Genomic DNA, 56,525 nt, shown 5'->3' with positions numbered 1-56,525 from the left:
GTGGGGACGGGAGTGGAGTGAAAGGTTTGGGCTGGAGAAGCGCAGCGTTCGTCTTTGTTGTCTGATCGTAAGCCCAAATCTTTCACGGAACGCCCGCCCCGCCCAAAGCCTCATACTACCATCAGCCGACGCGAAGCCACAACATCCTCGCCCTCACAAAAACCAGCAAATAAAAAAAGGTGGCCTCGAGGGTCCACCCTTTCTCATGTTACGCGCGGTCTACCAGTTCCAAATATACCATTGGCGCAGCGTCGCCACGGCGAGGTCCTAGTTTCAAAATCCGCGTGTATCCGCCCGGACGCTCCGAGTAACGGGGGCCCAGCTCCGAGAACAATTTTTGGATTGCATCTTGCTCTCCATCGATTGTTTCACGACGCACGTAAGCTGCTACTTGACGACGAGCGTGCAAGTCGCCTTGCTTCGCTTTCGTGATCAGCTTTTCAGCGATCGAACGAACCTCTTTCGCTTTTGCTTCCGTTGTTTGAATACGCTCATAAAGGAAAAGGTCAGTAACGAGGTCACGGAACAATGCTTTCCGCGCGCTAGCGTTACGGCCTAGTTTTTGATATGCCATCTTGATTTTCCCTCCCTTGCCTGTAGTCTAGACTAATTGATGCTACTCTTCCATGCGCAGGCCAAGACCCAGCTCTTCCAGCTTCTCTTGAACTTCCTCAAGCGACTTGCGGCCCAAGTTGCGAACCTTCATCATGTCCTCTTCGGATTTCGTAATCAGCTCTTGAACGGTGTTGATTCCTGCACGCTTCAAGCAGTTGTATGAACGTACGGAAAGATCGAGTTCTTCGATAGTCATCTCCAGAACTTTCTCTTTTTTGTCTTCTTCCTTCTCCACCATAATCTCGGCATCTTTAGCTTCGTCAGTCAAGCCAACGAACAGATCCAAATGCTCAGTCAAGATTTTAGCGCCGAGGCTTACAGCCTCTTCCGGACGAATACTGCCGTCAGTCCAAACTTCCAGCGTAAGCTTATCATAGTTAGTCACTTGACCAACACGAGTATTCTCCACACTGTAATTTACACGTGTAATTGGCGTGTAAATCGAATCAACCGGGATAACTCCAATCGGTTGATCTTCCCTTTTGTTACGGTCCGCTTGCACATATCCGCGTCCCCGATTAGCAAAAACACGCATATGGAGCCGCGCGCCGGAGGCCAAGGTGGCGATGTGAAGATCAGGGTTCAAAATCTCGACATCGCTGTCAGCACGAATATCGCCCGCCGTAACGATTCCTTCGCCTTCAGCGTCGATTTCCAAAACCTTCTCTTCATCGGAGTGGATTTTCAACGAGAGGCCCTTCAGGTTCAGAATGATTTCAGTTACGTCTTCCATCACTCCTGGAACTGTAGAGAACTCGTGAAGCACTCCGTCGATCTGAACGGAAGTAACAGCTGCACCTGGCAAAGACGACAACAAAATTCGGCGAAGCGAATTTCCAAGCGTCGTGCCGTAGCCACGCTCGAGCGGCTCAACAATGAACCGTCCGTAAGTCCCATCCTCGTTCAAATCCACGGTCTCGATTTTCGGCTTTTCGATCTCAATCACTAATAGTACCCTCCTTCAAACGTCGCTCCGTTACCATACCGTATCTTAAGTCAAATCTCGTAGTATGCCAAACCTTCACAACCATTATTCACAAGTTGCTGTCATTTGATACCACAGTGGATCCAACTATACGCGACGACGTTTTGGTGGACGGCATCCGTTATGAGGCACTGGAGTAACGTCTTTAATCAGGTTAACTTCAAGACCTGCTGCTTGAAGCGAACGAATAGCTGCTTCACGACCAGCGCCTGGACCTTTAACCATAACCTCAACGGTTTTCATGCCATGTTCCATTGCTGCTTTAGCTGCAGTTTCAGCTGCCATTTGAGCTGCGAAAGGCGTGCTTTTACGCGAACCTCTGAAACCCATGTTACCGGAGCTTGCCCAAGAGATTGCATTGCCGTGAGGGTCCGTAATTGTAACAATCGTGTTATTGAATGTCGAGCGAATGTGAGCGACGCCTGACTCAATATTTTTCCGATCACGACGTTTTGTACGAACGACTTTTTTCGGTTTTGCCATTATCCTATTTCACCTCTTCTTATTTCTTTTTGTTAGCTACAGTCCGACGAGGACCTTTACGCGTACGCGCATTTGTTTTCGTGCGTTGACCGCGAACAGGCAAACCACGACGGTGACGAACACCACGGTAACATCCGATTTCAATCAGACGTTTGATGTTAAGCGAAATTTCACGACGCAGGTCGCCTTCCACTTTAACTGTTTTGTCAATTGCTTCACGAATTTTCGCAAGCTCATCTTCTGTCAAATCACGAACACGAGTGTCCGCGTTAACGCCAGTTGTGCTCAAGATTTTTTGTGAAGTCACTTTGCCAATACCGAAAATGTATGTCAGAGCGATTTCGACGCGCTTATCACGCGGCAAGTCTACACCAGCTATACGTGCCATAGGCCGTTATCCCTCCTTCTATCCTTGTTTTTGTTTGTGTTTCGGATTTTCACAAATCACCATAACGTTGCCTTTGCGACGAATGACTTTGCATTTTTCGCAAATCGGCTTAACCGAAGGTCTAACCTTCATTGTGATTACCTCCCGAATCTTTCGCTCGCAAACCGCAATGCGGCCTACTTACGATAGGTGATGCGCCCTTTTGTTAAATCATAAGGCGATAACTGTATAACCACCTTGTCTCCTGTCAGAATACGAATAAAGTGCATTCTGAGCTTACCGGAAACATGTGCGAGAATTTGATGACCGTTCTCCAGCTCCACCTTGAATGTGGCATTCGGCAACGGTTCAATCACCGTACCTTCGACCTCAATGATGTCTTCCTTAGCCAACCGTCATTCTCCTTTCGCATGTGCAAACTTCTGTATAACATAACGTAACTTGGTATTGGTCACCCTGCCTGATTCAAGCAAGCTGTTTACAACTTCGCTGCTTATCACAGGCTGTAACTCGAGATGCAGAACGTTCTTCTTCTTCGGCGAGTCGAAGCGCCGCTTATCGCCATCTACAATCATAACGAAACGCTCGTCAATGATGGATATGACGACCGCGTAGCTGTCTTCATCCTTGCCCCGAAGCACTTTGACAATTTGGCCTACCTGCGGGAACTTATCCATCTCTGGCTCATTCCGCCTGTGGCTTCGAAAGCGTCAAAATTTCAAAACCATTCTCCGTTACGGCAACCGTATGCTCAAAATGAGCACACATCGAGCCGTCTTCCGTTACGACCGTCCAATTGTCTTCAAGCGTGCGGACATATCGTTCACCGATGTTCACCATAGGTTCGATGCAAAGCACCATTCCCGGCTCAAGCTTCGGTCCGCGACCTGGCATACCATAGTTCGGAATTTGCGGCTCCTCATGAAGCTTCGCTCCAATTCCATGACCAACAAATTCGCGTACAACCGAGAAGCCAGCCGCTTCGACAACTTGTTGAACAGCATGGGATATCGTAAATAGCTTCTCATTCGGACGGATGAGATTCACGGCCGCATAAAGCGACTGTTCCGCTACATCCAGCAGCCTTTGTACTTCAGGCGTTACTGCGCCAACCGCGTAGGTCCATGCAGAATCGCCATGATAGCCATTGTACTGCGCTCCGATATCGATACTAATAATATCGCCTTCGTTCAACTTCCGAGGTCCTGGAAAACCATGTACCAGCTCGTCATTTACAGAAGCGCAAATGCTGGCGGGAAAACCATTGTAACCTTTAAAAGAAGGCACGGCTCCTTGACTGCGAATGTAGTCTTCAGCTAGTTGATCAAGCTCAAGGGTAGTAATACCCGGCTTCACCGACCTCGCCATCAACCGATGTGCATCCGCAACAATTCTGCCTGCTTCTCTCATATAGCGCAGCTCCGATTCGGATTTGCGTATAATCATTACAACGAACCTCGCAAGATGGAAGTAATGTCGGCCGTTACCGCATTAATTTCCTTCTCGCCATCGACTTCGCGAAGAAGACCTTTATCACTGTAATAGTCAAGAAGTGGAGCAGTTTTGGAAATGTACTCATCAAGACGCGTTCCAACCTTCTCCTCCGTATCATCCGAACGCTGATACAACTCGCCACCGTCTTTATCACAGACGCCTTCTTGCTTCGGCGGATTGAACAGAATGTGATACGTCGTTCCGCATGTTTTGCAAATGCGTCTTCCAGTTAGGCGTGCCATGAGAAAACCACGATCAACCTTTAAATTAACGACATGGTTAATGCCTCGGTCAAGTTCCTTGAGCATGCCATCAAGCGCTTCGGCTTGTTGCAATGTCCGAGGAAAACCGTCCAGCAAAAACCCTTTATTGCAATCGTCTAATGCAAGACGTTCTTTTACGATACCGTTCGTAATCTCATCGGGTACAAGCAGTCCTTTATCGACATACTCTTTCGCTTTGAGACCGAGCGCAGTGCCTTCTTTCATAGCAAGGCGGAATGCATCGCCTGTCGAGATGTGTGGTATACCAAACTCGGAAACGATTCGTTCAGCTTGCGTTCCTTTACCGGCTCCCGGAGGGCCCATGAATAAAATGTTCATTCGTGTTCCTCGCTTTAAACACAATAGGCTCATGCGGGTCCGTACCATCGCAAGCGACGTCACGGAAGCCCGAACAGAACCTATTGTTATTTATTGATAAACCCTTTGTAATGGCGTTTGATCAACTGGGTTTCGATTTGCTTCATCGTATCAAGCGCAACGCCGATAACGATCAGAAGCGAAGTTCCGCCAAGTTGCACCGTACGCGGCAATCCTGCAAGCGTTCCGAAGAGCACTGGCAAAATCGAGATAACCGCTAGGAAAAGCGCGCCCGTCAATGTAATACGCGACATAACGCGAGTCAGATAAGAAGAAGTTGGTTTACCCGGGCGAATACCTGGGATATAACCACCGTTCTTTTTCATTTGATCCGCCATTTGTACCGGATTAATTTGAACGAAGGTATAGAAGAAAGTGAAACCGATAATCAACAGTACATACAAGACCATACCAAGCGGTTTGTCATAATACATATTATTGATAATCCAGTTTGCCCATGCCGATCCATTCCAGAACTGAGCAATCGTAACCGGGAACATCAGAAGCGATACCGCGAAAATAACCGGAATAACACCTGCTCCGTTTACTTTCATAGGGATATGAGTCGATTGTCCGCCGTACATTTTTCTGCCCACTACACGTTTAGCGTATTGAACCGGAATTTTACGAATCCCTTGCTGAACAAAGATAACACCGACGATAATGGCAACGATCGCAATAAGGATCAGAACCATTTTACCAATATTCCAGAACAAAGCAGCTTCTTGACCAATAAATTGATCTTGCCAAATTGTACGGATGTGGCCTGGGATACCAGCAGCGATACCTGCAAAAATCAGGATCGAAATACCGTTACCAATACCACGCTCAGTAATTTGCTCGCCTAGCCACATCAAGAAAGCAGTACCTGCAGTCAAGATGATAGCAACAACCAAATAATCAACGAAGGTCGCTCCAGGAATCATCTCATTGCCATATTGGCGGTTGAAGCCGATTGCTGTTGCAAAACCTTGAACCAAACCAAGAATAACCGTGCCGTAACGAGTAATTTGCGCGAGCTTACGTTTGCCGTTCTCGCCTTCCTTCGCCCACTCTGCGAATTTAGGAATAACATCCATCGATAACAGCTGCACGATAATCGAGGCTGTAATATATGGCATAATCCCGATTGCAAAGATGGAGAATTTGAAAAGCGCTCCACCAGAAAACGTGTTAAGCAAGCCGAACAAATCTGCACCTGCGCGATCAACTTGTTTGAACACTTCTTTATTGATGCCCGGCACCGGAATGAAAGAACCAATCCGGTAGATGAGCAGGATGAAAAGCGTAAATAGAATGCGCGAGCGCAAATCCGCAACTTTCCAAATGTTGGACACGGTTTTGAACAATTAGATCACCTCGGTTTTACCGCCGGCAGCCTGGATTTTCTCTACCGCAGATTGAGAGAACTTGCTTGCTTTTACAGTCAGTTGGACGTTGATTTCACCGTTACCCAAAATCTTAATGCCCGCTAGTGGATTTTTTACAATCCCTTGCTCAAGAAGAACTTCTGGAGTGACTTCGGTGCCTGCTGCAAAGCTGTTGAGCTCTTCAATGTTGATTATGGCATACTCTTTACGGAAACGGTTGTTAAATCCGCGTTTCGGTACACGACGGTACAATGGGTTTTGACCACCCTCGAAACCAGGACGAACACCACCGCCGGAGCGAGCATTTTGACCTTTGTGACCACGTCCAGCTGTTTTACCGTTACCGGTACCAATACCGCGACCTTTACGTTTTGGTGTTTGCTTGGAACCTGGTGCTGGTGCGAGTTCATGCAATTTCATCGTTCTTGCACCTCCTTGTTTATATCTTGGTATGAACTTCTATCTTATACTTCTTCGACTTTAACCAAGTGGCTAACATGTTTAACCATGCCGCGAATAGCTACAGTATCGTTCAATTCAACGGTTTGACGGATTTTACGAAGTCCCAGCGATGCTACAGTAGCACGCTGTTTCTCGTTACGGCCGATCAAACTGCGAACGAGGGTGATTTGCAATTTTGCCATCGTATACCCCTCCTTAACCTAACAGCTCTTCGACAGTTTTACCACGAAGCTTCGCAACATCTTCAGCACGTTTCAAACGTGAAAGACCTTCGAGCGTTGCGTTAACCATGTTCATGGAGTTCGAAGAACCGAGGGATTTCGTCAAAATATCGCCAACGCCAGCAAGTTCAAGAACTGCACGAACTGGGCCACCAGCGATAACACCTGTACCTTCGGATGCCGGCTTCAGGAGAACTTCTCCAGCGCCGAAATGTCCTAGCACAAGGTGAGGAATTGTTGTACCAACGATTGGAACATGAATCAGGTTTTTCTTAGCATCTTCGATACCTTTGCGGATTGCATCAGGTACTTCGCCTGCTTTACCGATTCCTGCGCCAACATAGCCGTTGCCGTCGCCAACTACTACCAATGCACTAAAGCTGAAGCGGCGTCCGCCTTTAACAACTTTGGCAACACGGTTGATGTTGACAACTTTTTCAGTAAGTTCTAACGTATTCGGATCTATACGCAAGTCGTTTAACCTCCTTATAAGTAAAGTCGATTAGAATTCCAGACCAGCTTCGCGAGCTGCATCAGCAAGCGCCTGAATTCTTCCATGATACAAGTAACCACCACGATCAAATACTACTTGGTTTACACCTTTCGCTTGAGCGCGTTTTGCAAGCAATTCGCCGACTTTACGAGCAGCTTCAACGCTGCCGCCGTTGCCGATAGCTTCAGTCAGCTCTTTGTCTTGTGTAGAAGCAGCAGCCAATGTTACTCCTTGTACATCGTCGATCAATTGAGCATACATATGCTTAGCGGAACGAAACACAGACAGACGTGGGCGTGCAACCGTTCCATTGATTTTTTTACGAACACGCAAGTGTCTTTTCAGACGTGCCTTGTTTTTATCGCCTTTCGTAATCATTCAAGGTTCACTCCTTTCCAATTCCTCATACCGCTATATTAAGCAGCCATGTCAGACTGCTTATTTCTTCTTACCAGCTTTACCTTCTTTGCGGATGATGCGCTCGCCTTCGTACTTGATACCTTTACCTTTATACGGCTCAGGCTCACGTACGGAACGGATTTTGGCAGCAAATGCGCCAACGAGTTCTTTATCGATTCCGCGAACAGTAATTTTCGTGTTCGCTGGAACGTCAAATTCGATTCCGCCTTCAGGAGCGATTTCCACTGGGTGAGAGTAACCAACGTTAAGAACGATTTTCTCACCATTTTTGCTTGCACGATAACCTACGCCAACGAGTTCAAGATTTTTCGAGAATCCGTCAGTAACTCCGCTCACCATGTTAGCGATGATGCTGCGAGTAGTACCGTGTAAAGAGCGATGCAATTTATTGTCAGAAGGACGTTCAATGACGATTTCAGTTTCACTCACATTGACTTTCATATCTTTGTGAAATTCACGGGAAAGCGTTCCTTTAGGTCCTTTAACAGTAATAACTGTGTTTTCCAAGTTGATTGTTACGCCGTTAGGCACTTGGATTGGTTTGCGACCAATACGGGACATCGTTACACCTCCAATCTTTGTGACTTGTTAATTACCAAACGTAGCAGACGACTTCGCCGCCAGCTTTGCCTTGACGTGCTTCTTTATCAGTCATAATCCCTTTGGACGTGGAAATAATAGCAATTCCCAGACCGCCCAGTACACGAGGGATCTCATTAGATTTTGTATAAACGCGAAGACCTGGTTTAGAAATACGTTTCAGACCAGTGATTACGCGCTCTTGGCTCGGGCCGTATTTCAAGAAAATACGGATAATCCCTTGCTTGTTATCCTCGATATATTCAGCATCGCGGATGAAACCCTCACGCTTCAGAATTTCAGCGATTTCCTTCTTCACTTTCGAAGCGGGCATTTCAACGGTTTCATGACGAACAACGTTCGCGTTGCGAATGCGTGTCAGCATATCTGCAATCGGATCAGACATAACCATTTGTGTTAACCTCCTTCCCGAACTAGGCTTATTACCAGCTTGCTTTCTTAACGCCAGGGATCTGGCCTTTGTATGCTAACTCACGGAAACAAATCCGGCAAATTTTAAACTTTTGCAAAACAGAGTGCGGACGGCCACAACGTTCACAGCGCGTGTACGCACGCACTTTAAATTTCGGTGTACGTTGTTGCTTCACTTTCATCGAAGTTTTTGCCACTGGGTATTACACCTCCTAAAAGTGGATTACTTCGCAAACGGCATACCCAATTGGGTGAGCAATTCGCGAGATTCTTCGTCCGTTTTTGCCGTCGTCACGATGACGATATCCATACCACGAACTTTATCAACTTTATCGTATTCAATCTCCGGGAAGATCAATTGCTCTTTCAAACCCAGTGTGTAGTTACCGCGACCATCGAATGCTTTCGATGATACGCCACGGAAGTCACGCACACGTGGGAGGGAGATGTTGAACAGCTTATCCAGGAAGTAATACATACGCTCGCCGCGCAGTGTTACTTTAACCCCGATTGGCATGTTCTCACGAAGTTTGAAGCCGGCAATGGACTTCTTCGCGCGTGTTACAACCGGTTTTTGACCGGCGATTTGACGAAGCTCATCAACAGCAACATCAAGTACTTTCGAGTTAGCAACCGCTTCGCCGACACCCATATTGATGACGACTTTCTCGATTTTAGGCACTTGCATAACTGTTGTATAGTTAAACTTCTGCATCAGAGCAGGAGTGATTTCGTTAAGAAAACGATCCTTCATTCTTGCAGCCATGATTCATGGTCCTCCTTCCTACAGTAACGTTAGTCGATTACTTCGCCGGAACGTTTTGCGATCCGAACTTTTTTGCCGTTATCAAGCACTTTGTATCCAATGCGAGTTACTTTACCGCTCTTCGGATCAATGTGCATCACGTTCGATACGTGAATCGGCGCTTCTTGCTCGATGATACCGCCCTGCGGGTTAGCCTGCGATGGACGAGTATGCTTTTTAACCATATTGACGCCTTCTACAAGTACGCGGTTTTCACGCGGATATGCAGCGATTACACGGCCTTTTTTGCCTTTATCCTTACCGGAAATGACGATGACCGTATCATCTTTTTTAACGTGCAATTTATTGTTATGCGATTCAAGAATTTTTTTCAATCTTGGCATGAGTTACACCTCCTGCATGCTTGATGATCAAGCTATTGCAATCCCTTGGGGACTTTTATTAGATAACTTCTGGTGCAAGCGATACGATTTTCATGAAATCTTTATCGCGAAGCTCACGGGCAACTGGTCCAAAAATACGAGTACCACGTGGGCTCTTGTCTTCCTTAACGATTACAGCTGCATTTTCGTCAAACGCGATGTAGGAACCGTCTTTACGACGAACCGTACGCTTTGTACGAACGATAACTGCTTTAACAACATCACCTTTTTTGACAACGCCGCCTGGTGTTGCTTGTTTAACGGAACAAACGATCAAATCGCCGATAGCCGCTACGCGACGACCAGTTCCACCAAGTACACGGATACACATCAGTTCTTTAGCTCCTGAGTTATCAGCGACACGCAAACGGGAAAATGGTTGAATCATGTCAACGTCCTCCTTTCGGACAAAACTAGATTACATTTTCAAACTTAAAGGACAATCGCTACTTCAACAATCTCCACGAGTCTGAAGCGTTTGTCTTTCGAAAGCGGACGAGTTTCCATAATTTTTACAACATCGCCGATTTTAGCTTCGTTGTTCTCATCATGGGCTTTGAACTTTTTCGTGGATTTAATGCGTTTATGGTACAGGCTGTGTTTTTTATATGTTTCAATAGCAACAACAACTGTTTTATCCATTTTGTCACTCACCACTTTACCGACTAACACTTTGCGGGCATTACGTTCGCTCATGTTCTTCCTCCTTCCTTAAACCTTGGCACTTTTTCCTTAGTTAAGGACAACTATTTAGCTGCTGATTCCGAGTTCTCTTTCACGCAAGATGGTTTTAGCACGAGCAATTTCTCTCCGTACGTCACGAATCCGTGTCGGATTGTCCAGTTGGCCAGTAGCCAATTGGAAACGAAGGTTGAATAGCTCCTCTTTAAAACCATTTACCTTTTGTTCGATCTCAGCAGAGGTTAGGTTACGAAATTCACTAGCCTTCATTTGCTTCACCACCTACTTCTTCGCGTTTCACGAACTTCGTTTTAACAGGCAGTTTGTGTGACGCAAGACGCATTGCTTCGCGAGCAACCTCTTCAGGTACTCCAGCAAGCTCAAACATAATTTTGCCTGGCTTAACTACAGCAACCCATTTCTCAACGTTACCTTTACCGCTACCCATACGAACCTCGAGAGGCTTTTGAGTGATTGGCTTAGCAGGGAAAATCTTGATCCATACTTTACCACCACGTTTGATGTAACGAGTCATAGCAATACGAGCCGATTCGATTTGACGGTTCGTAATCCATGACGGCTCAAGTGCTTGAAGACCGTATTCTCCGAAAGAAACTTCAGTACCGCCTTTAGCGCGACCTTTCATATGTCCGCGTTGTTGCTTGCGGTGTTTGACACGTTTAGGTACCAACATGATTAGTTGCCTCCTTCCTGGGGAGCTTTCTTCTTAACCGGAAGGACTTCGCCACGGTAGATCCAAACTTTTACACCGATACGACCATAAGTCGTATGCGCTTCAGCTGTACCATAATCGATATCAGCACGAAGGGTATGAAGTGGAACTGTACCTTCGCTATAGCCTTCTGAACGAGCAATTTCAGCACCGCCGAGACGTCCGCTAACAGCGGTTTTGATCCCTTTAGCGCCAGCACGCATCGAACGTTGGATCGCTTGTTTCAAAGCACGACGGAAAGAAACACGACGCTCCAGCTGTTGTGCGATACTTTCTGCTACAAGAATAGCATCCATATCTGCTTGTTTAATTTCAGAAATATTGATGTGAACTTTTTTGCCTTTAGTGATTTTACCAAGCTCCGTGCGCAGGTTCTCCACTTCAGAACCGCCTTTACCGATAACCATACCCGGCTTCGCAGTTTGAATCGTCACGTTAACACGGTTAGCCGCGCGCTCGATTTCGATGTGGGATACTGCCGCATCCTTAAGTTTGTTCTTCAGGTATTCACGAATTTTCACGTCTTCAATCAGAAGATCGCCGAAGTCTTTGCCTGCGTACCATTTGGATTCCCAATCACGGATAATCCCAACACGAAGACCGACCGGATTTACCTTTTGACCCACACGTTATCCCTCCTTATTTCTCAGATACCACCAAAGTGATGTGGCTGGTTCTTTTGTTGATTTTGCTTGCACGTCCCATTGCACGTGGGCGGAAACGTTTCATAGTTGGACCTTGGTTAACGAAAGCCTGGGAAATAACCAGCTTGTTAACGTCCAATTGATAGTTATGCTCAGCGTTAGCAATTGCAGAGTTCAGCAGCTTCTCCAAAATCGGGGAAGCAGATTTAGGCGTGTGACGCAGAATCGCGATTGCTTCGCCAACTTTCTTGCCGCGAATCAAATCCGCAACGAGTTGAGCTTTACGAGGAGCAATACGTACGAATCTCAAATGCGCTTTAGCTTCAGACATGTGTGAACCTCCTTTCAATCGATAAAGATCTTATAGGCAAAATTATCTTCTGCCCGTTTTCTTATCGTCATCATGACCTTTGTACGTACGAGTTGGTGCAAACTCACCAAGCTTGTGTCCAACCATATCTTCCGTTACGTATACTGGCACGTGCTTGCGACCGTCATAAACGCCGAAAGTGTGACCAATGAATTGTGGGAAAATTGTCGAGCGACGGGACCAAGTTTTGACCACGACTTTTTTGTTTGCTTCATTCAAATCCTCGACTTTTTTGAGCAGGTAACCGTCAATAAACGGCCCTTTTTTCAAACTGCGACCCATTTGGAGTCCTCCCTTCGCGGAAACATAGCGTGACTCAAGGTCACGCAGCTTCTATTAAGCAGTTATTACTTCGTACGACGACGAATAATATATTGGCTCGAAGCTTTTTTCTTCTTGCGGGTTTTGTAACCAAGTGTTGGTTTGCCCCAAGGAGACATTGGCGATTTACGACCGATTGGAGCGCGACCTTCACCACCACCGTGTGGGTGATCGTTAGGGTTCATTACTACCCCGCGCACTTCTGGACGTCTGTTCAACCAACGGGAACGGCCGGCTTTACCGATTTTCACGAGTTCGTGATCTTCGTTACCAACAGAACCGATTGTTGCACGGCAAGTTTTCAGAATGCGACGAACTTCACCGGAAGAAAGACGGATCGAAACGTAAACTTCTTCTTTACCAAGAAGCTGAGCTTCAGTACCAGCAGCACGAACCAATTGTCCGCCTTTGCCTGGTTGCAATTCAATGTTGTGGATAACCGAACCAACAGGAATGTTACCAAGTGGAAGAGTGTTACCTACTTTAATGTCAGCAGTAGGACCGGACATTACTTGATCTCCAACTTTAAGACCTTTTGGAGCAATAATGTAGGCTTTCTCACCATCAGCGTAGTGGATTAGGGCGATGTTGGAAGTACGGTTCGGATCGTATTCGATCGTTGCCACTTTACCAGCAATTCCATCCTTAAGACGCTTGAAGTCGATAATCCGATATTTACGTTTGTGTCCGCCGCCTTGATGACGAACCGTAATTTTACCTTGGTTGTTACGACCAGCTTTTTTGAAAAGTGGTGCTAGCAACGATTTCTCCGGTGTGTCTGTTGTGATCTCTTCGAAAGTCGAGACCGACATACCACGACGTGCAGGAGAGGTCGGTTTATACTTTTTAATTGGCACTTGAATTTCCTCCTTTTCTAAACAGACGTTTCAAAGAACTCAAGTTCTTTGCTATCATCGCTCAGTTGAACGATTGCTTTTTTCCATTCGGATCTATAACCGCTATATTTACCATAGCGTTTAGGTTTACCAGCAACACGCATTGTGTTAACGCTAGTAACCTTAACTTTGAAAATTTGCTCAATAGCGTTTTTGATTTCCGTTTTGTTAGAGCGAAGATCTACTTCGAACACGTAACGTTTGGAAACCATGTATTCGCTAGTACGTTCTGTAATAACAGGACGTTTAATAATATCGCGAGGGTTTTTCATTACGCAAACACCTCCTGTACTTTCTCTACAGCATCTTTAGTGATGATGAGCTTGTCATATACAAGTACATCCAGAACATTAATGCCGTCAGCTGCGACGAATTTCACACCTGGGATGTTACGAGCAGACAATGCTACATTGTCATCATAGCTAGGCAAAACAACAAGCGCTTTACGAGCCACTTTCAGGTTGTTCAGAATCGCTACGAATTCTTTTGTCTTAGGAGCCGAGAACGACAATTGATCAAGAACGATAATGTCATTTCCGATTACTTTCGAAGAGAGAGCCGATTTGATTGCCAAACGGCGAACTTTCTTAGGAAGCTTGAATCCGTAAGAGCGTGGAGTCGGTCCAAATACTGTACCGCCGCCAACCCATTGCGGGGAGCGAATGCTACCTTGACGAGCACGGCCAGTTCCTTTTTGTTTCCAAGGCTTACGACCGCCACCACGTACTTCAGAGCGTCCTTTAGTTTTGTGAGTACCTGCACGCTCAGCAGCTTGCTGAAGCGTAACAGCGCTGTGCAGAACGTGTTTGTTAGGCTCGATACCGAATACGCTATCTGCCAATTCAACTTCGCCTACTTGCGAACCGCTCACATTGTATAATGTTACTTTAGGCATTTATTGTTCCTCCTTTCTTCTAAGAATTTATTTCTTAACGGTAAGTTTAACTTTCACAAAACCGTTTTTAGGACCTGGTACAGAACCTTTAACTAGCAACACGTTACGCTCAGCGTCTACGCGAATAACTTCAAGCTTTTGAATCGTGATAGCGTCAGTACCCATGTGACCTGGAAGGCGTTTGCCTTTCGGTACGCGGTTCGCTTGAATCGAACCCATGGAACCTGGACCGCGGTGGTAACGGGAACCGTGAGACATAGGACCCGTGCTTTGTCCCCAACGTTTAATAACGCCGGCAAAGCCTTTACCTTTAGAAATACCTGTTACGTCAACGAATTCGCCTTCTGCGAAAAGGTCAGCTTTAACCACTTGACCAACTTCGTAGTCACCCAATTGGATGCCGCGAATTTCACGAACGTAGCGCTTAGGAGTAGCTCCCGCTTTTTTAGCGTGGCCAATTTCCGGCTTAATAGTTCTGCTTTCTTTCTTGTCGGCATAACCGAGTTGAACAGCTTCGTAACCATCAGTTTCCTGGTCTTTCTTCTGCAAAACGACACACGGTCCAGCTTCGATAACCGTAACCGGAATTACGTTACCTTCAGCAGTAAACACTTGAGTCATTCCAAGTTTTTTACCTAAGATACCTTTCATGTTGACACCTCATTTCCCTTCTATATCACATATACTGGTGTTGCTTTTACAGTTTGATTTCGATATCTACACCGGATGGTAAATCCAGGCGCATCAACGCATCAACCGTTTGCGGCGTTGGGTTAACAATGTCGATCAAGCGTTTATGTGTACGCATTTCGAATTGCTCCCTGGAATCCTTGTACTTGTGCACCGCACGGAGAATGGTGATGATTTGCTTTTCCGTTGGAAGCGGAATCGGCCCGGAAACACTTGCTCCGGAACGTTTTGCAGTTTCCACAATTTTCTCTGCGGATTGATCAAGAATTCTGTGATCGTACGCTTTCAAGCGAATACGAATCTTTTGCTTTGCCATATAAGTCCCTCCTTCTATCGCCCAATTTATTATCGGACATACTCCATGAGAAAACCCGGCACATGCCCCATGGCAAAGGGGCCGGGTGTGTCGGCAACCTCTCACATCATCGCAACGTCACAGACCAACAGACATTATTATAACGAAATGAATAGGCAAATGCAAGCAGAACTTTGCTTTCATGCTATTTTCAATAAAACTAGCGCTCATCTATCTTTTTGAACAGTAATATATGTCCTTTTATGTTCTTAGCTTCGGCATATAGACCGCTCCATAAACAAAACGAATGCTGTGCCTTATATATATATATAGAAGAAACTCAGCTAAACACCTTCATCTAACGGCTGCATACCGCTAAAACAACAGAAGATCGCACTTCTGTCAGTACATTGGCAAGCTTTCACCCATGACCCGGCAGAAAAGCGATCTTCCATGCTTTATTGCTAACGTGTTACTCCGCTCCACTCTCTATACCTATTAACCTAGCACAATCCGATCGTCGGCCAGCTTCTTGCCGCTAATTTGCTCAAATTCGTTAAGCAGCTGTGCTACCGTTAGCTCCTTCTTGCGCTGCTCATTTACATCGAGAATGATACGGCCCTTGTCCATCATAATAAGACGGTTGCCTAGGCGGATCGCCTGCTCCATATTATGCGTCACCATCAGCGTCGTCAGCTTCATCTCGTGGACGAGCGAATCCGTGAGCGCTGTAATCAGCTCTGCACGTGCAGGATCAAGTGCAGCCGTGTGCTCATCAAGCAGCAATATCTGCGGCTTCGTATAGGTCGCCATCAACAGGCTAAGCGCCTGCCGCTCTCCACCGGATAGAAGACCCACCTTTGCGCCCAAGCGGTTCTCAAGCCCAATACCGAGACGTGACAGCTGCTCCTTGAAAAAAGCGCGCTTGGCCGGCGTCACACCCAGCAGCAACGTACGTGGCTTGCCTCTTTTATAAGCCATGGCCAGATTTTCCTCAATCGTCATGCGCGGCGCTGTACCCGCCATCGGATCTTGAAATACTCTACCAATCCATTTACTGCGTTTATACTCGGGAAGCAGCGTTATTTTATCCCCAGCAATTTCAACATTGCCGGCATCCGGACGCATGACGCCCGATATAATGTTCATTAAAGTAGACTTTCCTGCTCCATTGCTTCCAATGACCGTAACAAAATCGCCTGGCTTCAGATGAAGATTAATGCCAATTAAAGCTGTCTTTTCATCGACAGTCCCTGGATTAAACAGCTTGGACACCTTCGAAATGTTCAGCATTACTGCCCACCTCCACGTTGTACAGGATCAGTTAGCAGCTCTGCTGAGCGTTTACGGGCCAATTTTTTCTGTTTAAGTGATTTCTGAATGGTTGGAACGACAAGGGCAACAATAACGATTACCGCTGTAATCAGCTTTAAGTCAGAAGCTTTGAGCCACTCGACCCGATAGGCAATCGTAATGATGATCCGATACACAATGGAACCAAGAACAACCGCTAGCGTCGCCCAAAAGACTTTCCGTGCTCCAAAAATAGCCTCGCCAATAATAACGGAAGCCAAACCGACGACGATAACGCCGATCCCCATAGAAATATCAGCAGCAGTTGACTGCTGTGCAAATAACCCGCCAGACAAAGCAACAAGCGCATTGGAAAGGGATATACCGATGATTTTAGTTGTCTCCGTGTTGGAGCCAAAGCTCCGAATCATCCGCTCATTATCTCCCGTCGCACGCAGGCTTAGCCCTAAATCGGTATGCAGAAACAAATCGAGCAACAGTTTGGTTACAATAACAACGATAACCACAACAACGAGTACGTTGCTGGTAGTAAAAATCGTATCGATACCATATACCGAAACATTCGGCTTGCCCATTATCCGCAGATTAATGGAATAAAGGGCAATCATCATAATTATGCCGGAGAGCAGCCCATTTATTTTACCTTTTGTATGCAAAAGCCCCGTAACGGCTCCCGCCACCGCACCACCACCAAAAGCAGCAATAGTAGCTACCCAGGGAGACGCACCATTCGTGATCAAAATCATCGCAATGCCGCCGCCCGTAGTGAAACTGCCTTCCACGGTCAAATCGGGAAAATCTAAAATACGATACGTAATATAGACGCCAAGCGCCATCAACGCATAAATTAAGCCGAGCTCAATTGCGCCAGGCATCGATTTCAACAAACTAAGCAATAGGGAACCTCCTCATGGCAAACGGGGGAATTGTAAACGGCTACTGCCGTCTAATGGCGACAATAGCCGTTACATTGTGAAAAATTGCCCGTTAAGTTACAAACTATTCAATAATGTTGGAAGCCGCATCCTTGACTTGATTTTTCATCTCATCAGTTACTGTAATGCCTTGCTCCTTAGCTGCCTTCATGTTCAAAATAAGATCCAGCTTGTCCGGCACAGTTACTTTCATTTCGCCCGGCTTCTTGCCATTTTTCAAAATATCCACAGCCATTTGGCCTACTTGGTAACCATGGTCATAATATTTGAAGCCAATTGTCGCAAAGGCGCCGCGCTCAACCGTATCGCGATCACTCGCAAAAAACGGAAGATCATTATCATTAGCTACTTTAATCAGTGTATCCAAACTGCTCACTACTGAATTATCCAACGTAATATACAATGCGTCTACCTTACCCACAAGGGAAGCTGCAGCCTGCTGTACTTCTGATGTGTTGCTCACAGCTGCACGAACGAGCTTAATATCATGCTTAGCAAGCGCTTCTTCTGCAATTTTAGCCATTACAACTGCATTAGGCTCACCTTCATTAATGACAAGGCCAACATTTTTCACTTTCGGGAAATTAGCAGCTGCAAAGTCCATTAGCTCTGTAATCGCCGCAGGATTTGTATCGGACGCTCCAGACACAAGACCGCCTGGCGCATCAAGGTTTGTAACGAGCTTCGCATCAATCGGATCGGTAACCGCTGCGAAAAGCACAGGACGATCAGTCACTTCTTTCACTAGCGCTTGTGCTGACGGTGTAGCAATACCTAACGCCAAATCACTTTTATCCGCCGCAATCTTTTGTGCCAACGTTTGATTGTTCGCTTGATCTGCTTGCGCCGTATTGAAATCAATGGTCAGATTTTGTCCTTCAACCAAGCCTGCATCCTTCAAGGCAGCAATAAATCCTTCTCTTGTCGCATCAAGCGACGGATGCTCTACATACTGTGAAATCGAAATTTTATAATTTTCTTTCGCCCCACTGTCCGTTGCTTCAGCAGAGCTGCTTGGTGCAGTTGAAGCCTGTTCTCCTGTATTGCCGTTTCCTTTGCTGCCCCCACATGCCGAAATGACCAAAACGAGTACCAGCATTAATCCTACCCACATATTTTTCTTCATCTTCTCTAAAACCTCCCCTACATAATAAGCTGCTTCTGTCTTACGTTCCCGTAAGGTTTCCTTCTATCGCAGCTCTATACTCTTATCTCATATTAAAGGCGATACAGCAGCGCCGTCAATGACTTGTCCATGGAAATTAAAAAACCTCTCACCGAAGTGAGAGGTTTGATTCGTGCGCGGCTTAAAGCCGCACGCGATTATTTTTGGATAGTTGCTACAGCGCCAGCGCCTACAGTACGGCCGCCTTCACGGATGGAGAAACGAGTTCCCTCTTCAACCGCGATAGGAGCGATAAGCTCAACAGTAACTGTGATGTTGTCGCCAGGCATAACCATTTCAGTACCTTCTGGCAGGTTGATGATACCAGTAACGTCAGTTGTACGGAAGTAGAACTGTGGACGGTATCCAGTGAAGAAAGGCTTGTGACGGCCACCCTCTTCTTTAGTCAGAACGTAGATTTGTGCAGTGAAGTTAGTGTGTGGTTTAACCGAACCCGGTTTAGCCAATACTTGTCCACGCTCAATATCTTTACGGTCTACACCACGAAGCAATGCGCCAACGTTGTCGCCTGCTTGAGCGGAGTCAAGCAATTTACGGAACATTTCAACGCCTGTTACTACGGATTTGCGGGACTCTTCAGCAAGACCGATAATTTCGATCTCGTCGCCTACTTTGATAACGCCACGCTCAACACGGCCAGTTGCTACTGTACCACGGCCAGTGATTGTGAAAACGTCCTCGACAGGCATAAGGAAAGGTTTCGCAACATCGCGCTCAGGAGTTGGGATGTAAGTATCAACTTGCTCGAAGAGCTCGATGATTTTGTCAGCCCAAGGACCTTCTGGGTTTTGCAGAGCTTCACGAGCAGCACCGCGGATGATTGGAGTGTCGTCGCCTGGGAACTCATACTCGGAAAGAAGGTCGCGAACTTCCATCTCAACCAGTTCAAGAAGCTCTTCGTCTTCAACCATGTCGCATTTGTTCAGGAATACAACGATGTAAGGAACGCCAACTTGCTTGGACAGCAAGATGTGCTCACGAGTTTGTGGCATAGGACCATCAGCTGCGGAAACTACCAGGATTGCTCCGTCCATTTGTGCAGCACCAGTGATCATGTTTTTTACATAGTCGGCGTGACCTGGGCAGTCAACGTGAGCGTAGTGACGAGCTGGCGTCTCATACTCAACGTGAGCTGTCGAGATCGTGATACCACGCTCGCGCTCTTCTGGAGCTTTGTCGATTTGGTCAAAAGCGATAGCAGCACCGCCGTATTTTTTGGAAAGTACAGTAGTGATTGCTGCAGTCAGAGTCGTTTTACCGTGATCGACGTGACCAATAGTACCGATATTAACGTGCGGTTTGTTACGTTCAAATTTAGCTTTTCCCATTGAACTTAATCCTCCTCAATATTTAAAAGGTTTTATATAGTGGCTGAGCACTTGCTTGCTTAGCAAGCTGTAATGCCAACCGGAGTAAAAAAGACCAACCTAGACAAAGGCAAAAATTATTCGCCTTTGTTTTTAGCGATAATCTCTTCAGCAATCGATTTAGGAACTTCTTCATAATGAGAAAGCTCCATCGAGAATACGCCGCGTCCTTGTGTACCGGAACGAAGTGTTGTGGAATAGCCAAACATCTCGGAGAGAGGCACCTTAGCACGGATAATTTGCGCACCTGCGCGAGTATCCATACCTTCAATGCGACCACGACGGGAGTTCAACATACCCATTACATCGCCCATGTACTCTTCAGGAACAGTAACTTCAACTTTCATGATTGGCTCAAGCAGAACTGGCTTACATTTTTCTTTGGCAGCTTTAAGCGCCATCGAACCTGCAATTTTAAACGCCATCTCCGAGGAGTCAACATCATGATAAGATCCGTCGAAAACAATCGCTTTAACATCAACGAGCGGGAAGCCAGCGATAACGCCGTTTTTCATCGACTCTTCGATACCAGCTTGGATTGGAGCGATAAATTCACGAGGAATCGATCCACCCACAACTTTGTTCTCGAACACGAAACCGTCACCCGGCTCTTGTGGAACGAATTCAACCCAGCAATGGCCATATTGACCTTTACCACCGGATTGACGTACGAATTTACCTTCGACTTTTGCAGCTTGACGGAACGTCTCACGATAAGCAACTTGAGGCTTACCAACGTTTGTCTCAACCTTAAATTCACGAAGCATACGGTCAACTAGAATCTCAAGGTGAAGCTCACCCATACCAGAGATAATCGTTTGGTTTGTTTCTTCATCCGTATGCGCACGGAATGTAGGATCTTCTTCCGCAAGCTTGGAAATCGCGATACCGAGTTTGTCTTGGTCAGCTTTCGTTTTTGGTTCGATAGCAACCGAGATAACTGGCTCAGGGAAATTCATAGATTCAAGAATAATCGGATGTTTCTCATCGCAAAGTGTATCGCCTGTAATGGTATCTTTCAAACCAACTGCAGCTGCGATATCTCCGGAGTAAACTTCGGAAATTTCTTGACGGCTGTTCGCATGCATTTGCAGAATCCGACCAATCCGCTCACGTTTGTTCTTTGTACCATTCAGAACATATGAACCGGATTTCAGGACGCCAGAATACACACGGAAGAACGTCAATCTACCTACATAAGGGTCCGTCATAATTTTGAATGCCAGAGCCGAGAACGGTTCTGAATCTGAAGATTGACGAATTTCCTCGCTACCGTCATCAAGCATACCTTTAATAGCTGGTACATCAAGTGGCGATGGAAGGTAGTCAACAACAGCATCCAACATCATTTGAACGCCTTTATTGCGGTACGAGGAGCCAACGATAACTGGGAAGATTTTAACTTCACAAACGCCTTTACGAAGCGCTGCTTTAATTTCTGGAATCGTAATTTCTTCGCCTTCCAGATATTTCATCGTTAATTCTTCGTCCAGCTCGGCAACTTTCTCGATCAATTCCGTACGGAGTTCTTCGACTTGGTCGGCGTACTCAGAAGGAATTTCGATTTTCTCAGGGTCTTTTCCGAGATCATCTTTGTATTTGTATGCTACGCGTTCAACGATATCGATAACGCCTACGAAATCACTTTCAGCGCCAATCGGAATTTGAATCGCAACAGCATTTGCTTGTAGACGCTCGCGCATATCCTTGATAACGTTCAAGAAGTCTGCACCGATAATGTCCATTTTGTTGATATAAGCGATCCGAGGTACACCGTAACGGTCTGCTTGACGCCATACGGTTTCGGACTGAGGCTCAACGCCTTCTTTTGCACTGAAAACGCCAACTGCCCCGTCCAATACGCGGAGGGAACGTTCAACTTCTACTGTGAAGTCAACGTGTCCCGGGGTATCGATGATATTGATACGGTGACCATCCCATTGAGCAGTCGTCGCGGCAGACGTAATCGTAATACCGCGCTCTTGCTCTTGTTCCATCCAGTCCATCGTAGCGGCGCCTTCATGCACCTCTCCGATTTTGTGAGTACGGCCTGTGTAGAACAAGATACGCTCAGTTGTAGTGGTTTTACCCGCATCGATATGCGCCATAATCCCGATATTCCGTGTATTTTTCAAGGAGAACTCTCTAGCCATGAACTGATCTCCTCTCATTAAATGAGATTATTTGTTGATTCAGCGTTAGCCGAATCCTACCAACGGTAGTGAGCAAACGCTCTGTTCGCTTCTGCCATTTTGTGTGTATCTTCGCGCTTCTTAACGGATGCGCCAGTGTTATTGGAAGCATCAGTAATTTCAGCAGCCAAACGCTCTACCATCGTTTTCTCACCGCGGTTACGTGAGTAGTTCACGAGCCAACGGAGACCAAGAGATGTACGGCGCTCAGGTTTAACTTCGATCGGCACTTGATAGTTGGCACCGCCGACACGGCGTGCTTTAACCTCAAGTACTGGCATGATATTTTTCAAAGCTGCTTCGAACACTTCCATCGGATCTTTACCCGTGCGTTCTTGGATCAGTTTGAATGCATCGTACAACAGTGTTTGTGCTGTACCGCGTTTACCGTCGATCATAATGCGGTTGATGAGTCTCGTTACCAGTTTGCTATTGTAAACCGGATCCGGAAGCACATCGCGTTTTGTTACAGGACCTTTGCGTGGCATGAGAAAGTCCCCCTTTCTTGAATGATAATTTCATTAGTAGTCAAGCGATTCTTACTTTTTAACTTTAGGACGTTTAGCACCGTATTTCGAACGAGCTTGGTTACGGTTGTTAACACCCGCTGTATCCAAAGCGCCGCGAACGATATGATAACGTACACCCGGAAGGTCTTTTACCCGTCCGCCACGAATCAATACGACACTGTGCTCTTGAAGGTTATGTCCGATACCCGGAATGTAAGCTGTAACTTCTACGCGGTTAGTCAAACGTACACGCGCGTATTTACGAAGTGCAGAGTTCGGTTTTTTCGGAGTCATTGTACCTACACGAGTGCACACACCGCGTTTTTGCGGAGCACTGATGTTTGTAGCTTCACGTTTCAAGGCGTTGAAACCTTTTTGCAAAGCTGGCGATTTCGATTTTACGACTTTAGCTTGGCGTCCTTTACGGACTAGCTGGTTAATTGTTGGCATGTTGCCACCCCCTTCCGTTATTCATGTCATTTAATATGGTAGACATTACACCTAATTTTAAAGCCCACAGATCCAGGTGGTTCATAAAAGAACAAATAAAAATTCTTACCAGTCCATCATCACGTTGAAGTTGCACCAGCAAAAATGCTTTTTTCCTTTATTCATCATCGGTTACGAGCGCTGCCGTAGCAGCTCCGACATCAATTCCACAGGTTTTCCCAAGGTCTTGCATCGTTTCTACCCATTTGACCGGGATACTCGACCGCTCACACAAATGAAGTACATTCTCTATCATTCGTGGATCTGCATCTTGAGCAATGTAGACTTCGATTGCTTTATCTTGCTCAAGCATCTTCGTCGTCTGTTTCGCGCCAACTTTAAACTGCATGGAATCACCTATCCTTTAGCGGTAGAAGATCACACAATTAGGCACACTTCGATATAGTATCACCTGTACACCTAGAGTGTCAAGTAGCTTTATCAGAAAAGCTGCAAATGTTAGTCATTATCTCTTCTGAAAAGCTGCCCAGCCTCGATGTACGCATACGCAGGCAGCTTCCCCTCACTTACTAGGGGAGGCCGCCGCCGCATGCATGCTTCAAGCTTTAGTCAACGGTAACTGCTTCTGATTCTAGTTCGCCTTGGTTTACAACAGTTTCCTGCTCATCCTCAAGACCTACCAGACGGATATTGCGATAACGCGGCATACCCGTACCAGCCGGAATCAACTTACCGATAATAACATTTTCCTTCAGACCAAGCAACTGATCGACCTTGCCTTTAATAGCAGCGTCAGTCAAGACGCGAGTCGTTTCTTGGAAAGAAGCTGCAGACAAGAACGAATCCGTCTCAAGAGACGCTTTCGTAATACCGAGCAATACCGGTTTCGCTACTGCTGGCTCTTTATCAGCAAAGATCGCTTCGCGGTTGGCAGATTCATATTCATGAATGTCTACGAATGCGCCTGGCAGAAGCTTCGTTTCTCCCGCATCAACGATACGGATTTTGCGGAGCATTTGCTTAACCATGACTTCAATGTGCTTGTCATTGATTTCTACCCCTTGGTTCCGGTAGACGCGCTGTACTTCCTGCAAAATATAGTTTTGAACGCCACGGATACCTTTAATCCGAAGCATATCTTTAGGGTCAATCGAACCATCTGTCAGCTCGTCGCCGGCTTCAAGATGCTGACCTTTTACAACACGGATACGCGAACCGTAAGTGATCGCATAAGTTTTGGATTCCGCTTCACCTTGAACTTCGATTTCACGGCGATCCTTCGCTTCACGAATTTCTTTGACCACACCATCAAGCTCGGTGATAATCGCTTGACCTTTCGGATTACGCGCCTCGAAAAGCTCCTGGATACGCGGCAAACCTTGCGTAATATCGTCTCCGGCTACACCGCCGGTATGGAATGTACGCATTGTGAGCTGTGTTCCTGGCTCACCGATGGATTGAGCAGCAATGATACCGACTGCTTCACCGATTTCAACATGCTTGCCTGTCGCCAGGTTACGGCCATAACAAGTTTTACATACGCCATGACGAGCGCGGCAGCTAAGCACGGAACGGATTTGCAGCTTCTCAATACCTGCATCAATAATCGCATCGGCTCTGTTCGAGTCGATCAGATCGTTGCGGCTGACGATAACTTCGCCAGTCTTCGGATGACGAACCGTCTCGAAAGCGTAACGGCCTTCAATACGATCGTAGAGATCCTCAATAACCTCTTTACCGTCTTGAATTTTGCTGACTGAGAAGCCTTTATCGGTTCCGCAATCTTCTTCACGAACGATAACATCTTGTGCAACGTCAACGAGCCTACGAGTCAGGTAACCGGAGTCAGCTGTACGAAGAGCTGTATCCGCGAGACCTTTCCGCGCGCCATGCGTCGAGATGAAGTACTCGAGTACCGTCAGACCTTCACGGAAGTTCGATTTAATTGGCAACTCGATAATCCGGCCCGATGGATTGGCCATCAGACCACGCATACCGCCCAGCTGGGTAATTTGCGATTTGTTACCCCGTGCTTTCGAGTCAACCATGAGCATAATGTTGTTGTAACGATCCATGGACTTCATCAAAATTTCCGTCAGTTCGTCTTTACATTTGCTCCAAATGCTAATAATCCGGTCATAACGCTCTTCGTTCGTAATCAGACCACGACGGTACTGATTCATAACGATAGCAACCTGATCATCTGACTTCTTAAGAAGCTCTGTTTTCTCCGGCGGCACGATAACGTCTGATACGGCGATCGTAATACCCGCACGCGTGGAGTAAGTGAAGCCAAGCTGCTTGATACGGTCAAGGATGACAGCCGTCAGCGTCGTATGGTAGTTTCTGAAGCACTCAGCAATAATGTTACCGAGATAATCTTTACCAACACCGCCTGCTATCGGCAATTCTTCAATGATTTTTTTCAAATCACTGCCTTTTTCGTATACAAAATATTTATCCGGCGTTCCGTTCAACAGGTTCGTTTTCGTAGCCTCGTTGATATACGGGAAATCCTCCGGGAAAATTTCGTTAAAAATAACTTTACCAACCGTCGTTGACATTAACGACTGCTGTTGTTTTTCGGTGAACACTGTCTTTTTCAAAACTTTCACCGGAATAAAGATCCGTGCATGCAGCGAAACAATACCGCGTTGGTACGCCGATACCGCTTCATTCACCGTTGCAAACACCGAACCCGTACCATGCGCTTCCTTGTTGTCCATCGTCAGATAGTAACTGCCGAGAACCATATCCTGGGAAGGCGTAACGACTGGCTTGCCGTCTTTAGGGTTCAAAATGTTGCCCGATGCAAGCATAAGCAAGCGAGCTTCCGCTTGTGCTTCTGCAGACAATGGAACGTGAACGGCCATTTGGTCACCGTCGAAATCCGCGTTATAAGCGGTACATACGAGCGGGTGAAGCTTGATGGCGCGGCCTTCAACCAAAATCGGCTCAAATGCTTGGATACCGAGTCTGTGAAGGGTCGGGGCACGGTTAAGAAGAACCGGGTGCTCCTTAATTACTTCTTCCAGAACATCCCATACTTCAGGGCTTACGCGCTCAACTTTGCGCTTCGCGCTCTTAATGTTGTGCGCAAGTCCTTTGTTGACGAGTTCTTTCATAACGAATGGCTTAAACAGCTCAAGCGCCATTTCCTTCGGAAGTCCGCATTGGAACATCTTCAGGTTCGGTCCTACTACGATAACGGAACGGCCAGAGTAATCGACACGTTTACCGAGCAAGTTTTGACGGAAACGTCCTTGCTTACCTTTCAGCATATGGCTGAGCGATTTGAGCGGACGGTTACCCGGTCCAGTCACTGGACGACCACGACGGCCGTTATCAATCAGCGCATCAACTGCTTCTTGAAGCATACGTTTTTCATTTTGCACGATAATGTCAGGAGCACCCAGATCAAGCAGACGCTTCAGACGGTTGTTACGGTTGATTACACGACGGTACAGGTCATTAAGGTCAGACGTCGCAAAACGTCCGCCGTCCAGTTGTACCATCGGGCGAAGCTCAGGAGGGATAACTGGAAGCACATCAAGAATCATCCATTCCGGCTCATTGCCGGAGTTGCGGAATGCTTCAATGACTTCAAGACGCTTGATCGCACGGTTACGGCGTTGGCCCTGAGCCGTACGAAGCTCTTCTTTTAGCTGTTCCAGCTCTTTCTCCACTTCAATGTCCTGCAGCAGTTTTTTGACTGCCTCAGCACCCATTCCAGCATGGAAGCCGTAGCCATATTTCTCACGGTAGCTGCGGTATTCCTTTTCGGAAAGCAGCTGCTTTTTCTCCAGCGGCGTATCACCAGGATCAGTTACAACATAAGATGCAAAGTAGATGATCTCCTCAAGCGAACGAGGCGACATATCCAGTGCCAAGCCCATGCGGCTAGGAATCCCTTTGAAATACCAGATATGGGATACAGGAGCTGCAAGCTCAATATGTCCCATACGCTCACGGCGAACTTTCGCACGTGTTACTTCAACGCCACAGCGATCACAGACGACGCCTTTATAGCGAACACGCTTGTACTTGCCGCAGTGACACTCCCAGTCTTTGGTCGGACCAAAAATTTTCTCGCAGAAGAGGCCTTCCTTCTCCGGTTTTAACGTCCTATAGTTGATCGTTTCCGGTTTTTTAACTTCTCCGCGGGACCAGGAACGAATTTTCTCAGGCGAGGCAAGCCCAATTTTCATATACTCGAAGTTGTTCACGTCCAACAAGGAGCAACCCTCCTTCGTCATGTATGGCTATTTCATGCATACTAGCGGCTGCGTATTCGCTAGAAGCGTACACGCAGCTGGGCTAGGTTTTTATTCAAGAGCGCCTACTTCAGTGCCCTCTAAATTAAGATTAAGCTTATCTCCTGCTGCGTCATCATCGTCATCCGACTCTCTCAGCTCGATCTCTTCTTCATTTTCGGTTAGGATTTTAACATCCATACCCAAACTTTGAAGCTCTTTGATCAGTACTTTGAATGACTCTGGTACGCCCGGCTCTGGTACGTTCTCGCCCTTAACAATCGACTCATACGTCTTCACACGACCAACAACGTCATCGGATTTGACTGTAAGAATTTCTTGCAAGGTATAAGCAGCACCATATGCTTCAAGCGCCCATACCTCCATCTCACCGAAACGCTGTCCGCCGAATTGAGCTTTACCACCCAATGGCTGCTGCGTAACGAGCGAGTAAGGACCTGTGGAACGAGCATGGATTTTATCGTCAACCATGTGCGCAAGTTTGATCATGTACATGACGCCAACGGTAACTTCACGTTCAAAGTTTTCACCCGTACGGCCATCATAAAGTACAGTCTTACCATTACGCTGCATGCCTGCTTCTTCCATTGCATCAAAAACGTCATTCTCCCGCGCGCCGTCAAATACTGGCGTCGCAGCATGCAAGCCAAGACGTTTACAAGCGAGACCCAAGTGAACTTCCAGCGCTTGGCCGATGTTCATACGGGAAGGTACGCCCAGTGGGTTGAGGACAACTTCTACTGGTGTGCCATCTGGCAGGAAAGGCATATCTTCTTCCGGCATAATACGGGCAATAACCCCTTTATTACCGTGACGTCCGGCCATTTTATCACCCTCGGAAATTTTCCGTTTTTGAGCGATATAAGCACGAACAAGTTGATTTACACCAGGAGGCAGCTCATCGCCGTTCTCACGGGTAAATACTTTTACGTCCACAACAATTCCGTCGGTACCATGCGGTACGCGAAGCGAAGTATCTCTTACTTCACGAGCTTTTTCACCGAAAATCGCATGAAGAAGACGCTCTTCAGCTGTCAGTTCCGTTACACCTTTAGGTGTTACTTTACCAACGAGAATATCTCCTGCACTGATTTCTGCACCGACACGGATAATACCGCGCTCGTCGAGATTTTTCAGTGCTTCTTCGCCGACATTCGGAATGTCGCGAGTAATTTCTTCTGGTCCAAGCTTCGTATCACGGGCTTCCGACTCATATTCCTCAATGTGAATCGAGGTATAAACGTCTTCTTTAACAAGCTTTTCACTAAGAAGGATAGCATCCTCATAGTTGTAGCCTTCCCATGTCATAAAGGCAACGACCACGTTGCGGCCCAGTGCCAATTCGCCTTGCTCAGTCGACGGTCCATCAGCGAGAATATCGCCTTTTTGGATGACATCGCCTTTGTGCACAAGCGGACGCTGGTTAATGCATGTTCCTTGGTTGGAACGCGTAAACTTGTGAAGCTTATGTTTAACGAGATCGCCAGTAACCGACTTGCCGTCAATTTGTTCCACACGGCGCAGCCAAATTTCATTGGCAGATACACGTTCAATAATTCCATCAAATTTGGAGACAATACATACACCGGAGTCTTTAGCCGACTTATGCTCCATACCCGTACCGACAAGCGGTGCTTTCGGGATCAAGAGAGGTACGGCTTGCCGCTGCATGTTGGAACCCATAAGCGCACGGTTGGAGTCATCGTTTTCCAAGAACGGAATAAGCGCCGTCGCAACCGATACAACCTGCTTAGGAGATACGTCCATGTAGTCAACGCGCTCGCTTGGCATTGTAAGGATGTTATCGGCTTGTTTGTTATAACGAACGATAACACTGCTTTCTTCGAATGTGCCTTCTGGAGTCAGCTTCGCATTCGCTTGCGCGATTACATAGTTGTCTTCTTCATCCGCAGTCAAATAGGCAATTTGTTCCGTTACAATTCCTGTCTTCGCATCTACCCAACGATAAGGAGCTTCAATGAAGCCATATTCGTTAATGCGGGCAAAAGATGACAAGGAGTTGATCAGACCGATATTCGGTCCCTCTGGCGTCTCGATCGGACACATCCGCCCATAGTGGGAGTGATGGACGTCACGGACTTCAAAGCCCGCGCGCTCACGCGTCAAACCGCCGGGTCCGAGTGCAGACAGACGACGTTTGTGCGTCAGTTCAGCAAGCGGATTTGTCTGGTCCATAAACTGCGAGAGCTGTGAGGATCCGAAGAACTCTTTAATCGAAGCAATAACGGGACGAATGTTAATCAGAGCCTGCGGCGTAATCGCGTTCGCATCTTGAATGGACATCCGTTCACGCACAACTCTTTCCATACGGGATAAACCGATACGGAATTGGTTTTGCAAAAGCTCCCCTACGGAACGCAGACGACGGTTACCCAAGTGGTCAATGTCATCCGTGCTTCCTACACCTTGAAGCAGGTTAAGGAAATAGTTAATGGAAGCAATAATATCTGCCGGCGTGATATGTTTCACTGCTTTATCAATAATTCCGTTCGCGATGACTTTAATCACTTTGGATTCGTCAAGCGGCGAGAATACACTGATTGCTTGCAGTGGAATACTATCTGCATCAAGTACGCCATTGGCGACGTGATACGTTTTGAAACCGACATTCGTTTCAAGCTTCTCCAAAATGTCATCCAACAAGCGGCGGTCAATCATTTGACCTGCTTCGGCAATGATTTCACCGGTCGAAGGATCGACAAGCGTTTCAGCCAAGCGCTGGTTGAACAGACGGTTTTTGATATGAAGCTTTTTATTAATCTTGTAACGTCCTACATTCGCTAGATCATAGCGTTTCGGATCAAAAAAGCGTGCTACGAGCAAGCTCTTCGCGTTATCAAGCGTAGGCGGCTCACCTGGACGAAGGCGCTCATAAATTTCAATCAGCGCTTTCTCGGTGGAATCCGTGTTGTCTTTATCAAGCGTATTGCGAATATACTCGTCATGGCCGAGTAATTCCAAAATTTCAGCGTCAGTGCCGAAGCCTAACGAACGCAAAAGTACCGTAACCGGAATTTTCCGAGTGCGGTCGATACGAACGTAGACAATATCTTTAGCATCCGTTTCCAGCTCTAACCAAGCTCCACGATTCGGGATAACGGTCGCTGTGTAGTTTTTCTTCCCGTTTTTATCAACCTTCGTGCTGAAGTACACACTTGGGGAGCGCACCAATTGGCTGACAATAACCCGTTCCGCTCCGTTAATGATAAACGTGCCGGTCTCGGTCATCAGCGGGAAGTCACCCATGAAAACTTCCTGTTCCTTCACTTCGCCAGTCTCTTTATTAAAGAGCCGCACTTTCACGCGTAGTGGAGCAGCATACGTCACATCGCGTTCTTTTGATTCATCGACCGAATATTTCGGTTCGCCCAAGCTGTAGTCGATAAACTCAAGCGATAGATTGCCCGTAAAGTCCTGAATCGGCGAAATATCTTGGAATAACTCAATCAAATCTGTTTCCAAGAATTTTTCGTACGATTTTTGTTGGATTTCAATCAGGTTCGGGACTTCCAGCACCTCGTTGATTCGGGCATAACTTCTCCGCGTGCGCCGACCATACTGAACAAGTTGTCCTGCCAACTTAACCTCACCCCTCATGTCTGTCTCACAGCAACGAAACGTACTGCGTAACTGCTTACTTATTCAAATAAAGAAAAGCCCTTATCGAATAGTTCGAAAAAAGAGCATGTTCCACGAGCCAACCATACGCAGCGCAAGCGTATAGAATCCATATCAAGTAATTTTGCCCAAAATGTAAACATTATACGTCAACTACGCATTTTATATGCATTTTGCGCTAAAAATTCGTACTTGACATTTTAGTTGACTAAAGAGATTTAGCCCAATTTAATGCTGACATTTTATAATCTTACCACATATAGAAAGTCAAGTCAAGGAATCAAATGACTCATTTAACAGCTTTGTAAATTCGATAGCCCTTATCTTTCGTCACTTCGATTACTTCACTGAACAACGTCTCAAGCTTCGCTTCCGCTGATGCGGCGCCCTGCTTTTTCTGAATGACGACCCACATCGTTCCGCCAGGAGCCAGAAGCTCATAGCCTTCTTCAAAAATACGATGTACAATCTCTTTCCCGGCCCGTATAGGCGGGTTAGTGACGATCATATCAAATGTGGACTGCCGAACCGCTTCATACACGTCGCTTTGATAAACCGTTATATTCTTTATGCCGTTGTTGTGCGCGTTTTCTTTGGATAGCTCTACCGCTCTTTCATTCACATCAATCATCGTTACGTGGCTTTCCGGAGCAAGCCGTGCAATGGTAAGACCGATCGGCCCGTATCCGCACCCGACATCCAATACGCTGCGTTCGCCCTTCAGCTCCAGTGCATTCAGCAGCACACGCGTGCCATAATCGACGCCTGTTTTCGAAAAAACGCCAGCATCCGTCATAAATTTCAAAGCAATACCGCGCAGCTGTTCTTCATGAATGCGACGGTCATTTTTCACGCCGGGGCTTGGCGAATAGTAATGGTCTGACATGCGAATCCCCCCTGACCTGATAAAGTCGAATCTTATACATGCATAGATTTAAACATAGAACAAACCCCTTGAAACGTAGCGTTTCAAGGGGCCCGCTATCTTCTAAAGAAGAGATATTACTTAACTTCTACAGCTGCGCCAGCTTCTTCAAGCTTAGCTTTAACTGCTTCTGCTTCTTCTTTAGCAACGTTTTCTTTGATTGCTTTAGGAGCGCTATCAACCAGATCTTTCGCTTCTTTCAGGCCAAGACCTGTGATTTCGCGAACGACTTTGATAACGTTGATTTTGGAAGCACCAGCGTTGTTAAGGATAACAGTGAATTCAGTTTGCTCAGCTTCAACAGCTGCGCCGCCGCCAACAGCAGCTACAGGAGCAGCAGCAGTAACGCCGAATTCTTCTTCGATTGCTTTAACAAGATCGTTCAGTTCAAGAACGGTCATAACTTTAATGGCTTCCAAGATTTGATCTTTAGACATGGTTATACCTCCAGAAGTGGTTTTAGTTTTTTTTAAGCTGCAAGTTTAAACGAGCAGCAGATTCGATACGTGTAAAAAAAATTAAGCTTGAGCTTCTTTTTGCTCGCCAACTGCTTTAACCGCAAGCGCGAAGTTGCGCACTGGGGCTTGCAATACGCTGAGGAGCATGGAAAGCAATCCATCGCGGGACGGAAGTTCCGCCAGCGCTTTGATTTGATCCATATCAACGATTTTACCTTCAACAACGCCGCCTTTAAGTTTCAGAGCGTCGTTCTTTTTAGCGAAATCATTAAGAATTTTTGCTGGAGCAACTGCATCTTCATTACCGAAAGCAATAGCTGTCGGTCCAGTTAGAATGTCGTTCAACTCAGAAAGACCAGCTGCTTCAGTAGCACGGCGAACTAGCGAGTTTTTCAGAACTTGAAACTCGATGCCAGCCTCACGCAGTTGTTTGCGAAGTTCTGTAACTTGCGCAACGTTCAATCCGCGATAATCGGCAACGACAGTGCTGGAGCTATCACGAAGCTTTGCTGTAATAACTTCAACCGCTTGTTGTTTCTCTTGGATGATTTTTGCGTTTGCCAAACTGTACACCTCCTGTATTATTTGTACATTCCGTTATTTGACGAGTCAGATCTCTTGCCGCGATGCATGAGAAAAGCCTCCGCTATTAAGTAGCGAAGGCCATGATGGTTCGTTAGTACGACCCAAGGCCGCACCCAAACGCTTTATCATAACACCTCGGTAGGAAATTAAGCCTTTCGGCACCTACTGTCTACGGTATGCGTGTTCGATTTTAGTTCCGTTCCTTGCTATTAGCGGTAGCTAGCAGCGGAGACGCGAGCGCCAGGGCCCATTGTCGAGGAAACGGCGATGTTTTTCAAGTATACACCTTTAGCTGCAGCTGGTTTAGCACGAACCAAAGCTTCTACAAGAGCGCGAAGGTTAGCATCAAGCTTCTCAGCATCAAAGGATACTTTACCGATTGGAGCATGGATTTGACCAGCTTTATCCAGACGGTATTCAATTTTACCGGCTTTAATCTCTTGCACGGCTTTAGAAACGTCAAACGTTACTGTGCCGGCTTTAGGGTTAGGCATCAAGCCTTTACCACCGAGAATACGACCAAGTTTACCAACTTCAGCCATCATATCCGGCGTTGCTACGCAAACGTCGAAATCGAACCAGCCTTGTTGGATTTTGTTAATCATGTCTGCGTCGCCGACAAAATCAGCGCCAGCAGCTTCTGCTTCCTTCGCTTTTTCGCCTTTTGCGAATACGAGGACGCGTTTAGTTTTACCAGTACCGTGCGGAAGTACAACGACGCCGCGCACTGCTTGGTCTTGTTTACGAGGGTCTACACCCAGACGTACAGCAACTTCAACGGATTCGTCGAATTTAGCTGTTGCTGCTTTTTTCACAAGCTCAATCGCTTCTAACGACTCGTAAGTCGCTTCGCTATCGATCAGCTTGGAAGCTTCTACATACTTCTTGCCATGTTTAGCCATTGTAAATATCCTCCTCAAGTGGTTTTAGCGGAAAATCCTCCTAGGGAAAATCCTCCCACAGTGAAGCCTAAGCTTCACAGTCCGAGCATCCTTGTAACAGTCAGCCCTTCGTTTGTTATCCTAACGGATCAAACGCAATTAGTCAACGATTGTAACGCCCATGCTGCGTGCAGTACCTTCGATCATAAGCATTGCTGCTTCAACGGAAGCTGCATTCAAGTCGGGCATTTTTTGTTCCGCGATTTCACGGACCTTAGCACGATTAACGGTAGCTACTTTCTTCTTGTTCGGCTCGCCTGATCCTTTTTCGATACCTGCTGCTACGCGGAGCAATACTGCTGCCGGTGGAGTTTTAGTTTCGAATGTGAATGAACGATCCTCAAATACGGAAATAACAACCGGAATAATCAAACCTGCTTGATCTGCTGTACGAGCGTTAAACTCTTTACAGAACGCCATAATGTTAACGCCTGCTTGACCGAGCGCCGGACCGATTGGTGGAGCTGGATTCGCTTTACCTGCAGGAACTTGCAGTTTGACCATCTTGATGACTTTCTTAGCCATGACTATACACCTCCTTACCCTGGTAATCCACAACATACAACTAACGAGTTTGGCGTTTCTGCATCCACCCTAGAGTGCTGGGCTCCTACAGAAATACCGGAACTAGATCTTCTCCACTTGAGTATAATCCAACTCAACTGGCGTTTCTCTGCCAAACATGTTGACATGAACCTTGAGCTTCGCTTTGTCCAGCAAAATTTCTTCCACTGTACCAACGAAATCCGCGAACGGACCTTCCTTGACCCGTACAGTTTCCTTCAGATCGAATTCGATCTTCGGCTTCGGTTCCTCCATACCCATATGCTTCAAAATCTGTTCGACTTCGTCTGGCATAAGAGCGATCGGCTTCGAGCCTGATCCTGTCGATCCTACGAATCCTGTAACACCCGGCGTATTACGAACGACATACCAAGAATCGTCAGTTTGAACCATTTCTACGAGGACGTAGCCTGGATAAACTTTACGTTGAACGGTTTTTTTCTTGCCGTCCTTCTCGACCACTTCTTCTTCCATCGGAACAAGTACGCGGAAGATCTTGTCTTCCATGCCCATCGATTCCAAACGGCGTTCCAAATTGGCTTTTACTTTGTTCTCATAACCGGCGTAAGTGTGTACGACATACCATCTTTTTTCCATTTCAATTCACCTTTGGACCCTTCTTAAACAATCAGTTCAACTAGAGACGAGATCCCGATGTCAAGAAGCCAAAAGTAAATCGTCACAGCCGTAATCGTCAAAACGACAACGATTGAATAGCTTGTCAACTCTTTACGGTTTGGCCAACGAACCTTCTTCAGTTCTGCCCAGCTGTCAGCAAAGAAACCAAACGTTGTTCCGAAGCTTTGCTTCACTTTAGCCAAAAATGCCACGGTCACACCTCCATTTGACTATCTCGTCTCGCGATGAGGAGTCTGCTCGTTACAGAACTTGCAAAACTTCTTCAACTCGATGCGGTCGGGGTGATTGCGTTTGTTCTTGCTGCTCGCATAGTTTCTCTGTTTGCAGTTTGTGCATGCCAACGTGATAATAACCCGCATTGAATTACACCTCCCGAACTGCTACTAAATACCTGTTCACCCTGAAACATGCAGTACCTCAAGATGAAATGCAGGCCAACACGAAAAAAAACCTCATATTTAGGCCTACCCGAACACTTTATCACACGACATACTGGATGTCAATGTAAAAGATAGAATGCGAGCTTGTACAAAAGCTGGAAGCAAGGCGGCATCGGGTCCGCCCTGTTTCTACAAGTATAGGCAGTATTTTCCCTTTTAAAACGGAAATGAAGCCATCCTCTTCTACAATTACAGAGAAAAGGACAGCTTCTGCATTCTCACTTAAGTTATAAGTATGATGACACTATTACCCGCTTATGTCCCGGACTTCCAAATAACGTTCCAGCTTCCGCTTCACGCGCTGTAGTGCATTATCAATAGACTTCACATGACGATCCAGATCAACTGCTATTTCCTGATAGGATCTTCCGTCCAAATAAAGCATGAGCACCTTGCGTTCAAGATCACTCAAAATCTCGGACATTTTGTCTTCCAGACCGCTAAACTCTTCCTGGTTAATGATCAACTCTTCCGGGTCTGATACCCGGGTCCCGCATATGACATCAAGTAAAGTACGATCGGAATCTTCATCGTATATCGGCTTATCGAGCGAGACATAGGAATTGAGCGGGATATGCTTCTGCCTGGTGGCCGTCTTAATCGCCGTTATAATCTGCCGCGTAATGCACAGCTCTGCAAATGCTTTAAAGCTTGCGAGCTTGTCCCCTTTAAAGTCGCGAATAGACTTATACAGTCCGATCATGCCTTCCTGCACAATATCTTCCCGGTCCGCACCGATAAGAAAATAAGAGCGTGCTTTAGCTCGAACAAAATTCTTATATTTGTTAATCAAATATTCGAGCGCCAGACTGTCGCCATTGCGACTCGCTTCTACGATTTCCTCGTCCGTACTGCAGTCATATTCGAGCGTACTCCATTCTTTGAGGTCGATGCTCACAAACTATCCCTCCGGCCTGCAAGGCGTACGCCGCTAGATTCATAGCCAGCAAATATAGAGCCAGTATACATTATGTAACCTGACAACGTCAACCGATTTAGACCCCGATCCGATAACAAAACCGATTCTAGGTGTCGAATTTTTTACAGATACATCCAAAAATAATTCACCGCCGCCTTCGTGCGCCCCATCATTTCTCGCCTCGCCTAAGCCTTTCCAGCTGCGTGCGAATTTCAAGGCTGAGACTATTGTCTACCGTATTGCGGCGGCTCTTCGTTTCTTCCATCAGCGTAAGCTCAATTTGCTTGCGGTTCTGCTCAATTTCAATAAGCAGCTCGCGTGCCGAGAGGCGAAGCGCCCCATGAGCGAAAGCGACATGCTGTTCTACGAGATCAGAAGTAGCGACATACAAATGGCGTCTTTTTTTGTACAGCTCAACGACCATACGCTCAATGCATTCATCCGCTGTTTCCTTCTCCTTCGTATACACAATTGTCAGCTTGTGATGCTTGAAGGTCGCTCCCAGCCCAGGCACCTGATGCGCATCGAAAATGATATAGACCGCCATGCCGGTAAAGCCCTGATAATCTGCGAGCATATCAAGCAGCTTATCCCTTGCTTCCTCGAGATCGATGGCTTTCAGCTTTTCCAGCACGGGCCAGGCCCCAATCATGTTGTAGCCATCCACCAGCAAAATATCGTCACGCCGTTTCATGTCTAAACGCTCCGGCGCTGTCTGACCACTTCGTACATGAACACGCCCGCAGCAACGGAGGCATTCAGCGAATTAAGCTGGCCCTGCATCGGAAGCTTCACCAGAAAATCGCATTTTTCTTTGATGAGGCGGCCAATGCCTTTGCCTTCATTGCCGATGACGACAGCGAGCGGCATGTCGAATTTCATCGAATAAATTTCCTGCTTGGCGCTGACATCCGTACCCGCTATCCATATGCCTTCTTCCTTCAGCCGATCAATCGTTTGTGCCAGGTTCGTCACGCGTGCAACAGGCACATATTCAGCCGCTCCCGCCGATGTTTTGGAGACGGTTGCTGTCAGTCCAACCGCACGGCGCTTCGGAATAATAACGCCATGAACGCCAGTACATTCGGCTGTCCGCAAAATAGAGCCCAAATTATGAGGGTCCTCAATTTCATCCAGCAGCAAAATAAAAGGCGTTTCATTACGGCTGCGCGCCGCTTCTAATATTTCTTCAATCTCGGCGTAGCGAAATGCTGCCGCCTGCGCAATAACGCCCTGATGCTGCACGCCTTCGGCCATGCCATCGAGCTTCCTTTTATCGACAAATTGCACGATAATTCCGCTCTTTTTCGCCTCTGCCGTAATCGGCTGCGTCATGCTCTTCTGGGCGCCTTCGGCGATCCAAATTTTATTGATTTCACGCCCGGAACGAAGCGCCTCCAGTACGGGATGCTTGCCAGCAATAATTTCATCTTGCGGGTTAGTTTCAGTCATTATTCGCCCTCCTTTGTTTTCTTGGCTGCGGCGGAAGGAGCGGCTGGCTGTGCCGGCCGTTCCTCTCCGTCTTCTCTTGCTGCAATCGCACAGGCGAATAACTCATGCAAGCGCTGAATGCGGCCTTCATAATATAAATACCCAACGAGACATTCAAGCGCGGTAGCTTGACGGTAATCGGCGGGGTCAGCATTTTTAGGTGGCGCACCGGATTTCGTATTGCGCCCGCGCCGCACCACATCTGCCTCTTCCTCCGTCAGCAGCGGCTGCCAGTGCTCCAGCAAAATCCGCCGCTGCGCTTTTGCCGAAACGATCCCCGTCGCTTCGCGGTGCAGATGATGCGGCTTATGGTTCGGCAGGGACACCAAATATTGACGTACCAGCAGCTCGAACACACTGTCGCCAACATAGGCGAGCACAACGGGGTTCAGCAGGTTTGTTTTTTTCGAAGGCGAGTAAAACAATAAGTCGTTCGCTAAAGCCTCGCTGTTATGCGGCTCACTCATAGGCGGCGCCAACGGATGCCTTGCGGCGTATCCTCAAGAGCGATGCCTTTCTCTGTCAGCAAATCGCGAATTTCGTCCGCTCTAGCCCAATTTTTCGACTGGCGCGCTTCCGTTCTTTCGACAATCAGCTGTTCGATTTCCTCATCAAGCAGATCCGCTTCGGCAGATTGTGGCGGGATTAGGCCAAGCACCTCGTCCATTTGCTCCAGCACATCCAGGAAAGCCTGCACGCCCTCGATGCCCACATCTGTGCGGTTCAAATATTGATTCGCCTCGCCAACCAGATCAAAGACAGCGGTAATCGCATCCGGCGTATTGAAATCATCTTCCATTTTCGCCTCAAACACGCTCATAATTTCCGCCAAGCGAGCATCAAGCTCGAACGCCGCAGCTCCCGTCTGCCCCTCGCTCTCCAGCACTTGCAGACGATGACGCAAATTGGACACGCTGTTCGCGATGCGCTCCACGCTGTTTGCCGCTTGCTTTAGCGCTTCTTCGTTGAAGTTAAGCGGACTGCGATAATGTCCAGACAAAATAAAATAACGAATCGCTTGCGGCTTCACCTGCTTCACCAGCTCATGCACCGCAATACCATTGCCCAGCGATTTGGAAATTTTCACATTGTCAATGTTAATATAGCCGTTATGCATCCAATAATTCGCCAGCGGTTTGCCCGTCAATGCTTCCGACTGTGCGACCTCGCACTCATGATGCGGGAACTGCAGGTCCTGTCCGCCGCCATGAATATCGAGCGTGTCCCCGAGATGCTTGCGCGCCATTGCCGAGCATTCGATATGCCAGCCTGGACGGCCCGGTCCCCACGGCGTTTCCCAGAAAATCTCGCCCGGCTTTGCGCCTTTCCACAGCACAAAATCCTTAGGACTCTCCTTGCGATCGCCTACTTCAATCCGGATGCCGAATTGCAGCTCCTCCAGATTTTGATGAGACAGCTTGCCGTATTCCTCGAACTTGGCAGTGCGGAAATAAATATCGCCTTCGCTCTCATAAGCAATGTCCTTGTCCAGCAGGCCTTGAATAAAATCGACGATTTCCGTAATATGCTCCGTTACGCGTGGGTTCAGTGTTGCCTTATGCACGGCAAGCGCTTCGAGATCCGCATTGAATGCCGCGATAAATGTCTCCGCCACTTCTGGAACCGTAGATCCCAGCTCCTCCGCTTTGCGGATCATCTTATCATCCACGTCCGTAAAGTTGACGACATAATTCACCTCATAGCCTGTGCTCTCCAAATACCGCCGAACGACATCGAAGAAAATAAACGGCCTTGCATTTCCAACGTGAATATAATCGTATACCGTCGGCCCGCATACGTACATTTTAACTTTCCCTGGCTCCTGCGATTCAAAAGCTTCCTTCGTGCGGGTCAATGTATTATACAGATGTAGCGTCATTTTCGAAAATCCCCTCCATTTACAGGCTCCCTGAGCTCTCTCAAATCTGTTTTCAAACGATCAATTTCATTTTGCATATCCCGCAGCATTTCAATGACCGGGTCAGGCAGCTGGTTGTGCTCCAGTCTATCCTTCACCCGCTCGCCATTTCGTTTCACCACTCTGCCGGGGTTGCCAACAACCGTACAATTAGGCGGCACCTCGCGCAGCACAACCGCATTCGAGCCTACATTTGAATTATCGCCAATTTTGAACGATCCCAGCACCTTCGAGCCCGAACCAATGACGACATTGTTGCCAATGGTCGGATGGCGCTTGCCCTTCTCCTTGCCCGTTCCGCCAAGCGTAACCCCCTGATAAATGACGACATCATTGCCAATTTCGCATGTTTCGCCGATGACAATGCCCATACCGTGGTCAATAAACAGCCGCTCGCCGATCGTGGCCCCTGGATGAATTTCAATGCCCGTCATAAAACGACTGAATTGGGATATGATACGCGCAACCGTAAACCATTTGTGACGAAAAAAATAATGCGCCGCCCGATGCGCCCAAATCGCATGCAGGCCGGAATAAGTGAAGACGACCTCAAATCGACTTCTGGCGGCCGGATCATTTTCAAATACCGCTTCAATATCTGAACGAATATGGCGAAACATCAGCTTATCTCCTCTCAAGCCAGCAGGCCGCTGCCCCTCTTGGAGACTGCGACGAAATGAAGTACCGCTAATTTCCTCGCAGCTCCTTAGTCCTGCCTTGCTGGCTGCCGGATGTCCATATAAAAAAGCCCCCACAGCATTTGCATGCTGCAGAGGCGTGTGTTCAATCGCGGTCCCACTCTGCTTGAACAGCCTGACTGCGTATCTGCGCCGCATCTGCAAGCTTCGGCATCCCTGCCTTCGCCCGCTTCTACTCACGGCTGCCAGATAGCTCGGTTGCTATCCATCTCAAAGCCTTTAACGCAGGCCTACGTTGCCGCCTACCCCGCAAGCGCCTCGCCTGCTGCCTTTGAACGAAGCTTCCTTCGATTCAAAAAACAACTGCTCGGCCATACGGCTCGGAACAAAGCTCCCAGGTGCAATTTTCCGCCCGCCGAATTAGACAACTTGCAGCTACATTGTCCAATAGCCGCACTAGTCCGGCCTGGATGCAATGACGGTTGTCCTCTCTGCAAATCCAGCAAAACGTACTTTTCCTGTTCATAGCTTGTTAATTGTAAACTTCCTAATAGTAGCCCTAGTATACCCAATCCACCCTTATGTGACAAGAGGCATTGTGCCTTGGCGTAACCGTATGGTGAAAAAGAGTACGCCCAGCGCGAATACCCGCGCCGGGACCTGCTCCCCGTGCAGCGAGCCTAGCGGCCCAATCGCTCGTTCAGCCTCGCGATCACTTTCGCATGGCCAAGCAGCACGATGGATTGGTTCAAGTCCGGGCCATGAGTCTGGCCGGTCAAAGCGGCGCGGATAGGCATAAACAGCTGTTTGCCTTTGAAGCCGGTATCCTTTTGCACCGTTTTAATGGAAGCCTTCACGCTGCCTTCATCAAATGCCTCTGCTGGCGTCGCTTCAACTTGCGCAAGGAAGGCAGCAAGCACGACCGGCACCTGCTCTTCTGCAAGCACAGTCGTCGCTTCTTCTTCATCCTGGGCAGCCTCTTGGAAGAACAGCTCCGTATGCGGAACGATTTCCGCTGCATAACGCAGCTTGTCCTGATACAACGCCACGAGATTGCTCACCCAGGCGCGGCCAGCTTCATCCAACTGCTCAGATACGCGGCCTGCCTTAACCAAATGCGGCAGACACATCTCGACGACGCGTGCTAAATCTGTTTTTTTCAAATATTCATTGTTCATCCAACTCAGCTTCTGTGTATCGAATACAGCCGGACTTTTGCTGAGTCGCTCAGCATTAAATACTTCAACCAATTGCTCACGCGTGAAAATCTCCTGCTCGCCTTCTGGCGACCAGCCGAGCAGCGAAATAAAGTTGAACATCGCCTCGGGTAAATATCCTAGCGAATCGTATTGCTCAATGAACTGGATGATCGACTCATCGCGCTTGCTGAGCTTTTTGCGATTCTCGTTAACGATCAGCGTCATATGACCAAAGCGAGGCGGCTCCCAGCCAAATGCTTCATAAATCATCAATTGGCGCGGCGTATTGGAAATATGGTCCTCGCCCCGCAGGACGTGGCTAATTTTCATCAGGTGGTCATCCAGCGCAACGGCAAAGTTGTACGTCGGGATGCCATCTTTTTTCACAATGACAAAATCGCCTGTTTCCGCCGTATCAAAGCTGATTTCACCTTTTACGACATCATCAAATTTATAGATGCGGCCTTCCGGCACGCGGAAACGAATGCTTGGCACGCGGCCTTCCGCCTCGAAGGCTGTGCGCTGCTCATCCGACAGATTGCGATGAAGTCCGGAATAACGCGGCGTTTCGCCCCGAGCTGTTTGCTCCTCGCGCTCACGCTCCAGCTCCTCCTCGGTGCAGTAGCAGCGGTAGGCCAAGCCGCGATCCAGCAGGTCCTGCCAATACTTTTCGTAAATATCAAGACGCTCCGTCTGACGGTAAGGGCCGTAGTCGCCGCCAACGTCTATGCTTTCATCCCAATCAATGCCGAGCCATTTCAAATAAGTGAGCTGGCTTTCTTCTCCGCCGGCAATATTGCGCTTCACATCCGTATCTTCGATGCGGATAATAAACTTTCCGCCCAAGTTGCGGGCAAACAAATAATTGAATAAGGCCGTTCTTGCATTGCCAATATGCAGATGCCCCGTCGGCGACGGTGCATAGCGTACGCGAATTTCTTGTGTCATTGCTTAATTGCCCCTCCCTAGTCGCTTGTAGCCTTGCGCTTTTTGTACTGGAAATGATAATAAGTATGGTGAAAAAGAGTCTGCGCTGCGCGAAAAGAGCTTGCCTCCGATCGCCATTACCCTTAAGTTTCCTCAATTTAACCGACTCAGCCGTTGAAACTTAAGGGTAAAAGCATAAGCTTACGATGCTGCTTTCCTACGGAAAACTTTAAGCGAACGCTATCGCTTCTCCAGCAACCCCTTTTCCCTCCACTACGACTTTTTCACCATACTTCTTACATCCTTGCAGTAAATCAGCTATTGCTAAGCTTTCCTTCAAAAAACCAGCTGCGTTTCCAAATTATTTAACCTTCGCCTTACCTTAAACAAAATGCTTTTGCTATATCTTCAGCAAAATACTTTAGATAAACCATCAGCTGGAGCGGAGTGGGCAGAATGATTCTGGAGAAGCGCAGGGCATTGTGACGAAATAACCTCCGCTAAATTGCTGGCAAAGATCACAAAACCATTGATACTTTGCCAGCAAAAGCGGGAACTAATTTCATCGCAAGCCCAGAGCGTTCGCCTTTGCCCCTGAATTTATACTACTAGGCAGTCTAATTCAACTAAATTCAGGGGCAACAGCGATCGTAAGAACATTCTGTCCACGTAGCGGCAAAAACGAAGTTGCCCTGCCCAGTTCATTCCGTTCCCCTCACACCAGCGCCCAAAAATTATTGCGATTATATCACATCTTTAATCAGGCAAACAACGGATTGCGCCGCGATTCCTTCGCCCCGTCCGGGGAAGCCGAGCTGCTCCGTCGTCGTTGCCTTCACATTCACCTGGGATACATCAGCCTCCAAGGCTCCTGCGATAATTTCCGCCATTTGCGGAATATAAGGCAGCATTTTGGGACGCTGCGCAATAATCGTCGAGTCAATGTTGCCGAGCTTATAGCCGCGCTCCTTGACGAGTCCCCAAATATGTACAAGCAGCTTCAAGCTGTCCGCATCCTTGAACTCAGGGTCCGTATCGGGAAAATGCTTCCCGATATCCCCAAGCGCCAATGCGCCTAGAATCGCATCGGTAATCGCATGCAGCAGCACGTCAGCATCGGAATGCCCTAGCAGCCCTTTTTCATATGGAATAGTTACACCGCCGATAATGCACGGCCTGCCTTCTACCAATTGATGAACGTCAAAGCCTTGTCCTACACGAATCATAGTCAGCCTTCCCCTCTCCCCCGCTTTGCGAGCAAAAACTCCGCCCATGGCAAATCCTCAGGCGTCGTAATTTTTATATTTGTATAATCGCCTTCCGCTACGGCAACCGGTACACCCATTCGCTCGACGACCATCGCATCGTCCGTCCCCAGAAAGCCCTCTTCATGGGCCTGCTCATGCGCACGTACAAGCAGTTCACGACGAAAAGCCTGCGGCGTTTGAATCGCCCACAAGCTTCGGCGGTCAGGCGTCGATACGATCAAGCCGTTATCGCCCACCTGTTTAATCGTATCCTTCACAGGCACTGCCAGCACGGCCGCACCCACACGCTCCGCCACGGAGCAGCAGGCGCCGACCGCAGCAGCCGTCACAAGCGGCCGCACGCCATCATGCACCATGACCCACTCCACAGCAGGCGAAAGTGCCTGAATGCCGTTGTACACCGAATGCTGCCTTTCGCTGCCGCCTGCAACAACCGCCTTCACCTTGCCGATGCCGAAACGGCTGACCAGCTCTTCTACGCGACCCACATCATCAGCGCCGACAACGACGACAATTTCAGCAAGATCATCAAGCGCAGCGAACAGCTCAAGCGTATGTACAACAATCGGCTTGCCCTGCATTTCCAGGTACTGCTTGCTTTCTTTTGTCCCCATTCGCGAACCGCGTCCGGCCGCAACGACGACAACTCCCCATTTTGCCCCCATGTCGTATTCCCCTCAAATCTCTGTGCCGGTATTGTATCCCCTCTATCATACCTTTTTTACTGCGCTTTTTCCAACAGCTTCGGCTTGGCGAAAATCATCCTTCCCGCTGACGTTTGCAGCACGCTCGTTACAAGCACTTCCATCGTTGTGCCGATGTATTCGCGTCCACCTTCCACAACAATCATCGTGCCATCGTCGAGATAAGCGACACCTTGTCCATGCTCCTTGCCGTCCTTAATGACCTGCACAATAATTTCTTCACCCGGCAGAACAACGGGCTTCACGGCATTCGCCAAATCGTTAATGTTCAAGACGGATACCCCTTGCAGCTCGCACACCTTATTCAGGTTAAAATCATTCGTCACCACTTTGCCGTGCAGCGCCTTCGCCAGCTTCACCAGCTTGCTGTCCACCTCGCTGATTTCCTCAAAATCTCCTTCATAGATAAGCACGCGCACATCAAGCTCCTTCTGGATTTTATTCAAAATATCCAGCCCGCGACGACCGCGGTTGCGCTTGAGCAAGTCCGAAGAATCGGCAATATGCTGCAGCTCCTCCAGTACAAATTCAGGAATGACCAGCGTTCCCTCAATAAAACCAGTTTTGCAAATGTCAGCGATCCGCCCATCAATAATAACGCTCGTATCCAAAATCTTATGCTCCTCGAACCCGCTCGTCTCATCAATAGCAGGCGCCGCTTTGCGCTGGTTCCACAGCTCGATTAGCTTTTCAGTCAGCTCATCCCGCTTGTTCCAGGCAATGCGCACGCCCAAATAGCCGAAGAATAGAGCCATAATGGCCGGCAGCATAACGCCTACGCCTCCAATGTCTGACACCGCCGGATACAGCAGCACCGACAGCAGCAGCCCTACGAACAATCCGGCTGCACCAGCAAGCAAATCCTTAACCGGCATAGCCGAAGTCTGCTCCGCTCCACGCTGCATTAAACGAATGAGCGGATTTGCCGCCACGGTCGCGAGAATGACCCCGCACAATGCGCCAATTCCGACATTCATGTAATAAGTGCCGGAATGCTCAAGCATCCCAATAGATGGCTCAGCCCATAATCCCGATAAACTAGTCATGCTGTGAAGCTCGCGTCCTGCCATTGCACCTAACATTATTCCAATTAATTGAATGATACGTCTTACCATATTCATCCACCTCCATTACAATTATGTTCCAATTGGGAACACTCTAACCGTCAAAGGTGAATGATTTTTCATTTTGAAATGCGGACCAAGTAAGCTTATAATGGAAAATAAGATCAGAAGTTGCTAAAGTTGATGAAAGAGGTGTAACCGATGAGCGCACCAACATTGGATCAATTTCAACAGCAAGTATCCGAGTTACTGCTAAGGCATCGGAGCCTGCTGGATGTGATGTCAAAGTTCGGGCAGGCTGGAACATCCGTCAATCGCGCAGTAACGAAAGCCGTGACCGACTGCGGCTGCATTGAGCTTGCGGCCCGCAAGCAGCATTATTCCGATGAACCGAACCTGAAGAGCGCGAAAGAAACGCTGCAAAGCCACCTTTCTGGCGAGCTATGCGAGAACTGCCGCGATGTGCTTAAGGCTGATCTCGGACGCAATCTGTTCTACATGACCGCGATGTGCAATCTGCTGGATATCCAGTTGAATGAAGTCATCGCTGATGAGTATGACAAATGCTCAACGCTCGGCCTATTTAATTTAACGTAAAGCGAATGCCTGCAAAGCCATTGCTACCTCCACATAATGATGCAAGATGCACAAGCTTAAACAGCGTTGCCGCCCTTTGGCGACAAGCCCCTTTCCACAAAAAAAAGCTGCAAACCACGTTTACATGGTTTGCAGCTTTTTTGATGTTTTTTGTTTGTTTATGAAAAATGCTCCTGCCCTAACTGCACACTAGGCTGTCGTTTCCGACTGCACCTGCTCCTCGCTCAGCTCCGCATGCTTGTTTTTACGTCTGCGCGGCTTAATGCGCCGATCAACGTTTTTTTTTAAGCCCCACAGCGCGTATAGCAAAAGAGGGATGAAAATCAGCTTCGACAAATATTGATTGAACCAAATACCGATAACGAGCGAGAACACAACGATAATCGGCACGACCCAAATCGCGCTCTTCGGAATGCCAAATTTCTTGAAATTCGGGTAACGGACGGTACTCACCATAAGAATGGAAAGAGCGAGCGTGCTAATTAACAGCACAATAACCGAAATATCATTTTTGAACAGGGCCAGCGTTGCCAAAACTCCACCAGCTGCTGGAATCGGCAGACCAATGAAATAACCGCTCGGCGTCTTCGTTACAACATTAAATCTTGCCAGGCGCAAAGCTCCGCAAATCGGGAACAACGCGGTAATAATCCAAGCCACTGCTGTATTTAGATCCTGAAAAGCGACGACATACATAATGAACGCCGGAGCTACTCCGAAGGAAATAACATCGGATAACGAATCAAGCTCCTTGCCAAATTCGCTCTGTGCATTAAGTGCACGTGCCACTCTGCCATCCACGCCATCTAGCAGCATCGCGATAATAACCATCATCGCTGCAAATTCAGGTTTCTCATTAAACACCATAATAATGGCGATTACGCCAAGAAACAAATTCCCCACCGTGAAAAGGCTCGGTATTGACTTTATAATCATCTGTTCCACCTCTTCTCTACTATGCCCTAAGACCAAACACAAATGTATGATGATTGGGCGGTTCACATTCCATCAATTGTATGGGATTTAGATTTGCCTGTCAATGAACATTTGATCCTGGATCCGTTTCAAACCTTCCTTGATCGCCCTTGCCCGAACTTCCCCAATTCCGTCCACATCATCAAGCTCACCGATCGTCGCCATCATAATATGAGGCAGTCTAGCGAAGCGCTCGACCAGATTATTCATAATAATGAGCGGCAAACGCGGGATTTTGTTCAGCAGACGATAGCCGCGCGGTGAAATGGATTCTTCCGCCATAGACGCGGTATGCGGATATCCGAGCAGCCGGATAATCGGAGAAGCGTCCAACAGTTCATCCGAGCTGAGCTTTTTCATCGCCAGCCGGATTTCCCGAATTTTTTCATCTGAATTATCTTTCGCATAATCCTTAAGCAAATACCAAGCATCTTCATCCACACCATCGACCAGCTCTTCCAGCTGCATTGCAATGAGGCGTCCTTCCGTTCCCAGCTCGGTCACATAACGCTTGATTTCCATTTTGACACGCAGCACCATCTCTACACGCTGCACGACATGAGCAACCTCCTGTAAGGTTACCAGCTCTTCGAACTCAAGTACGGACAGATTTTTGAACGATTGGCCCAGCACCGCCTTATATTTCTCCAGCGTCTGAATCGCCTGATTCGCTTTTGTCAAAATGTTGCCCATTTCCTTGAGCGCATACCGCAAATTACCTTGATATAGCGTAATAATATTTCGGCGCTGCGATATGGAGACGACGAGCTTGCCCGTCTGTTTGCCTACCCGCTCTGCGGTACGGTGGCGGATTCCCGTCTCGATCGACGGAATGGAGCTGTTCGGAATAAGCTGAGTGTTGGCATACAAAATCCGCCGCATATCCTCGCTCAAAATAATGGCGCCATCCATCTTCGCAAGCTCATACAAATAGTTGGGCGAGAAGTCGCAATTGATGGAAAAACCTCCATCCACAACTTCCATTACCTCAGGACTGTATCCGACAACGATCAATGCCCCAGTCTTCGCCCGCAGCACGTTCTCTAAGCCGTCACGGAACGGGGTACCGGGCGCGACTAGCTGCAAAAGCTGGTTCATCGTTTCTAGCTGGCTCTGTTCCTTCATCATCTTCCCCCTATCCTAGTGCTGCCGAGAGCGCTTCCGCTACGGTGTTTACACCAATAATCTCAATGGATGCCGGCGGCTTCCAGCCCTTCAGGCTTTTCTCCGGCATAATAACTCGTTTGAAGCCCAGCTTCTCGGCTTCCTTTACCCGCTGCTCGGCCCGCGAAACGGCACGCACCTCGCCTGTCAAACCAACTTCCCCAAACACAACGTCGTAAGGTCTCGTTGGTGCATCCCGAAAGCTGGAAGCGAGACATACCGCTGCTGCTAAATCAACTGCCGGCTCATCCAGCTTAATGCCGCCTGCGACATTCAAGTAAGCATCCTGCGTCTGGAGAAACATGCCGTTGCGCTTCTCAAGCACAGCAATGATCAGCGCCATGCGATGATGGTCAAGCCCGGCCGTCATGCGGCGCGGCGATGGGAAATTGGTCGTCGCCACCAGCGCCTGCAATTCCACTAATACAGGACGAGTCCCCTCCATGCTGGCAACAACAATAGAACCTGCTACCCCAAGCGGGCGCTCTGATAAAAATAGCTCAGAAGGGTTCAGCACCTCACGCAAGCCTTCCTCGCCCATTTCGAAAATACCGATCTCATTCGTTGACCCAAACCGGTTTTTCACCGCGCGCAGCAGCCTGTAGGTGTGATGGCGCTCTCCTTCAAAATAAAGCACGCAATCTACCATATGCTCCAGCATCCGCGGTCCGGCAATGGCGCCTTCCTTCGTCACATGCCCGACCAGCACCGTTGCAATCCCTTTGATTTTGGCAACTCGCATAAAATGCGCTGTGCATTCACGAACCTGGGACACGCTGCCCGGCGCAGATTGCACCCCTGGATCATAAACCGTCTGGATCGAGTCAATAACGAGAAAATCGGGGTCCACCGATTCAATCGCCTCGTTAATATGATCCATGTTCGTTTCGCAAAGCACATACAAGGATTCCGTCAGCGCACCAAGCCGATCCGCTCTTAGTCTCGTTTGCCGCACCGACTCCTCACCCGAAATATAGAGAACCTTCAATCCCTTCGTTGCCAGTGCATGCGAGGTTTGCAGCAGCAGCGTGGATTTTCCGATACCGGGGTCGCCCCCTACCAGCAAAAGGGAGCCCGGCACAACGCCTCCGCCAAGTACGCGGTTCAGCTCCTTCAAGCTCGTTTCAATGCGCGGTTCCTTCCCGCTCTCTATATGTATGATCGATTGTGGCTTTTCTTTCGTTTGCGCAACACGCAAACCGACTCCCTGCGTCTTGACAACGGTTTCCTTCTCTTCAATCATGGAATTCCATGACTGGCACCCTGGGCATTTGCCCATCCACTTTGGCGACTCTGTTCCACATTCATTGCATACGAATTTCGTTTTTATTTTTGCCATGTCCGGCTCCTTTTACTAAAAAACACTATCATTCAAAGTTTACCATTTAATGTGGATTGTATAAACCCCTACTTCCTTATACAACAAGAAAGTTCCCTGTCATCCACAAGAGGAGGAAGGGAACTTTCTGTAAAAAGCAACCTATGCACGCTATCCTTTAAGCTTGGATAACCGCTTGCCGCGCTACAATAACGCGATGCGTTGAAAGCTGGGAACCCAGCATAATAACTTCATTTTGCTGACCTTGGCAGCCCTCGCCTGCTTTCGTTTGACGATGAGCATGTGTCTGACGGAAGGAGTCGCTGTTGACCCAGCCTTCAAACGACGCTTTATTTTCCCATGTTGTGCCGACTCTCAGCTCATCATAATCCACCAAGTTTTCCGTAAGCAGCACTTCCATCCGGATAAAGCCGGGCGAAAGCTCAATTCCCTTCGTATGCTGGAACCGCTCAGCTACGGCTTCGCCGTGCCCTTTTTTAACTTTAATGGTGTTCGTGACCACGATCATGATGTTACTCCTCCTATCAAGCCTGAAGGCTTTCCAAATAAGCATAAACGCAGCGCGATTCCTCGCCACCCATCTTGGCATGAACGATGAGCGGAATTCCATGCGGGCCAATGGCATCTTTCGCCGAGGGGTCGTCACTTAAGATCGCATGAACCACTTCCAGCTTGCCTAACATTGCGGCCGCAAAAAGATCAAGTCTTGCTCCACGCTCCAGCAAATACAGGGCAATGTCTCTTCGCCCAACATGTGCGGCCGCACCTAGCGCATTTTCCCAATCACCATCGCCCCAATCACAGGAAGCGTGCAGCAGCTCCGGCTCTTCACTCAGCATTTGCTTTACCTTGTCAAAATCCATATGCGCTGCTCTAACGAACTGCTTAATATATTCATTTGATAAATATGACGCCTCTTCAGCCGTTATTCTGGCAGCATTCAAACCCATACTTATTACCGCCTTCCGTCATCTATTCCGTACTTCATCTTTGTATATGAAAGAGTTTATCTTTAAAGTATCGCCCACTCTTTATAAGATACACGATAATGATTCTCATTGTCAACGAAAAGAACAGAGAACGCCAGCTCAACGCATAAAAAAGCTTCCAGAATCCGCCATGTTCACGGTTCCTGGAAGCTTTCTTTTATTGTGCCAAGCTGCTTAGAGCTGGCTAGCCGAATGTGCTGATAAGCTATGATCAGCTGTGCAGTATCCTAACTTTACATTTATGATTTAGCTGCCGGCTCTTCGGACGCTTTCTCCAAATCAAGAGGCTCGGATTTCGTTACCGTCAAGGCGCCATCTTTCTCATCAATCGTGAAGCGGTCGCCTTTTTGAATGTTGCCAACGAGCAGTTCCTCGGACAAACGGTCTTCGATATGCTTCTGAATCGCACGACGCAATGGACGTGCACCATACTGCGGATCGAAACCTTCTTTCGCCAGGAACGCCTTCGCCGTATCGGTCAGCAAGAAGTCTACATCTTGCTCACGCAGGCGTTTGCGCAGATCGTCGGACATCAGTGTTACGATTTCGGCGATATGCTCCTGCTCCAGCGAGTGGAACACGATCGTTTCGTCAATCCGGTTCAGGAACTCTGGACGGAAGCTCTTTTTGAGCTCAGCCATTACTTTATCCTTCATTTGGATGAAGTCACGGCCAGCGTCGTGAACAGCAGTGAAGCCCAGCGAAGAGTTCCGTTTAATTTGATCCGCGCCCACATTCGACGTCATAATGATCAGCGTATTGCGGAAATCGACTACACGGCCTTTAGAGTCAGTCAGACGGCCATCTTCCAGTACTTGCAGCAAAATGTTGAATACTTCTGGATGGGCTTTCTCAATCTCATCGAGCAATACAACCGAATACGGCTTGCGGCGTACTTTCTCGGTCAATTGACCGCCTTCCTCATAACCAACATATCCCGGAGGCGCCCCAACGAGACGGGAGGTCGAATGCTTCTCCATATACTCCGACATATCGATGCGGATAATCGCATTTTCATCGCCGAACATCGCTTCTGCAAGCGCACGGGCAAGCTCGGTTTTACCAACACCGGTTGGACCGAGAAAAATGAACGAACCCATCGGACGCTTCGGATCCTTCAGGCCAGCACGAGCACGGCGCATAGCGCGCGATACCGCTTTGACTGCTTCCTCCTGACCGATGACACGGCCGTGAAGAATGGATTCCATTTTCAGCAGACGCTCGGTTTCTTCCTCTGCCAGCTTGCTTACCGGAATGCCGGTCCAGCTCGCTACAACCTGTGCAATATCCTCAGGTGTGACTTCGGAATCGGTACGTCCTTGTTTTTCTTTCCATTGATTTTTCGTAATATCCAGCTCTTCGCGCATCTTTTGCTCGGTATCGCGAAGCGCAGCCGCTTTCTCAAACTCCTGGCTTTGAACAGCGGAGTCTTTCTCCTTGCGGATATCCTCCAGACGGTTTTCCAGCTGCTTGAGGTTTGGCGGAATTGTATATGAGTTGAGGCGTACTTTGGAGCCCGCTTCATCAATCAGGTCGATCGCTTTATCCGGCAGGAAACGATCCGTAATGTAACGATCGGACAGCTTAACCGCTTGAATAATCGCTTCATCCGTAATTTTCACCCGGTGATGGGCTTCATAACGATCACGCAGGCCGTACAAAATTTGTACCGCTTCTTCCGGCGAAGGCTGATCAACCGTAATCGGTTGGAAACGGCGCTCCAGCGCAGCATCCTTCTCGATGTATTTGCGGTATTCATCCAGCGTAGTCGCACCGATACATTGCAGCTCGCCGCGTGCTAGCGCCGGCTTCAAAATATTCGAAGCATCAATCGCGCCCTCAGCCCCACCTGCACCGATTAGCGTATGGAGCTCATCGATGAACAAGATGATATTGCCGGCTTGGCGGATTTCATCCATAATTTTTTTCAGACGGTCCTCAAACTCGCCGCGGTATTTCGTACCAGCTACGACAGAGCCCATATCGAGCGTCATTACACGTTTGTCGCGCAGCGTTTCCGGAATTTCGTTCGCAATAATTTTTTGCGCCAGTCCTTCGGCAATTGCCGTTTTACCAACGCCGGGTTCCCCGATCAGAACCGGATTGTTTTTCGTCCGGCGGCTAAGCACTTGAATAACGCGCTCAATTTCCTTGCTGCGGCCGATAACCGGGTCGAGATTGCCTTCTTTTGCAAAGGAGGTCAAGTCGCGGGCAAGTCCGTCCAGCGTTGGCGTGCTCACATTAGATGGAGCGCCATGGTTGCTGGAGATTGCTTCGCTGCTGCCGAGCAATTGCAGCACTTGCTGACGTGCTTTATTCAAGCTGATGCCGAGGTTGTTCAGCACGCGGGCTGCCACACCTTCACCTTCACGAATGAGTCCGAGCAAAATATGCTCTGTACCCACATACGTATGTCCAAGCTTTCTCGCTTCATCCATAGACAGCTCAATGACCTTTTTCGCACGTGGCGTATAGGCAATATTAGTAGGCTGCTCCTGGCCTCTACCGATCAAAGCTTCAACCTCATCCTGAATTTTCTCCAAGCCTAGGCCAAGTCCAATCAGCGCTTTCGCGGCGATGCCTTCCCCTTCACGAATCAATCCGAGCAAAATATGCTCTGTACCAATATTATTATGTCCAAGACGAACTGCTTCCTCCTGCGCCAATGCAAGCACCTTCTGTGCCCGTTCTGTAAATCTTCCGAACATCATCGTTACGCACCCCCATGTTCCATTTGACTTCGCAACTGCTTGCGAATAAGTTCTGCCCGGCGATAATCCCGCTGTTCTGCATTCATCGTTTCCTTAAATACTTGCTGCAAGAAGCCTGGCTGTGTCATAATCATTAATTCATTCATGACTTGAGGCGTTATATTATCCAGCAATCCCAGATCAACGCCCAATCGGACATCTGAAAGCCGCTGTGCCGCTTCCTTCGTATCCATAATAGCCGCATAGGATAAAATCCCATAGGACCGCTTTACTCTATCTTCAATGCGCAGCTTTGACTCTGCCAGCAGCCGTATTCGAGCTGCTTTCTCATGTTCAATAATTTGTTTGGCTACGCTGTACAAGTTGTCAATAATTTCTGACTCGGATTGGCCAAGTGTAATTTGGTTCGAGATTTGAAACACATTGCCAAGCGCTTCGCTGCCTTCCCCATACAATCCGCGAACCGCGAGTCCTACCTGCGTGACCGCCTGCAAAATCCGATTGATTTGCGATGATAGCACGAGTGCCGGCAAATGCACCATAATGGATACGCGAATGCCTGTTCCAACGTTGGTCGGGCATGTCGTTAAATAACCGCGTTTCTCATCAAAGGCATATTCGGTCTCCGCTTCAAAAATATCATCGATCCGATTCGCCAGCGTCCAAGCTTCCTGAATTTGAAAACCCGGATACAGACATTGAATTCGCAGATGGTCTTCTTCATTAATCATAATGCTCACCGATTCATTATCGCTGAGAATGAAGGCTCCGCCTCGAGATTCATTAGCCAGATTAGGGCTAATCAAATGCTTTTCGACCAACACACGCTTCTCCAGCTCTGTAAGATCGGATAACACGATGGTATCAAAATGGCCGATAGGCTCAAGCTTTCCAGATGCCCCTATAGCAGCCAGCTGCTCCATAACCTCAAGCGACTGCTCCTTCGTAGCGAGCAATGGAAACGGATGATGGTTTAAATTTCTGGCGATGCGTATTCGGCTGCTGATGACGATATCTGACTCGGGACCATCCCCTTTCATCCAATCGCTTAACGCTTGCTCTGAAAAACGATGACTCTTCAAGAGGTATCCTCCTTACTTCACGACTTACAGCTCTGCTATTTTACGCTCAAGTTCACGAATGCGATCCCTGATTTGAGCCGCACTTTCAAATTCTTCTTGCTCAATACGATCATACAGCTCGCGTCTGAGCTGATCAAGTTCTCGTTTATTTTGCAATTGTCCTCCGGAGCGTTTCGGAATTTTCCCCGTATGCACCGTACTACCATGTACCCTTTTAAGCAGCGGATCTAACTTATCTGAAAAATGTTTGTAGCAGGCGCTGCAGCCAAAGCGTCCGATCTTGCTGAACTGTGCATAAGTAAATCCGCATTCGTCACAGCGTATGACCGGGCAAGGCTTTGTCCCTGCTGAACCCGATGTTCCAGATGGGTCAAAATCAAGCAGACCCGACAGCAAGCTGTGGATAGAGAAGCCATTCGCAGTTCCCGGAATACCTTCTCCCCGTTCGCGCGCACAAGCTTCACAAATGTGAAACTCCGTCTTCTCTCCACCGACAATCTTCGTAAAATGAAGCGTTGCCGGCTTCTTGCCGCATTCCTGACAAATCAAGACGTATCACCCCTTTCCATGCGCTATACGCACGGTAAAGTTACTTAACCAGAAGCGATATAAGCATCGCTCTCAGTAAACGGGCCCTTAGCTCATCACGCAGCGGCAGCTTGACGGCAATGGTTTCCCGATTAATCGCTGCACGTAGCAGCTGCGCCTCGCGTTTCGTCACTAGCAGCGCTTCTTCAAGCTGATAAATCAGCCCTTCCGCCACGCTCTGCTCCACGCAATCCCCAATCGTCTGCCGAATATGAAACTGAATCGTCTGCAAGGCTGGCAGCTCTACCCGTTGAATCCGGACATAGCCCCCACCTCCACGTTTCGATTCGACCATGTAACCCTTCTCCAGCGTAAAACGCGTACTAATAACATAATTAATCTGGGAAGGGACGCACGAAAATTTCTCAGCCAGCTCATTGCGCTGTATTTCCACCGAGCCTTCCGTACTTTCCTGCAGCATATTCTTTAAATACTGTTCAATGAGATCGGAAATGTTTCGCATATCACCAACCTCCCTGGTTCTGCAAGAGCATAAGCTTACGCTTATTCATATGCAGCTCCAACTGACTTTGACTTTCTTTGACTTTAGCTTTATTATACGCAAAATTCAAGAAAGGTCAAGAGATGGAGTCTTAATTTTCTGACGATTCATCCACAAGCATTTATACACAAGGCTACTACCTAGCATGATGCGAAAAAGCACTAATTATACCCGACTCGCCTAGATCGGTTCTATTTATAAACAGGCTGTGCATAAAAAATGAACGAATGTGCATAACTCATGTTTACATTATGTTCATATAAAGCCGATCGATCTTACCCACATGTGAACAACCGCGCCAATACGGACTTATTCACTCCATAAAAAAATACTATGCACCTCATCCACGGCTGTAGATAAGTTGTGCACAGCATTTTCACTATAAGATAATGTATCAATTTAAAGGACAACAAAAAACCTGCCGCAATGATTGCGACAGGCTTCTCGTGCTTGGCGACGTCCTACTCTCCCAGGACCCTGCGGTCCAAGTACCATCGGCGCTGGAGGGCTTAACGGTCGTGTTCGGGATGGGAACGCGTGGTTCCCCTCCGCCATCGCCACCAAACTGGATTTTTCATTGAATGACTTCCCGAATTAGCTTCGAAAAGATCCAACAATCATCATCAAGGTATTGCTACCCTGAAAACTGGATGCGAAAGACAAAGTCTGAAACTTTAGCGTGTTTGTTAGGATAAGCCCTCGACCGATTAGTATTCGTCAGCTGCACGCATTGCTG

Annotated in this window: 69 protein-coding genes, 1 rRNA gene and 1 other annotated feature; of the genes, 1 reads left to right on the top strand and 69 read right to left on the bottom strand. The window is 47.9% G+C overall.

The window, feature by feature from the left end; genetic code table 11:
* Positions 1–208: 208 nt before the first annotated feature.
* The 59 genes from rplQ to WH37_RS29305 all read right to left on the bottom strand — a co-directional run bounded on the left by rplQ (position 209) and on the right by WH37_RS29305 (position 45,893).
* Positions 209–574 (bottom strand): 50S ribosomal protein L17, encoded by a 366-nt coding sequence (rplQ, locus tag WH37_RS29585; protein WP_046234252.1) that lies wholly within the window; start codon positions 572–574, stop codon positions 209–211.
* 42 nt (positions 575–616) lie between these two features.
* On the bottom strand, positions 617–1,561 hold the full coding sequence (locus WH37_RS29580) for a DNA-directed RNA polymerase subunit alpha (RefSeq protein WP_046234251.1): 945 nt from the start codon (positions 1,559–1,561) through the stop codon (positions 617–619).
* A gap of 126 nt (positions 1,562–1,687) precedes the next feature.
* On the bottom strand, positions 1,688–2,083 hold the full coding sequence (rpsK, locus tag WH37_RS29575; RefSeq protein WP_046234250.1) for a 30S ribosomal protein S11: 396 nt from the start codon (positions 2,081–2,083) through the stop codon (positions 1,688–1,690).
* 19 nt (positions 2,084–2,102) lie between these two features.
* Positions 2,103–2,471 (bottom strand): 30S ribosomal protein S13, encoded by a 369-nt coding sequence (gene rpsM, locus WH37_RS29570; protein ID WP_046234249.1) that lies wholly within the window; start codon positions 2,469–2,471, stop codon positions 2,103–2,105.
* A gap of 18 nt (positions 2,472–2,489) precedes the next feature.
* The gene (gene rpmJ, locus WH37_RS29565) at positions 2,490–2,603 is read right to left on the bottom strand and encodes a 50S ribosomal protein L36 (protein ID WP_003333770.1); all 114 of its coding nucleotides are present in this window, start codon (positions 2,601–2,603) and stop codon (positions 2,490–2,492) included.
* Between the two features lie 44 nt (positions 2,604–2,647).
* Positions 2,648–2,863: a translation initiation factor IF-1 gene (infA, locus tag WH37_RS29560; protein ID WP_046234248.1), complete on the bottom strand. Its 216-nt coding sequence runs from the start codon at positions 2,861–2,863 to the stop codon at positions 2,648–2,650.
* A 3-nt stretch (positions 2,864–2,866) separates the two neighbouring features.
* On the bottom strand, positions 2,867–3,148 hold the full coding sequence (locus WH37_RS29555) for a KOW domain-containing RNA-binding protein (RefSeq protein ID WP_046234247.1): 282 nt from the start codon (positions 3,146–3,148) through the stop codon (positions 2,867–2,869).
* A 7-nt stretch (positions 3,149–3,155) separates the two neighbouring features.
* Positions 3,156–3,917 (bottom strand): type I methionyl aminopeptidase, encoded by a 762-nt coding sequence (map, locus tag WH37_RS29550; protein WP_046234246.1) that lies wholly within the window; start codon positions 3,915–3,917, stop codon positions 3,156–3,158.
* Entirely contained in the window at positions 3,917–4,567 is a 651-nt protein-coding gene (locus WH37_RS29545; protein ID WP_046234245.1) for an adenylate kinase, read from the bottom strand. Before WH37_RS29545 ends, map begins: the two co-directional genes overlap by 1 nt.
* A gap of 86 nt (positions 4,568–4,653) precedes the next feature.
* A complete protein-coding gene (secY, locus tag WH37_RS29540; protein WP_046234244.1) occupies positions 4,654–5,955 on the bottom strand; it encodes a preprotein translocase subunit SecY in 1,302 nt (433 codons plus the stop codon).
* Positions 5,956–6,396 carry a 50S ribosomal protein L15 gene (gene rplO / locus WH37_RS29535; RefSeq protein WP_046234243.1) on the bottom strand — a complete coding sequence of 147 codons (441 nt, stop codon included), beginning with the start codon at positions 6,394–6,396 and terminating at the stop codon, positions 5,956–5,958.
* A gap of 44 nt (positions 6,397–6,440) precedes the next feature.
* A complete protein-coding gene (rpmD, locus tag WH37_RS29530) occupies positions 6,441–6,620 on the bottom strand; it encodes a 50S ribosomal protein L30 (RefSeq protein ID WP_046234242.1) in 180 nt (59 codons plus the stop codon).
* Positions 6,621–6,633: 13 nt separating this feature from the next.
* Positions 6,634–7,131 (bottom strand): 30S ribosomal protein S5, encoded by a 498-nt coding sequence (gene rpsE, locus WH37_RS29525; protein WP_046234241.1) that lies wholly within the window; start codon positions 7,129–7,131, stop codon positions 6,634–6,636.
* A gap of 30 nt (positions 7,132–7,161) precedes the next feature.
* On the bottom strand, positions 7,162–7,530 hold the full coding sequence (rplR, locus tag WH37_RS29520) for a 50S ribosomal protein L18 (RefSeq protein WP_046234240.1): 369 nt from the start codon (positions 7,528–7,530) through the stop codon (positions 7,162–7,164).
* 60 nt (positions 7,531–7,590) lie between these two features.
* On the bottom strand, positions 7,591–8,133 hold the full coding sequence (gene rplF / locus WH37_RS29515) for a 50S ribosomal protein L6 (protein ID WP_046234239.1): 543 nt from the start codon (positions 8,131–8,133) through the stop codon (positions 7,591–7,593).
* A 31-nt stretch (positions 8,134–8,164) separates the two neighbouring features.
* Positions 8,165–8,563: a 30S ribosomal protein S8 gene (gene rpsH / locus WH37_RS29510; protein ID WP_046234238.1), complete on the bottom strand. Its 399-nt coding sequence runs from the start codon at positions 8,561–8,563 to the stop codon at positions 8,165–8,167.
* Between the two features lie 31 nt (positions 8,564–8,594).
* Positions 8,595–8,780 (bottom strand): type Z 30S ribosomal protein S14, encoded by a 186-nt coding sequence (locus tag WH37_RS35085; RefSeq protein WP_013312154.1) that lies wholly within the window; start codon positions 8,778–8,780, stop codon positions 8,595–8,597.
* A gap of 26 nt (positions 8,781–8,806) precedes the next feature.
* Positions 8,807–9,349: a 50S ribosomal protein L5 gene (rplE, locus tag WH37_RS29505; RefSeq protein ID WP_046234237.1), complete on the bottom strand. Its 543-nt coding sequence runs from the start codon at positions 9,347–9,349 to the stop codon at positions 8,807–8,809.
* Positions 9,350–9,378: 29 nt separating this feature from the next.
* Positions 9,379–9,732, bottom strand: coding sequence for a 50S ribosomal protein L24 (rplX, locus tag WH37_RS29500; protein WP_074905002.1), 354 nt, complete (start codon positions 9,730–9,732; stop codon positions 9,379–9,381).
* Between the two features lie 58 nt (positions 9,733–9,790).
* Complete coding sequence (gene rplN, locus WH37_RS29495) at positions 9,791–10,159, bottom strand: 50S ribosomal protein L14 (protein WP_046234236.1); 369 nt, start codon at positions 10,157–10,159, stop codon at positions 9,791–9,793.
* A 44-nt stretch (positions 10,160–10,203) separates the two neighbouring features.
* Complete coding sequence (gene rpsQ, locus WH37_RS29490) at positions 10,204–10,467, bottom strand: 30S ribosomal protein S17 (RefSeq protein WP_046234235.1); 264 nt, start codon at positions 10,465–10,467, stop codon at positions 10,204–10,206.
* Positions 10,468–10,521: 54 nt separating this feature from the next.
* On the bottom strand, positions 10,522–10,722 hold the full coding sequence (gene rpmC / locus WH37_RS29485) for a 50S ribosomal protein L29 (RefSeq protein WP_046234234.1): 201 nt from the start codon (positions 10,720–10,722) through the stop codon (positions 10,522–10,524).
* Positions 10,712–11,146, bottom strand: a complete 435-nt coding sequence (rplP, locus tag WH37_RS29480; protein WP_046234233.1) for a 50S ribosomal protein L16 — start codon at positions 11,144–11,146, stop codon at positions 10,712–10,714. Before rplP ends, rpmC begins: the two co-directional genes overlap by 11 nt.
* Positions 11,147–11,148: 2 nt before the next feature.
* Complete coding sequence (rpsC, locus tag WH37_RS29475) at positions 11,149–11,811, bottom strand: 30S ribosomal protein S3 (protein WP_046234232.1); 663 nt, start codon at positions 11,809–11,811, stop codon at positions 11,149–11,151.
* Between the two features lie 13 nt (positions 11,812–11,824).
* Positions 11,825–12,160: a 50S ribosomal protein L22 gene (gene rplV, locus WH37_RS29470; RefSeq protein ID WP_046234231.1), complete on the bottom strand. Its 336-nt coding sequence runs from the start codon at positions 12,158–12,160 to the stop codon at positions 11,825–11,827.
* A gap of 42 nt (positions 12,161–12,202) precedes the next feature.
* Positions 12,203–12,481, bottom strand: a complete 279-nt coding sequence (rpsS, locus tag WH37_RS29465; protein ID WP_046234230.1) for a 30S ribosomal protein S19 — start codon at positions 12,479–12,481, stop codon at positions 12,203–12,205.
* Positions 12,482–12,546: 65 nt separating this feature from the next.
* Positions 12,547–13,377, bottom strand: a complete 831-nt coding sequence (gene rplB / locus WH37_RS29460) for a 50S ribosomal protein L2 (RefSeq protein ID WP_046234229.1) — start codon at positions 13,375–13,377, stop codon at positions 12,547–12,549.
* Between the two features lie 17 nt (positions 13,378–13,394).
* Positions 13,395–13,688 (bottom strand): 50S ribosomal protein L23, encoded by a 294-nt coding sequence (gene rplW, locus WH37_RS29455; RefSeq protein WP_046234228.1) that lies wholly within the window; start codon positions 13,686–13,688, stop codon positions 13,395–13,397.
* Positions 13,688–14,311, bottom strand: a complete 624-nt coding sequence (gene rplD, locus WH37_RS29450; protein ID WP_046234227.1) for a 50S ribosomal protein L4 — start codon at positions 14,309–14,311, stop codon at positions 13,688–13,690. The genes rplW and rplD overlap by 1 nt, the downstream gene beginning before the upstream one ends.
* A gap of 27 nt (positions 14,312–14,338) precedes the next feature.
* Positions 14,339–14,962, bottom strand: coding sequence for a 50S ribosomal protein L3 (gene rplC / locus WH37_RS29445; RefSeq protein ID WP_046234226.1), 624 nt, complete (start codon positions 14,960–14,962; stop codon positions 14,339–14,341).
* 46 nt (positions 14,963–15,008) lie between these two features.
* Positions 15,009–15,317, bottom strand: a complete 309-nt coding sequence (gene rpsJ, locus WH37_RS29440) for a 30S ribosomal protein S10 (protein ID WP_046234225.1) — start codon at positions 15,315–15,317, stop codon at positions 15,009–15,011.
* A 477-nt stretch (positions 15,318–15,794) separates the two neighbouring features.
* Positions 15,795–16,589, bottom strand: coding sequence for an ABC transporter ATP-binding protein (locus WH37_RS29435; protein ID WP_046234224.1), 795 nt, complete (start codon positions 16,587–16,589; stop codon positions 15,795–15,797).
* Positions 16,589–17,506, bottom strand: a complete 918-nt coding sequence (locus WH37_RS29430; RefSeq protein WP_046234223.1) for an ABC transporter permease — start codon at positions 17,504–17,506, stop codon at positions 16,589–16,591. Before WH37_RS29430 ends, WH37_RS29435 begins: the two co-directional genes overlap by 1 nt.
* A 103-nt stretch (positions 17,507–17,609) precedes the next feature.
* The gene (locus WH37_RS29425; protein WP_046234222.1) at positions 17,610–18,671 is read right to left on the bottom strand and encodes an ABC transporter substrate-binding protein; all 1,062 of its coding nucleotides are present in this window, start codon (positions 18,669–18,671) and stop codon (positions 17,610–17,612) included.
* A gap of 197 nt (positions 18,672–18,868) precedes the next feature.
* On the bottom strand, positions 18,869–20,059 hold the full coding sequence (gene tuf / locus WH37_RS29420; RefSeq protein ID WP_046234221.1) for an elongation factor Tu: 1,191 nt from the start codon (positions 20,057–20,059) through the stop codon (positions 18,869–18,871).
* A gap of 116 nt (positions 20,060–20,175) precedes the next feature.
* The gene (gene fusA, locus WH37_RS29415) at positions 20,176–22,251 is read right to left on the bottom strand and encodes an elongation factor G (RefSeq protein WP_046234220.1); all 2,076 of its coding nucleotides are present in this window, start codon (positions 22,249–22,251) and stop codon (positions 20,176–20,178) included.
* Positions 22,252–22,307: 56 nt separating this feature from the next.
* Entirely contained in the window at positions 22,308–22,778 is a 471-nt protein-coding gene (gene rpsG / locus WH37_RS29410; protein ID WP_046234219.1) for a 30S ribosomal protein S7, read from the bottom strand.
* A gap of 51 nt (positions 22,779–22,829) precedes the next feature.
* Positions 22,830–23,249, bottom strand: coding sequence for a 30S ribosomal protein S12 (rpsL, locus tag WH37_RS29405; RefSeq protein ID WP_046234218.1), 420 nt, complete (start codon positions 23,247–23,249; stop codon positions 22,830–22,832).
* 157 nt (positions 23,250–23,406) lie between these two features.
* Positions 23,407–23,637 (bottom strand): ribosomal L7Ae/L30e/S12e/Gadd45 family protein, encoded by a 231-nt coding sequence (locus tag WH37_RS29400; RefSeq protein ID WP_046234217.1) that lies wholly within the window; start codon positions 23,635–23,637, stop codon positions 23,407–23,409.
* A 217-nt stretch (positions 23,638–23,854) separates the two neighbouring features.
* Entirely contained in the window at positions 23,855–27,457 is a 3,603-nt protein-coding gene (gene rpoC, locus WH37_RS29395; protein ID WP_414812582.1) for a DNA-directed RNA polymerase subunit beta', read from the bottom strand.
* A gap of 117 nt (positions 27,458–27,574) precedes the next feature.
* Positions 27,575–31,141, bottom strand: coding sequence for a DNA-directed RNA polymerase subunit beta (rpoB, locus tag WH37_RS29390; protein ID WP_177218083.1), 3,567 nt, complete (start codon positions 31,139–31,141; stop codon positions 27,575–27,577).
* Positions 31,142–31,451: 310 nt separating this feature from the next.
* Positions 31,452–32,048 carry a class I SAM-dependent methyltransferase gene (locus WH37_RS29385; protein WP_046234214.1) on the bottom strand — a complete coding sequence of 199 codons (597 nt, stop codon included), beginning with the start codon at positions 32,046–32,048 and terminating at the stop codon, positions 31,452–31,454.
* Between the two features lie 116 nt (positions 32,049–32,164).
* Positions 32,165–32,524, bottom strand: coding sequence for a 50S ribosomal protein L7/L12 (gene rplL, locus WH37_RS29380; RefSeq protein ID WP_046234213.1), 360 nt, complete (start codon positions 32,522–32,524; stop codon positions 32,165–32,167).
* A gap of 81 nt (positions 32,525–32,605) precedes the next feature.
* Positions 32,606–33,109, bottom strand: a complete 504-nt coding sequence (gene rplJ / locus WH37_RS29375) for a 50S ribosomal protein L10 (RefSeq protein ID WP_046234212.1) — start codon at positions 33,107–33,109, stop codon at positions 32,606–32,608.
* A 60-nt stretch (positions 33,110–33,169) separates the two neighbouring features.
* Positions 33,170–33,323: a sequence feature (ribosomal protein L10 leader region), on the bottom strand.
* Positions 33,324–33,339: 16 nt separating this feature from the next.
* The gene (gene rplA, locus WH37_RS29370) at positions 33,340–34,032 is read right to left on the bottom strand and encodes a 50S ribosomal protein L1 (protein WP_046234211.1); all 693 of its coding nucleotides are present in this window, start codon (positions 34,030–34,032) and stop codon (positions 33,340–33,342) included.
* 138 nt (positions 34,033–34,170) lie between these two features.
* Positions 34,171–34,596 carry a 50S ribosomal protein L11 gene (rplK, locus tag WH37_RS29365; protein WP_046234210.1) on the bottom strand — a complete coding sequence of 142 codons (426 nt, stop codon included), beginning with the start codon at positions 34,594–34,596 and terminating at the stop codon, positions 34,171–34,173.
* A gap of 102 nt (positions 34,597–34,698) precedes the next feature.
* On the bottom strand, positions 34,699–35,232 hold the full coding sequence (gene nusG, locus WH37_RS29360; RefSeq protein ID WP_046234209.1) for a transcription termination/antitermination protein NusG: 534 nt from the start codon (positions 35,230–35,232) through the stop codon (positions 34,699–34,701).
* Between the two features lie 23 nt (positions 35,233–35,255).
* Complete coding sequence (gene secE / locus WH37_RS29355; protein WP_046234208.1) at positions 35,256–35,465, bottom strand: preprotein translocase subunit SecE; 210 nt, start codon at positions 35,463–35,465, stop codon at positions 35,256–35,258.
* An 18-nt stretch (positions 35,466–35,483) separates the two neighbouring features.
* Entirely contained in the window at positions 35,484–35,633 is a 150-nt protein-coding gene (gene rpmG, locus WH37_RS35080) for a 50S ribosomal protein L33 (protein WP_015847242.1), read from the bottom strand.
* Between the two features lie 328 nt (positions 35,634–35,961).
* A complete protein-coding gene (gene sigH / locus WH37_RS29350) occupies positions 35,962–36,612 on the bottom strand; it encodes an RNA polymerase sporulation sigma factor SigH (RefSeq protein ID WP_046234207.1) in 651 nt (216 codons plus the stop codon).
* Positions 36,613–36,802: 190 nt separating this feature from the next.
* A complete protein-coding gene (locus WH37_RS29345) occupies positions 36,803–37,327 on the bottom strand; it encodes an NYN domain-containing protein (protein WP_046234206.1) in 525 nt (174 codons plus the stop codon).
* A gap of 2 nt (positions 37,328–37,329) precedes the next feature.
* The gene (rlmB, locus tag WH37_RS29340; RefSeq protein WP_046234205.1) at positions 37,330–38,085 is read right to left on the bottom strand and encodes a 23S rRNA (guanosine(2251)-2'-O)-methyltransferase RlmB; all 756 of its coding nucleotides are present in this window, start codon (positions 38,083–38,085) and stop codon (positions 37,330–37,332) included.
* Positions 38,085–38,591 (bottom strand): Mini-ribonuclease 3, encoded by a 507-nt coding sequence (locus tag WH37_RS29335; RefSeq protein WP_046234204.1) that lies wholly within the window; start codon positions 38,589–38,591, stop codon positions 38,085–38,087. The genes rlmB and WH37_RS29335 overlap by 1 nt, the downstream gene beginning before the upstream one ends.
* Positions 38,588–40,003 (bottom strand): cysteine--tRNA ligase, encoded by a 1,416-nt coding sequence (gene cysS, locus WH37_RS29330; protein ID WP_046234203.1) that lies wholly within the window; start codon positions 40,001–40,003, stop codon positions 38,588–38,590. The genes WH37_RS29335 and cysS overlap by 4 nt, the downstream gene beginning before the upstream one ends.
* Positions 40,000–40,662 (bottom strand): serine O-acetyltransferase, encoded by a 663-nt coding sequence (cysE, locus tag WH37_RS29325; RefSeq protein WP_046234264.1) that lies wholly within the window; start codon positions 40,660–40,662, stop codon positions 40,000–40,002. The genes cysS and cysE overlap by 4 nt, the downstream gene beginning before the upstream one ends.
* 698 nt (positions 40,663–41,360) lie before the next feature.
* Entirely contained in the window at positions 41,361–42,827 is a 1,467-nt protein-coding gene (gltX, locus tag WH37_RS29320) for a glutamate--tRNA ligase (protein WP_046234202.1), read from the bottom strand.
* A gap of 722 nt (positions 42,828–43,549) precedes the next feature.
* The gene (ispF, locus tag WH37_RS29315) at positions 43,550–44,032 is read right to left on the bottom strand and encodes a 2-C-methyl-D-erythritol 2,4-cyclodiphosphate synthase (protein ID WP_046234201.1); all 483 of its coding nucleotides are present in this window, start codon (positions 44,030–44,032) and stop codon (positions 43,550–43,552) included.
* Between the two features lie 2 nt (positions 44,033–44,034).
* Positions 44,035–44,739, bottom strand: a complete 705-nt coding sequence (ispD, locus tag WH37_RS29310; protein WP_046234200.1) for a 2-C-methyl-D-erythritol 4-phosphate cytidylyltransferase — start codon at positions 44,737–44,739, stop codon at positions 44,035–44,037.
* 56 nt (positions 44,740–44,795) lie between these two features.
* Positions 44,796–45,893, bottom strand: a complete 1,098-nt coding sequence (locus WH37_RS29305) for a PIN/TRAM domain-containing protein (RefSeq protein WP_046234199.1) — start codon at positions 45,891–45,893, stop codon at positions 44,796–44,798.
* Positions 45,894–46,043: 150 nt separating this feature from the next.
* Between WH37_RS29305 and WH37_RS29300 the strand changes: the two genes are divergently transcribed.
* Positions 46,044–46,439 (top strand): hypothetical protein, encoded by a 396-nt coding sequence (locus WH37_RS29300; RefSeq protein WP_046234198.1) that lies wholly within the window; start codon positions 46,044–46,046, stop codon positions 46,437–46,439.
* Positions 46,440–46,628: 189 nt separating this feature from the next.
* Here the strand turns inward: WH37_RS29300 and pssA are convergent, their stop codons facing one another.
* The 10 genes from pssA to rrf all read right to left on the bottom strand — a co-directional run bounded on the left by pssA (position 46,629) and on the right by rrf (position 56,354).
* Positions 46,629–47,375 (bottom strand): CDP-diacylglycerol--serine O-phosphatidyltransferase, encoded by a 747-nt coding sequence (gene pssA, locus WH37_RS29295; protein WP_046234197.1) that lies wholly within the window; start codon positions 47,373–47,375, stop codon positions 46,629–46,631.
* 87 nt (positions 47,376–47,462) lie between these two features.
* On the bottom strand, positions 47,463–48,539 hold the full coding sequence (gene disA, locus WH37_RS29290; protein ID WP_046234196.1) for a DNA integrity scanning diadenylate cyclase DisA: 1,077 nt from the start codon (positions 48,537–48,539) through the stop codon (positions 47,463–47,465).
* A 10-nt stretch (positions 48,540–48,549) separates the two neighbouring features.
* Positions 48,550–49,917, bottom strand: a complete 1,368-nt coding sequence (gene radA, locus WH37_RS29285; RefSeq protein WP_046234195.1) for a DNA repair protein RadA — start codon at positions 49,915–49,917, stop codon at positions 48,550–48,552.
* 157 nt (positions 49,918–50,074) lie between these two features.
* Complete coding sequence (locus WH37_RS29280) at positions 50,075–50,425, bottom strand: antibiotic biosynthesis monooxygenase (RefSeq protein ID WP_046234194.1); 351 nt, start codon at positions 50,423–50,425, stop codon at positions 50,075–50,077.
* Positions 50,426–50,441: 16 nt separating this feature from the next.
* Complete coding sequence (locus WH37_RS29275) at positions 50,442–50,867, bottom strand: hypothetical protein (protein ID WP_046234193.1); 426 nt, start codon at positions 50,865–50,867, stop codon at positions 50,442–50,444.
* A 278-nt stretch (positions 50,868–51,145) separates the two neighbouring features.
* Positions 51,146–53,617 carry an ATP-dependent protease ATP-binding subunit ClpC gene (clpC, locus tag WH37_RS29270; protein WP_046234192.1) on the bottom strand — a complete coding sequence of 824 codons (2,472 nt, stop codon included), beginning with the start codon at positions 53,615–53,617 and terminating at the stop codon, positions 51,146–51,148.
* A gap of 2 nt (positions 53,618–53,619) precedes the next feature.
* Positions 53,620–54,699, bottom strand: a complete 1,080-nt coding sequence (locus WH37_RS29265; protein ID WP_074905004.1) for a protein-arginine kinase McsB — start codon at positions 54,697–54,699, stop codon at positions 53,620–53,622.
* A 24-nt stretch (positions 54,700–54,723) separates the two neighbouring features.
* Positions 54,724–55,248: a protein-arginine kinase activator protein McsA gene (locus tag WH37_RS29260; protein WP_046234191.1), complete on the bottom strand. Its 525-nt coding sequence runs from the start codon at positions 55,246–55,248 to the stop codon at positions 54,724–54,726.
* A gap of 40 nt (positions 55,249–55,288) precedes the next feature.
* Entirely contained in the window at positions 55,289–55,750 is a 462-nt protein-coding gene (locus WH37_RS29255; RefSeq protein WP_046234190.1) for a CtsR family transcriptional regulator, read from the bottom strand.
* A gap of 487 nt (positions 55,751–56,237) precedes the next feature.
* Positions 56,238–56,354, bottom strand: a 5S ribosomal RNA gene (rrf, locus tag WH37_RS29250).
* Positions 56,355–56,525: the final 171 nt, after the last annotated feature.

The sequence above is a fragment of the Paenibacillus algorifonticola genome, assembly GCF_000971975.1.
In the GTDB taxonomy this organism is placed as follows: Bacteria; Bacillota; Bacilli; order Paenibacillales; family Paenibacillaceae; genus Pristimantibacillus; species Pristimantibacillus algorifonticola.
This window is presented reverse-complemented; position numbering and strand designations above follow the sequence as displayed.

Coding starts and splice junctions, on each gene's coding strand:
- rplQ (WP_046234252.1), bottom strand. CDS start 574: ATGGCATATCAAAAACTAGGCCGTAACGCTAGCGCGCGGAAAGCATTG.
- rpsK (WP_046234250.1), bottom strand. CDS start 2,083: ATGGCAAAACCGAAAAAAGTCGTTCGTACAAAACGTCGTGATCGGAAA.
- rpsM (WP_046234249.1), bottom strand. CDS start 2,471: ATGGCACGTATAGCTGGTGTAGACTTGCCGCGTGATAAGCGCGTCGAA.
- rpmJ (WP_003333770.1), bottom strand. CDS start 2,603: ATGAAGGTTAGACCTTCGGTTAAGCCGATTTGCGAAAAATGCAAAGTC.
- WH37_RS29555 (WP_046234247.1), bottom strand. CDS start 3,148: ATGGATAAGTTCCCGCAGGTAGGCCAAATTGTCAAAGTGCTTCGGGGC.
- map (WP_046234246.1), bottom strand. CDS start 3,917: ATGATTATACGCAAATCCGAATCGGAGCTGCGCTATATGAGAGAAGCA.
- WH37_RS29545 (WP_046234245.1), bottom strand. CDS start 4,567: ATGAACATTTTATTCATGGGCCCTCCGGGAGCCGGTAAAGGAACGCAA.
- rplO (WP_046234243.1), bottom strand. CDS start 6,396: ATGAAATTGCATGAACTCGCACCAGCACCAGGTTCCAAGCAAACACCA.
- rpmD (WP_046234242.1), bottom strand. CDS start 6,620: ATGGCAAAATTGCAAATCACCCTCGTTCGCAGTTTGATCGGCCGTAAC.
- rplR (WP_046234240.1), bottom strand. CDS start 7,530: ATGATTACGAAAGGCGATAAAAACAAGGCACGTCTGAAAAGACACTTG.
- rplF (WP_046234239.1), bottom strand. CDS start 8,133: ATGTCCCGTATTGGTCGCAAACCAATCCAAGTGCCTAACGGCGTAACA.
- rpsH (WP_046234238.1), bottom strand. CDS start 8,563: ATGGTTATGTCTGATCCGATTGCAGATATGCTGACACGCATTCGCAAC.
- rplE (WP_046234237.1), bottom strand. CDS start 9,349: ATGGCTGCAAGAATGAAGGATCGTTTTCTTAACGAAATCACTCCTGCT.
- rplX (WP_074905002.1), bottom strand. CDS start 9,732: ATGCCAAGATTGAAAAAAATTCTTGAATCGCATAACAATAAATTGCAC.
- rplN (WP_046234236.1), bottom strand. CDS start 10,159: ATGATTCAACCATTTTCCCGTTTGCGTGTCGCTGATAACTCAGGAGCT.
- rpsQ (WP_046234235.1), bottom strand. CDS start 10,467: ATGAGCGAACGTAATGCCCGCAAAGTGTTAGTCGGTAAAGTGGTGAGT.
- rpmC (WP_046234234.1), bottom strand. CDS start 10,722: ATGAAGGCTAGTGAATTTCGTAACCTAACCTCTGCTGAGATCGAACAA.
- rplP (WP_046234233.1), bottom strand. CDS start 11,146: ATGTTGGTACCTAAACGTGTCAAACACCGCAAGCAACAACGCGGACAT.
- rplV (WP_046234231.1), bottom strand. CDS start 12,160: ATGTCTGAAGCTAAAGCGCATTTGAGATTCGTACGTATTGCTCCTCGT.
- rpsS (WP_046234230.1), bottom strand. CDS start 12,481: ATGGGTCGCAGTTTGAAAAAAGGGCCGTTTATTGACGGTTACCTGCTC.
- rplW (WP_046234228.1), bottom strand. CDS start 13,688: ATGAAAAACCCTCGCGATATTATTAAACGTCCTGTTATTACAGAACGT.
- rplD (WP_046234227.1), bottom strand. CDS start 14,311: ATGCCTAAAGTAACATTATACAATGTGAGCGGTTCGCAAGTAGGCGAA.
- rplC (WP_046234226.1), bottom strand. CDS start 14,962: ATGAAAGGTATCTTAGGTAAAAAACTTGGAATGACTCAAGTGTTTACT.
- rpsJ (WP_046234225.1), bottom strand. CDS start 15,317: ATGGCAAAGCAAAAGATTCGTATTCGCTTGAAAGCGTACGATCACAGA.
- WH37_RS29435 (WP_046234224.1), bottom strand. CDS start 16,589: ATGCTGAACATTTCGAAGGTGTCCAAGCTGTTTAATCCAGGGACTGTC.
- WH37_RS29425 (WP_046234222.1), bottom strand. CDS start 18,671: ATGAAGAAAAATATGTGGGTAGGATTAATGCTGGTACTCGTTTTGGTC.
- tuf (WP_046234221.1), bottom strand. CDS start 20,059: ATGGGAAAAGCTAAATTTGAACGTAACAAACCGCACGTTAATATCGGT.
- fusA (WP_046234220.1), bottom strand. CDS start 22,251: ATGGCTAGAGAGTTCTCCTTGAAAAATACACGGAATATCGGGATTATG.
- rpsG (WP_046234219.1), bottom strand. CDS start 22,778: ATGCCACGCAAAGGTCCTGTAACAAAACGCGATGTGCTTCCGGATCCG.
- rpsL (WP_046234218.1), bottom strand. CDS start 23,249: ATGCCAACAATTAACCAGCTAGTCCGTAAAGGACGCCAAGCTAAAGTC.
- WH37_RS29400 (WP_046234217.1), bottom strand. CDS start 23,637: ATGCAGTTTAAAGTTGGCGCGAAACAGACGACGAAGATGCTTGAGCAA.
- rpoC (WP_414812582.1), bottom strand. CDS start 27,457: ATGAAAATTGGGCTTGCCTCGCCTGAGAAAATTCGTTCCTGGTCCCGC.
- rpoB (WP_177218083.1), bottom strand. CDS start 31,141: ATGAGGGGTGAGGTTAAGTTGGCAGGACAACTTGTTCAGTATGGTCGG.
- WH37_RS29385 (WP_046234214.1), bottom strand. CDS start 32,048: ATGTCAGACCATTACTATTCGCCAAGCCCCGGCGTGAAAAATGACCGT.
- rplL (WP_046234213.1), bottom strand. CDS start 32,524: ATGTCTAAAGATCAAATCTTGGAAGCCATTAAAGTTATGACCGTTCTT.
- rplA (WP_046234211.1), bottom strand. CDS start 34,032: ATGGCTAAACATGGCAAGAAGTATGTAGAAGCTTCCAAGCTGATCGAT.
- rplK (WP_046234210.1), bottom strand. CDS start 34,596: ATGGCTAAGAAAGTCATCAAGATGGTCAAACTGCAAGTTCCTGCAGGT.
- nusG (WP_046234209.1), bottom strand. CDS start 35,232: ATGGAAAAAAGATGGTATGTCGTACACACTTACGCCGGTTATGAGAAC.
- rpmG (WP_015847242.1), bottom strand. CDS start 35,633: ATGCGGGTTATTATCACGTTGGCATGCACAAACTGCAAACAGAGAAAC.
- WH37_RS29345 (WP_046234206.1), bottom strand. CDS start 37,327: ATGAAACGGCGTGACGATATTTTGCTGGTGGATGGCTACAACATGATT.
- rlmB (WP_046234205.1), bottom strand. CDS start 38,085: ATGACTGAAACTAACCCGCAAGATGAAATTATTGCTGGCAAGCATCCC.
- WH37_RS29335 (WP_046234204.1), bottom strand. CDS start 38,591: ATGAGTGAGCCGCATAACAGCGAGGCTTTAGCGAACGACTTATTGTTT.
- cysS (WP_046234203.1), bottom strand. CDS start 40,003: ATGACGCTACATCTGTATAATACATTGACCCGCACGAAGGAAGCTTTT.
- cysE (WP_046234264.1), bottom strand. CDS start 40,662: ATGTTTCGCCATATTCGTTCAGATATTGAAGCGGTATTTGAAAATGAT.
- gltX (WP_046234202.1), bottom strand. CDS start 42,827: ATGACACAAGAAATTCGCGTACGCTATGCACCGTCGCCGACGGGGCAT.
- ispF (WP_046234201.1), bottom strand. CDS start 44,032: ATGATTCGTGTAGGACAAGGCTTTGACGTTCATCAATTGGTAGAAGGC.
- ispD (WP_046234200.1), bottom strand. CDS start 44,739: ATGGGGGCAAAATGGGGAGTTGTCGTCGTTGCGGCCGGACGCGGTTCG.
- WH37_RS29305 (WP_046234199.1), bottom strand. CDS start 45,893: ATGGTAAGACGTATCATTCAATTAATTGGAATAATGTTAGGTGCAATG.
- WH37_RS29300 (WP_046234198.1), top strand. CDS start 46,044: ATGAGCGCACCAACATTGGATCAATTTCAACAGCAAGTATCCGAGTTA.
- pssA (WP_046234197.1), bottom strand. CDS start 47,375: ATGATTATAAAGTCAATACCGAGCCTTTTCACGGTGGGGAATTTGTTT.
- disA (WP_046234196.1), bottom strand. CDS start 48,539: ATGAAGGAACAGAGCCAGCTAGAAACGATGAACCAGCTTTTGCAGCTA.
- radA (WP_046234195.1), bottom strand. CDS start 49,917: ATGGCAAAAATAAAAACGAAATTCGTATGCAATGAATGTGGAACAGAG.
- WH37_RS29280 (WP_046234194.1), bottom strand. CDS start 50,425: ATGATCGTGGTCACGAACACCATTAAAGTTAAAAAAGGGCACGGCGAA.
- WH37_RS29275 (WP_046234193.1), bottom strand. CDS start 50,867: ATGGGTTTGAATGCTGCCAGAATAACGGCTGAAGAGGCGTCATATTTA.
- clpC (WP_046234192.1), bottom strand. CDS start 53,617: ATGATGTTCGGAAGATTTACAGAACGGGCACAGAAGGTGCTTGCATTG.
- WH37_RS29255 (WP_046234190.1), bottom strand. CDS start 55,750: ATGCGAAACATTTCCGATCTCATTGAACAGTATTTAAAGAATATGCTG.